The sequence below is a fragment of the Bacteroidales bacterium genome, assembly GCA_031275285.1.
Classification (GTDB): Bacteria; Bacteroidota; Bacteroidia; order Bacteroidales; family UBA4181; genus JAIRLS01.
Map to the genome: position 1 here is coordinate 1 of JAISOY010000029.1, position 56,485 is coordinate 56,485.

The window sequence follows — 56,485 nt, forward strand, 5'->3', positions numbered from 1 at the left end:
AAAATCAAATTGATAATTAACAATGTAAGAAATAAGCTTTTACAGATCATCTTCGCTTTAGTGCAAAAAGGACAGATTTATATAAATGATTACCAAAATCAGTTGGATATAAAATTTGGCTAAATAATAATGAAATAATTTGGATTTTAACATAGAATTCGTTCTCAATCATACCTTAAAAAATAATAAATTTATGATTAATTTTGAATTGAACTAATTTGAGGAGGCCTATAAACAACACTATTGGCAAGGGAGAGTAATTGTTGATACGAATTTTGCTATCATGAAACAAAAGTGTCGGCGAAAATAGTTACTTTCGCACCATCATACAATTGAAGTTATCTGTAGTGTTTATGTCCGGGAAAATTTACAGGATTTTTTTATTGATAATGATGTTCCAGTTTTCTGTGAATGCACAAGATCCAATCGAAAATATCGATAGCTTAATAGAGGTATTTTCACATCACAGAACTTATGATACGACACGGGTCAACCTACTAAATGATATTGCCTATGCGTATGTTCCGCTGATACTTGATGGTGATTCTTCAAAATTAGAATTGGCAAGACGGTATGTTCAGGAGTCAGTTGTTTTGGGAGAAAAATTGCATTATAAAACAGGAACAGCGAGGGCATATAATGTTACAGGTATTATCTGTTTCTTATCAGATCAAAGTTACGAAGCATATTCCTATTATAAAAAAGCGGAAAAAATATACACCGAATTAGCTGATACTTTAAGGCTTTGTTATATTAATAATAACATTATCATGACCCTTCAGAAGCTTGGAGAGGTTGAAACATTAAGGACACAGGTATATCACCTGCTTGATCTGAGCATGAAGATTGGCAATGTGCGTTTTATTGCTGATGCAGTTAATGCCTTGGTCAATAGTGGTGAAGGGAGTGAAAAAATTACTGAAGGGATAAGATATGCTATTGCCCGTTTGGATGAGGTCAGACCCACTTCACGCGCTGTTCTCGAAAGATCATATGGAGAAGTACTGGCAAAGCAAAAGAAAAAGGATGAAGCCCTGGAATATGTACACAGGGCAAGGGTAAGGGATGAAAAAGACAGTGTTGACCTCCGGTGGGTATATATCACATTGGCACAGATTCATGTTATTTTTGAAAATGTAGATTCTGCAAAATATTATCTGGATAAAGTGCATGGTCTGTCCGGAGAAAACAGCCTTAATCATAATTATTATATCGAACATGTTTCGATGAAAATCGATTCTTTGAAGGGAAATTGCTGGGGAGCATTTTTGCATTTTCGAAAAAGTGTTGAAATAGATGATAGTATTGCCAAGAAAGCAAAAATAGATGAGATCGTCAGTATAAAAAACTGGCACAAAATAGAACAGCGACGAGCTGAAGAGCAGATTATCCTTCAGGAAAAGCGGAATCAGGAAAAGTTAAATTTCCTGTTATATATTTTGCTTGTTTTGATATTAATGTTGGTAGTGATGCTTGTTATCTACTACAAAAAACGGGTAAACGACAATAAGTTGTTACAAAGAAACAATGAAGAATTACAGGAATTACATGGAGTAAAAGACAAATTGTTTTCACTCATTGCTCATGACCTGCGAAATCCAATGATTTCGTTCATGTCGATGATAAAACTGTTTTCATTGCGTGAAGTCGGTCCTGAGGAGCAGGATGAGATGCTGGAAGATATTTCGAACAAAGCAAACGAAACTTATTCTTTGCTCAACAACCTGCTTTATTGGTCGAAATCGCAGATGAACGGTATTAGTCCGCAACCAGGATATTTTGACATTCGGGAACGGAGCAACGAAAGTATTCGTTCTTTGGAGCATCAAGCCCTCTATAAAGGTATTGTCCTCTATAATGCAATTACTTCATTGCAGGTATGGGCCGATCCGGATATGACCGATGTGGTGTTTCGCAACCTGATCACAAATGCGGTCAAATATTCGCAATCCGGGGATATCGTGACAATTGCCAGTGCTGTGAAAGGTGATTTTGTGGAAATCTCTGTTAAAGATACCGGTATTGGAATTTCGCCTGAAACACAGCAAAAATTATTTAATATTTCTGAAACTACCAGTCAACGAGGTACGACCAACGAATCCGGTTCCGGATTGGGATTGGTGCTCAGTGCCGATTTTGTAAGGCTTAATGGTGGAACCATCTGGTTTGAGAGTGAATTGGGAAAAGGAAGCACATTTTATTTTACTATTCCATTACATCCTTAAATTGACCCTATAAAAGTTTTTACTGACCAACCCAAACTCCGATATTTTAGGTAGTCTATTCCTGTTTTCTGGAATCCGGTATATATTGTAAAAAGCCAACGGATAATTAAAAGAAGCATTTTAACTATTTTTCACATTTGATGTATTGGAATCCTGCTATCTCTTATTATATTTGATACGGACGTGAATTAAAATTCCACATATGGAAAAGAATATTTCACATAAAGAAAATGAAGGGGAAAATTATCATGTTCCCGGACTTGAAAAGGGGTTGATTATTATGGAGCATCTGGCTTCCTACCCTAAAGGCTTGAATTTGCAGGAAATCAAGTCTTCGTTGAATATTTCACAGACTACTGCTTATCGTGTCCTGCAAACCCTGGTTAAGCTGGGTTATCTGCTTTATAATGAAACGGAAAAATCATATAGGTTATCCACCAAACTGTTGACTATTGGTTTCTCTTCACTGAACGAACATCATTTACTCGAGATTGTTCTGCCATGCCTTCGTGAATTACGGGATATTATTAAGGAGACGGTTTGTTTCGGTATACTGGGAAGTGAAAAAGGAGTTTTTATAGAGCAGGCCCAGGGACATCACGCTTTCCGGTTTGTGCTGGCTCCGGGGAAAAGTTTCGAACTGCATTGTTCCGCTCCCGGCAAAGCTATGATGGCATATCTGCCCGATGTGGTAAGAAACCGTTACCTTTCGTATATGGGTTTCGAAAAATATAACGACCGTACCATTACCAATGAAAAGGATTACCTGGAAGAACTGGAGAAGGTAAGGAAGGTGGGGTATGCCCTGGATAATGAAGAAGAACTGTCGGGTGTGATTTGTGTTGCTGCTCCCATTTTTAATTACAGGGGATATCCGTGCGGGGTGATCTGGACATCAGGACCTAAGGACCGGCTGACTCCGCAGGCGATCCTGGTTACAGCCGGGCAGATCAGGGAAATGACCGAAAAGATATCACTTAGTTTGGGATATAGCAGAACAGTTCACTGACCGGTTGGTAAATTGACGGAAAATCTGTGCGGGTTTATTATAAGTAATATAAAACAATTAATGTTATACTTTCTGAACGTAATTAACATTGAGTAATGTGACTCAAGAAAACAATAAATAGCACTGAGTGCTTAAATAAAAGCAATGAAAAAGTTTTTGAAAAAAGGAATCATCGTGTTTTTGGGAGCTGTCTGTTGTGTGGCGTTTATCATATCGGACAATAAGCCTTTTTACCCGACCGGCATTACCCGGTGCGAAGATGGGATTCTTTTTTCCCAGAAAGGGATGAAACGCCTGGATCTATATACGCCTGACGGAAAGAAACTGATCCGTTCGTTCCCTTTTGAAGAGATCCCTACAGGGGTTGCGTCTGATGGGAATACGGCATATGTCACCACTTTCGAAACCCAGGGGATATTACACCAGGTAGACCTCCGTTCGGGAGAGATCAAAGCATCGGTTCCTACGGGTTCGGGAGCTGCAGCCCCTATCTTAAGTCCCGACAAACGACTGGTATATGTCTGTAATCAGTTTTCCAATACCGTTTCGGAAGTCGATATGGTACAAAAGAAAGTGTTACGCACAGTCTCTGTTTTGCGCGAACCCAGAGGGGCTGTTTTCAGTAAGGACGGCAAATACCTGTTTGTGACCAATTTTCTTCCCGCTCAGCGGGCCGACGTGGATACGGTAGCTTCTGCAGTATCGGTGATCGAAATGACAAACTTCAAAAAAGTGAAAGATATTCCTTTGGCCAGTGGCAGTAATGCATTAAGAGGCATCTGTATCACTCCCGATGGTCAATATATTTATGCATTGCATAACCTGGGGCGTTTTCAACTCCCCACTTCCCAGTTGCAACAGGGATGGATGAATACCAGCGCTTTCAGTGTGATCGATGTCCGTGCCCAGAAATACCTCGGGTCTATCCTGGTTGACGAGGCTGAAAAAGGTGCTGCCGGGGTATGGGACATCACCTGTACGGATGACCTGCTCCTGATTTCCCATTCCGGGACACATGAGGTCAGTGTGATCGATCATACGGCGATGAGAAAGAAATTTGAAGCGTATGTACCCAAAGAAAACCTGGATTATGACCTGACCTTCCTTGTCGGGATCCGGCAACGCATTCCTTTGGAAGGGAACGGTCCCCGAAAAATATTATTGGACGGTAACCGTTTGCTGGTTCCGACCTATTTTTCAGACATCCTGAATGTGCTGGATTTGCAGGATTTGTCCGTTTCGACGGTTCATATGAATCCGAACAGGAGGGAAAGCGCAGAAGACAAGGGCGAAAAATATTTTAATGATGCTACTTATTGCTTCCAGACCTGGCAGTCGTGTAACGGATGTCATCCGGGGGATGCCCGGGCTGACGGGATGAACTGGGACCTGATGAATGACGGGATCGGTAACCCCAAGAATTGTAAAAGCCTGTTATATTCCCATGTTACTCCTCCGAATATGATATCCGGGATACGTGCTAAAGCAGAGATCGCTGTCCGTGCAGGATTTACTCATATCCAGTTTTCCGAAATACCGGAAGAAAAGGCCGGGTGTGTGGACGCATACCTGAAAGCTTTACGGCCTGTACCCAGTCCTTACTTAGTCAACGGACAGCTCAGCGGGAAAGCAAAGCAGGGACGGGAAGTATTTGAAAAAGAGAATTGTACGCAATGTCACAGTGGGCCTTACTTTACCGATCTGAAAATGCACCGGATCGGCGATGATATCGAATTTGAAAACGGTTGGGATACGCCCACGCTCATCGAAGTATGGCGGACTTCCCCCTATTTGTTTGACGGACGCGCTGCTACCATGCATGATGTGTTTTCAACACACAAACACGGCATTAACCGGAAATTGTCCAAAGGAGAACTGGATGCCCTCGTTGAATATGTAAATTCTTTATAATTTTTAATCATCAATAATCAACAATAATGAAGACGAGACTCAATTTGAAAACTTTATGTGTCGGAATACTGCTGGTATCCCTGGTATCATGTACAGGAAAAAAGTCAACCGAAGAGAAAGCCTGCTGCAGCAATCACACCACAAGCGTTAATACAAGTAATAATTTAAATAATATGGTATTAAAAGGTTATAAGAAAAAGTATACGAATAAGGACTTTTATACTGATGGAAAGTTCAATGAAAAAGTAGCTGTGGATGCATTTAAAGATATGTTGGACTTCTATGGTATGCCCTGGACCTCCTTTATGGATGCTGAATTCTGGGCTGTGGACTTTGGTCTCGGCGACTTTGAAAATGTAGGTATGGGAGGGATTTTCTGGGTAAACGATCAGGAGCATGGTTATTTTGCCCATGCTATTTACCTTTTACCCGGTCAGATGATTCCGGAGCATGCACATGTGAAAACAGAGTTCTCTCCTAAGTTCGAATCCTGGATGGTAACAAAAGGGTGGGCATATAACTTCTCGGAAATCGGTGATGAAACACCCAATATACCCTCTATTCCTGTAAGTCACGGACCAATTAAAAGTAAAAATTTCGTTATTCAGAATGTCGGTGACATTATTCACCTGAAGAAAGCGGAATCCTTCCATTTCTTGATGGCCGGACCAGATGGCGCTATCGTAGACGAATGGGCATGTTATCATGATGGCAGTGGATTACGTTTTACGAATTCCAAAGCGAAGTTGTAATTTGATCATCTTCATTCCCGCCGGTAGATATGATCCGGCGGGATTGTAAATACAATATGATTCCGGATGTTATGTTCAGATTGTTTTCGTTTGCGCACGTTTCTAACGCACACAAGCAGGGTATTCATCCGGTATTCAAAAATAAGATAAATAATACCAATCAATTAATGTTGCATTTGATGAGTGTAATTGGCTTGATCAATGCGACTTAATGAAATAATAAATAGCACTGAGTGCTTAATGTTTGGCACAAATTAGAAAACCAGTTTTACAATCAATCTACCATGAATAACAAAGCCGTTTTCATCATCATTATATGTTTTCTATCCTGTTTTGCTTTAGAGGCCCAAAAAACAAAGAAAGAACAGAAACAGGAATCGTGGATAGATGCTTATGTCAACGAAAAAGCAAGTATCCGGCAGACCCTTCAAAAGGCAAATATGCCGGTTCAATCCGAATGGATGAAAGTAGGGATGAAAGCTGCGCCTTTTGTGGTCGACCTGAAAGGTGTAGATCGGTTGTTATTGATGGTCTGGGGAGGACCTGACGGTAATTCTTTCGATCATGCCGTTTGGGCCAACGCCCGTTTTATTAAAGCCAATGGTAGCAGTGTATGGATGGACGAGGTAAAACCGGAATTTGTACGGGTCGGCTGGGGTAATGCCCCCATACTGAATAAGAATTTGGAAGATAAAGAAATACGGATTGCCGGGAAGGGATATGAACATGGTGTTTGGACCCATGCAGAAAGTGTGATCTATTATCCTGTTGACGGGTATGTGCGTTTTGAAGCCGAGGTCGGTATTGAAGACCTTTCCAGGAACGGATCGGCTTATTTCATGGCTTATAATACTTTTCCCCGTGAACGTGTACAGAAACTTCAGGATCAATACCCTGAAAAATTTAACTTATTGCAATCCAACATACCGGATATTTACCTGTGCTTTCTTACTACCGATGACTCAGTCGAAAAAGGCCTGGCAGTCAGCCTTTCCGATCAGGTCAAAAACGGGACATATTTTAAAGATCAAATCAGGCAAATAGAAAGTGAGAAGGATATCGATACACGTATTCGCCGTTATCTCGAGTTGTTTGAAAAAGAAGATGCCCTGTTGCGTTTGGAAAGTGAATTGGCATGGCTGAATATGGAATCTGTCCGGCTGGCTTATGCCGATATGAAAAAACAAAAAGGCTTTGATGCTTCCAAGTATGATCCTCAGTACCAGGAGTTACTGTCATTAACAAAAAACGGATTTGACGAAATCTACTCCGGTAACGACCAGGCTATGGATAATGCAAAGAAGGCAATAACACTTAAGCGTTCGCTTCTGTTGGGCAATACTTTGCTGGATATGGATAAAATACTGGTTGCCCGTTTCAATCTGGGGAGAAGGGCGCGTTCGGCAATGGCTCCCGAACTGGGGACGCAATCCAACAATTGGTCGAACCAGCAATCTGCCCGTCGTCAGGGTTTTGATGCGGATATTGTCGAATTAAGCAATCTCAGGAACGACATAAAAATACGCAGCATATACAAGCCGGAAGGGCGGTCTTCCATTACCGACCTGAAACTGCACTGGGATGCCGACAGGATCATGTTTACATCGATTATGCCGGATAAACGTTGGAATATTTTCGAGACAACCATGAATGGAGGAGGAACAGCCACCCCTCTTGTAAATATGGTGGAACCTGATCTGGAATTTTTTGACGGGGCTTACCTTCCCGACGGACGAATATTGGCTGCTTCTAATGTAGGATACCAGGGAGTACCTTGTGTGAACGGAAGCGACCCGGTAGGGAATTTTGTATTGTATGATCCGGCTAAAGAGTCGTTCCGGCGATTGACATTCGATCAGGACGCTAACTGGAATCCGACCATTATGCACAATGGCCGTATCATGTATACCCGGTGGGAATATACGGACTTGACCCATTATTTTTCAAGGATCGTGATGCACATGAATCCCGATGGAACAGAAAACAAAGCCTTATTCGGTAGCGGTTCCATCTTTCCGAACAGCACATTCGATATACAGCCGTTGCCGGGACATTCATCGGCTTTTGTAGGGATCATTTCCGGTCATCACGGAGTAGCGCGTTCCGGGCGGTTAATACTCTTCGATCCGACTGTAGCAAGAACGGGGGTCAAAGGAATGATGCAGGAAATACCCTACCGGAACCGGCCAATTATACCCCTGGTTAAAGACGAACTGGTGGATGATGTATGGCCGCAGTTTATTAAACCCTATCCTTTGGATGATAAATATTTCCTGGTGGCTGCTAAATTGTCGCCGGGAAGTCTATGGGGCATATACCTGGTGGATATATTCGACAATGTGACATTGATTGCCGAATATGAAGGGGAAGGATTGATCAGTCCCATACCGGTGCGCAAATCAACTGTTCCCCCGGTTATACCCGACCGGGTAAAGCTAGGTGATAAAGAGGCTACCGTATTTATCCAGGATATTTATGAAGGCGAAGGTTTAAGGGGAGTTCCCCGCGGAACCGTTAAAGCCTTACGTGTATTGTCCTATGAATATGCTTATATCAATTCTCCTTCCGATTTTTATGCACAGGGCATTCAAAGCGGATGGGATATCAAACGCCTGCTGGGAACCGTACCTGTCGAAGAAGACGGATCGGTAATTTTCAAGATTCCGTCCAATATGCCGGTTTCTTTACAACCCCTCGACTCGGAAGGACGGGCTGTACAATGGATGAGAAGCTGGTTTACCGGTATGCCCGGTGAAGTGGTGTCCTGTGTCGGCTGCCATGAAGACCAGAATAAAATAGCCATTCCCAAGCGGGTGATCGCATCGACCAAAGCGCCTTCGAAACTGACGGTGCATAATGGATATGTGCGGTCGTTTACTTTCGACTACGAAGTACAGCCGATACTGGATCGTGCCTGTGTGTCCTGTCATAACGGAGACAACGGAAAAATGGACCTGCGGGGCGGCAGGAAAGATAAGCGTGGTTACGGTACTTCTTACCTGTCAATCCATCCGTTCATCAACCGGCAAGGACCTGAAGCGGATATGCCGGTATTGGTTCCATACGAATACCACGCATCTACCAGTGAACTGGTCCGTTTGCTGAAAAACGGCCATTATAATGTTAAACTTACAGATGAGGAATGGCGGTCGTTGTATAACTGGATCGATTTCAATGCGCCCGATAAAGGCCGTTTTGTCGCAAACCCACTGAACGGGATCGAACAGATCAGCCGCCGTCAGGAATTGGGAAAGAAATATGCAGACGGTGTATATGTGGACTGGCAAAAAGAACTGGAAGATTATGCCGCTTTCCTGAAAACCAAGGGGGAGATTAAACCGGAAATGCCGGAACCTGTGAAAAAGAAGGACGAAAAAGAAGTTAAGGTAAAAGGCTGGCCGTTTGATGCGAAACAGGTTACAGAAATGCTTGCCACGGAAAAGGAAATCCGTAAAGAAATCACCCTTGCACCTGGCATCACCATGGTTTTCGTAAGGATTCCCGCCGGAGAATTTGTAATGGGTAGTAATAACGGCAGTAACAATAACAGGCCGGTTTCACGTGTGAAGATCGGTAAAGCTTTCTGGATGGGAGAAATAGAAGTAACCAACGAACAATACAACGTTTTGTTTCCTGAACATGATAGCCGTTATGTCGACCAGTTCTGGAAAGATCACACCACTCCGGGGTATCCGGCCAATGAACCCTTACAACCTGTAATACGGGTCAGTTGGGAAGAAGCGATGGAATACTGTAAACAATTAAGCCAACAAACAGGGCTGAATATTACTTTACCTACCGAAGCGCAATGGGAATGGGCTTGCAGGGCGGGAAGCAACCATGCATTCTGGTATGGAGATATGAATACCGATTTCAGCACCAAAGAAAACCTGGCAGATGCACAACTCACTAAAATGGCTGTAAGTGGAGTAGACCCCCAGCCAATGTCCAAGGATAATCCATGGTATCCCTATTTCAATTTCATTCCGAAAGCAGAAGGGGTAGATGACGGAAATATGTTACAAACCGATGCGCGGAAATACGAAACCAATCCGTTCAACCTGTATGCCATGCACGGTAATGTGAATGAATGGACACGCTCGGATTACCTGCCTTATCCATACAGTGAAAAATCCGGTAAGGACTCCGAATTCAAAGTGGTGCGGGGAGGCTCTTATTGGGAACGCCCGGAATATTCAACCTCGTATACCCGTAAGTATTTTTATCCATGGCAAAAAGTTAAAAATGTAGGATTCAGGGTGATTATCGAGGACTAAGTAATAAAGAATTAAAAATTAAGAATTGAAAATTGAAAATTGAGAGTGAATGCGGCTCGTTAAGCCCGTATCTTCATGCAAAAAATGTTGGGACCAAATATATTTTTGACGACATTATTTACAGGCAATCTTTGATCAGGTGAAGAGGAACTTATACCGGTTGATTTCATCCCATTGGACTACCATTGTCCTGTTACTGCTATATGCAACAGGCTTGGCGGTGGCTACTTTCATTGAAAAATACTACGGAACAGATATGGCCAGGCGGCTCGTTTATTTTTCACCGGTATTTTTCCTGCTACAGCTTCTGTTGATCTTAAATTTCATCTTTATTGTTCTAAAAAATAAATACCTGAAACAGGGAAAATGGGGGATGCTGCTGCTACATGGGGCCTTAACCATTATTCTGGCAGGAGCCCTGATCACTCATTTGTTTTCTGAAGAAGGATATATACACATCCGTGAAGGGGAAAAATCCGACAGATTCCATGTACAGTCTTTTGGAACGACGATCGTTAAGACATTGCCGTTCAGTCTGGAACTGCTTGATTTTACCCTGCATCGTTATCCGGGTTCCGGCAGCCCGTCATCTTATGAGAGCGAATTGCGGGTATATACAAGGGAAAAAGTATTCGATGCATTGGTTTATATGAACCATACGCTGGATGTGGATGGTTACCGGTTTTTTCAGGCTTCATTCGATAAGGATGAAAAAGGAACCGTTCTCTCCGTCAATAAAGATGTATGCGGAAGAAGTGTTACTTATGCCGGTTATCTCCTTTTGTTTGCCGGCTTCATCCTTTGCTTTACAGGTAAAAACTCCCGTCTGCGGGTCCTTTTCCGGATGCTGAAAAAGACAACCGTAACAATCATTTTTGTTCTTTGTATTTTCCGGATGCACGTTTATGCTTCCGGCCAACCGGGATTGATTCCCGGAATAGAAAATTTCCCGGTCGACCGGGAACATGCCAAAGCTTTCGGAACACTTGCCCTGCAGTCATCTTATGGAAGAATTGTCCCTGTCAATACCTTTTCTTCGGAAATCCTACGAAAATTATATCATAGCGACCGGATCGGAGCTATGGATGCCGACCAGTTCCTGCTAAGCCTGTTGATCGTACCGGAGCTATGGAGTGAACAACCTTTGATCCATGTAACCAACAAGGAACTGATCCATTCGTTAAACCTTAGCGGGAAAAAATGTGCTTATGCGGACCTGTTCGACGCAAACGGGAATTATAAGCTGGAAGGATCAGTCAATCAGGTATATGGTAAGACTCCTACCGAACGGAGCAAACTGGATAAGGATCTGTTGAAATTAGACGAGAAGGCCAATATACTACTTCAATTATTTGACCTTCAATTACTCCATCTGTTTCCGGATGCCGGTCATCCGGACCATCCATGGTATTCTCCGGGTGACGACCTGTCGGTTTTTTCAGGCATGGATTCCGTGTTCGTTTCCCGGATCATGGGCTGGTATCTCATGGAAGTACGTAAAGCAACGCAAACAGGTGAATGGCAGCGTGCTGATGAGGTGCTGGAAATGATCTCGACCTACCAGTCGGCCAAATGCCGTCCCGGAGATATTGACAATAAAAAAATACAAGCTGAGCTGAAGTATAACCGGATGAATATTTTTTCGTTATCCAAACGGTTTTACCTAATGTCAGGAGTTTTTCTGCTCGTATTGGGATGCCTTTCATGGAACAGGAAATCCCGGTACCTGCTTGTCGGAAAATGGTTGTTAAGCGCGATAATCATTGCCTGTTTCCTGTTCCATACGTATGGAATATGTCTGCGTTGGTACATAGGGGAACATGCGCCGTTTTCCAATTCTTACGAAACCATGGTTTATGTGGGTTGGGCTACGGTGCTGGCAGGGCTCCTTTTCATCTCCCGTTCTACCGTCACACTGGCACTGGCTACCCTTTTCGGAGGTGTTATCCTTTTCGTGTCGGGCCTGAACTGGATGGATCCGCAGATTACCCCGCTGGTGCCGGTGCTCAAGTCACCATGGCTGATGTTCCATGTTGCAGTAATCGTTGCTGCCTACGGATTCATGGGGATCAGTTTTCTTATCGGCGCCACCAATCTGGGGATAATGACATTCGGGAACAAAAAGAACATTACTGTACTACAACGGATCGGGGAATTGAGCATCATCAATGAAATATCCCTACTGACCGGCTTGATACTGATGACAACTGGCACATTCCTCGGAGCCATTTGGGCCAATGAATCATGGGGGCGTTACTGGGGCTGGGATCCCAAAGAAACCTGGGCATTGGTTACGATTGTGGTATATGCCGTGGCAACCCACCTGAGAATGGCCAAACGTTACTATAACCTGTGGATATTCAACGTGCTGTCCGTATTCGCTTTTGCTTCCGTATTGATGACTTTTTTCGGGGTGAATTATTTCCTGAGCGGGATGCATTCCTACGGTTCCAACAGCAATGTGAATGCTATTTTTGTATACTTATATGTTGCCGGAGGGTTACTTCTATTGTTAAGCGTTGTTTCCTACCGGTCGTATAAAACACTTCACCCTGCGTCCGGTAAATCGGTCGATCCTGTTGTATCTCCTGATTCATCAACCATCAACCATAACCATATTTAATAATCAATTAATCTAAACAAGTCATGAGGAAATTTAATCATGTGGGTATCGTTACCCGGGAAGACAAAGAAGGGGCATTTTTCAACGAAGGTTTGAGCGTCTGGCTGACCGATTACACCAAGAGCGCCAACCGGATAGAATATTTGAAGTTTGTGGAAGGGTCGTGTATGCCGGAACTGGTGCAAACGGTCACCCACATGGCATATGAGGTGCCTGATCTGGAGGAGGCGCTCAAAGGAGCTAAAGTGATCTTCGGACCGGCTGTATGTGATGAACACCTGACAATTGCTTTCATCGAAGAAGAAGGCATAGCGGTAGAATTAATGGAGATCAAATAATTCAAAAATCCAAAGTTTAAAAGTTCAAGGTTAGATAAGAAACGAAACCTTGAACCCGAACCGGGCTTGCGAGCTCATCAAAGATAAACTTTGAACTTTAAATAATCATTTAAAAATATTCGCATGAAATGTTCATAAACATAGCGGTATACCCACCGTCATGAACAAAGTTGGACATTTAGCTTTGCTGAGCCCTTCGGGGTTCATCTAACCATTTAAAATAATTTTATTCATATGAAAACCAAATTCATTAATAATCCGGAAAACCTGACATCCGAATTACTGGAAGGCTATGTAATGGCTTATAAAGATAAGGTAGCGCTGGCTGCTGAAAATATTGTAGTCCGTAAAAATCCCAAATCCGACGACAAAGTGGCGATCATTACTTTGGGGGGATCGGGACATGAACCTGCGCTCAGCGGTTTCGTGGGTGAAGGGATGTTGGATTGTTCCGTTGTGGGTGACATTTTTGCTGCTCCCGGTGCCCAGCGTTTGTTTTCCGCTTTGCAAATGTTCAAACGCGATGCCGGTATTTTATTGGTCGTGTTGAACCATTCGGGTGATGTAATGAGTGCCAACATGGCATCACAATTAGCTGAAAGGGCAGGTATAAAGGTGAAAAGCATCAACACGCACGATGATATCAGTGCAGGAATCAATGCTCCCGATGCCGACCGTCGTGGTCTGGCCGGATGCCTGCCTCTGATCAAGATACTGGGAGCCGCTTCCGAGGAAGGAAAGAATATAGACGAACTGATCGAGATCGGGGAACGTTTCAATAAACAGATCGCTACCCTGGCCGTAGCCATGGGATCATGTACGCATCCTCAGAACGAAGCGCTGATCTGCGACCTTCCTGCCGGAATCATGGAAATCGGGATGGGACAACACGGCGAGGGTGGCGGTGGTCGTCAGCCATTGGTCTCTGCCGATGATACCGCCGCAAAAATGCTTGGATTCCTTACCCAACAGGTTCCACTCCAAAAGGGAGATCGTGTCCTGCTTTATGTCAACGGAACAGGCGGTACCACCCACATGGAACTAAGTATTATTTTCCGTAGGGCATACCAGCTTCTGGCCGAAAAAGGCGTAGAGGTTACGGAAAGCAGGATAGAAGAAATGCTTACCGTTCAGGGACAGCATGGTTTCCAAATGCTGTTGGCTAAGCTGGATGCCGATCATATCGACCTGCTGAAAAACAAAAAAGCAGACAGCCCTTATTGGATCAACACAGGTAAATAATACCGGAAATGAATGAGTTGACCATAGGCACTTTTAAGCTGATGATACGAAATGCCAGTCTCCGTATCAAGGAAAGGGAAAGTGAATTCTCCGAACTGGATGCGGTGATTGGCGACGGCGACCATGGTACCGCTATGGTTGCCGCTATGAATGCGATCGTCGAAGCGGCTGAAAAGGGAACAGAATTTAAAACCATGTTGAACGACATGGGATTCAACGTCATGATGCAGACCAGCGGATCTACCAGTACATTGCTGGGCGCTTTCCTGTTAGGAATGAGCGATCATAGTGCCGGAACATCATTGGATGCGGGGGCTGTGAAAGAGATGTTTGCCGGAGGATTGAAAAATATTCAGACCCAAACGCAGGCGAAGAAGGGCGATAAGACGATGATGGATGCCCTGATCCCGGCCGTAGAAGCGATGCAGGAGACACAATCGGAAGATATCGCCCGGATCATCGATGCGGGAGCAAAAGCCGCTCAAACCGGCGCCGGGTCGACCATAGCTCTGAAAGCCAATTTCGGACGCGCACGTAATTACGGAGAACGTTCCATTGGTTTTGCCGATTCCGGGGCGACCTCATGGGCTTGTATGTTCAGCGCATTTGCAGAAGCAGTTAATAATTGAGAATTGATAATTGAGAATGGAAAATTATTTCCTTACGCTTGTGAGCCTGGATAGCGCGCGTTTGTAACGCGTGCAGTATGTTTGAATAGCACGCGTTACAAACGCGCGCCAGCTCTCTGTAAAAGATGAATCATATATGAGGGTTTAATTTTGAACAATTACATATAAATAATAATTTTAAACTTTAACAGATAATTATACAATGGCAGATTTAGATGATATCAGGGAAGGCAATAAATTCGGATTGGGTATTGGAGTAAAAGGTCAGACCTTTCATGTAAAAGGCGCCGATAATCTTCCCTGGGGAATGAAAGACCGGTTATCAAGGATTTTTAACGTCCATAGCGGCAGGACCGTCATGCTGGCTTTCGATCACGGCTTTATCATGGGCCCCACTTCCGGTGTGGAAAGGATCGACCTGACGATACTCCCTTTAATGGAATATGCAGATTGTTTGATGTGTTCGAGAGGTATCCTGCAGACTTCAGTACCGGCCAATATCAACAAACCGGTATGTCTGCGTTCGGATGCCGGAACGACCGTTCTCACGGAATTGAACGACAATGTGATCATCGATATTGAAGACGCTATCCGGATGAATGTCTCGGCTATGGCGATCATGCTGGCTATCGGCGATCCGGCAACAGAAGCAAAAACCGTTGCCAATCTGTATAAACTGGCTGATATGGGTGCTAAGTACAATATCCCTGTAATGGGTGTGACGGCTGTTGGAAAGGATATGGCCCGTGATGCACGTTATTTCGGGCTGGCATCCAGGGTCTGTGCCGAGAATGGCGCCAATATCGTAAAAACATATTATTGTGACGGCTTTGAAAATGTAGTGGCAGCCTGTCCCGTTCCAATCGTTATAGCAGGCGGAAAGAAACTGCCGGAAAAGGAAGCCCTGGAACTTTGCTATAAAGCCATTAATGAGGGCGCTGCCGGTGTGGATATGGGACGTAATGTTTTCCAGTCTGAAAATCCGGTCGCCATGATCCAGGCTGTAAAAGGCGTGGTACATGATAACCTTCCGGTAGATCAGGCTTTTGAGATGTTCAAAGACCTATCGGCGGAGAAATAAGTAAACCGGAAACTAACTCAAAAGCAGAAAAACCCAAACTCGATTATTTTAGGTAGCCTATTCCTGTTTTCCGGAATAGGTTATCTTTTTTTCGGAAATTCCCTATTCATCCTGATATCTCGGTTTTTATATCGAACTGGCTACTCCGGACATGTCTTTTGACGGGTAATACGGGAGTTTATTTTTGAAAATATGGTTTTGAGCCAATTATTCGCAATATTGCGAATAATTGGCTCAAAACCATTAATGATTCTTTGATCCTGTACCAGATTACACGATGCAACTATTTTTCCATATCCGGCTATTCCACTTTCACCATGACACCCTCGCTATGTGCATTGAATTCCGGAGCATACATACACTGAAAAGTCGTGATTCCGTTTGAGAACTGTCCGGCATGTGTTACGCGCAGTTCATATTCGAATACATATGATCCTTTTCTCAGGTAGGAGATGAAGAAATTGGTCGAAGCATCTTTGATGCTTTCATAATACCACAAACCATCCTGGTAACGATAACCCGAGATGCTTTTTACAGGTTCAAGAGCTGCCGCCCGCATGTCTTTCAGGTGGATATATTCATAGTCGCGGTCAGCACGTAGTTCCATCCGTACTGTTACGATATCGCCTATCTTCAGCACATTTTGTTCGTTTAACGGTAACAACTCAGCACCTCGTTCAGTGATTCGTTTCAGGAACAGTTGCTTGTTCATTTTCAGACTGGTTTCCGCATTGGTGATTTTATCCAGTTGCTCAAAGTATTGCCAGTACATACTTCCCCATGCAATGCCGCTCTCATTAGAATTGTTTACCTCGAGGGAAGCCATATTCTTTTGGATGTCATTTCCGTTCCATGAGGTTTTTACATAGCCTGTTCCGGGATCGGGGCTGATGTCTTCACGGGCAACGGAGGAGAGCGGTTTGCCGCCTATCTTTATATCCAGTATCCGGCTTTCGTCCAACAGGTTATTGCCTGTCATCAACAATACATAACAGGCTTCGGCAGTAGCTTTGGTCGTTCGCCAGTTATTGGTTTGTTTGTTGCGCAACAACCATATTTTCATTTCTTCGACCGATTTTTGGTCACTGGCCACTTCATTAAATGCTTCTATCAGCATAGTCTGTGTTTCGACAGGTGCCTGGTGCCAGAAATATCCGGCTTTGTTGTCTTTCCAGTACATACCCATTTCTTCCGATTGCAGGGCGCGTTCCTTCAACGAACGGATGATGGTACCGGCTGTTTTCTTGTCCCCATAACGGTTCAGGACCAGGGCGGCCATTGCCTGGCTATAGAGATTGAAATTCGTCCAGTATCTGGCTGACTGGTCGAGATAAAAATCAAAAGCCCTGCGTTGTACTTCATTTGTCGGTCTGTATTCGCTGAAACTACATGCGTACAAATGATGGAGCTGGGTAGGGGTGATGTGTTGTTTTCCCGGATCTATATTATTTATTTTCATCAATGCCTCATAATCATCCTTGATGCGATCATCCAGGTAAGTAAGTCCCAGGCTGATAATGCTTCCGGTATTTCCTGCAAATTCTTCATCCAATGCATTGAGTTTTTTCAGGTGTTCTATACCGGCAATAATATGCTGAGTGATGAACCGGCTGGCAGGCAATCCGTCAAACCATGGGAATCCGCCGTCATTTAACTGCATTTTCTGTAGTTTACTGAAAGCGCGTTGCTGCTCGTTGCCCATCCGGTTGAGATCAAACAGTAACCCGATCTGTTTTTTGCGTTCGGTTTCACTGGTAGCCTGGGCAGCCCAGGGTGTTTCTTCCAGCATCACCTGTTTGAGTTCCTGGTTCTTTTCAAGGTTAGACAGGAGTGCCTCTTTATTTTCGGGTAATGCCCGCCATAAATCAAATATTTGTTTGATACGAGGTGAACTGTTGGTGATGGTAGCTGCCAGTGAATTGGCATAGAAACGTGTGAATACCTGTTCGGCACATTCGTAGGGATATTCCATCATGTAGGGCATGGCCTGCACTGCATACCATGCCGGGTTTGAGGTGAATTCAAGTATTAACCGGTGGTGACGAAGGGTATTCGATTGTTTTTCTTTTAGCCGGTTGAAGGTGAATTCCTTTTGTGTACCGCCGCGTACGCTGAAAGGCATGCTTTCAGTCACCAGCATGGAATTGGTGAGTACCGGAATGGTTTTTTCCTCTCCGTCGGTATGATTACCAGCCTGTGCGGTTATTTGATAAGTGATGGCCTGTATACCAGCAGGAATGGACAGTATCCACTTCAAACCTGTACTTTCTCCTGCTTTTACTCTGAAATCCTGTGTTTGTTGCGAGCGGATAACCTGTGCATCCACAGGCTGCATATTAGTAGCATCATACAGGCGTAGCATGGTTTGTCCGGTGAGCTCATCCCCGGTGATATTATTTACCTTGGCACTGAATTCGATCACATCGCTTCCGCGGAAGAAACGCGGTGCATTGGCGCTGATAGCTACTTGTTTCTGTGTGATGAGTTCATTGCTGATGTTGCCGACCTTAAAGTCTTTGGTATGTGCAAATCCCAGCATTTTCCAGCGGGTCAATGCTTCGGGGATTGTAAATTCAATAGTTATTTCGCCGTTTTCATCGGTGCGCAATTGCGGGTAGAAAAATGCCGTTTCGTTGAAATTCTGGCGGGTAGTGATTTCGGTTATTTCTTTATTGTCAGCCGGACCGATGCCCCTCACATAATATTCCTCAAGATTTTCTCTCAACCCATTCTCCTGAAAAGAGATCATTCCGGCAACCCTTCCGCCCAGGAGTGAAGAAATGCCGGGCGATGGTGTCTGAAGATCGTTGGATTGAATGCTGCCTACAACCGATTCCTTTCTTGCTTTTCCGAATGCTACAACCACCACCTCTTCCAAAACAGGGGTAATTTGAGGAAATGATGGCTGGAAGGTTTTTGCCATGATGTTCTTTTTATAAAGATAAGCTGAATGATTTGAAGATGAAGATGTCGGTATTCGCCAGTTGCGTGTACTGTAGAAGGATCGTTGCCGGTGGAAACGGTCAATATTGGCCCAGGAATGCGGCGATAATGCATTCAGGGAAGCGTCATAGAGGGTTGCGACCATTTCGGCTGTCTCTTTTTCGCCTAGTTTATCCCTGACTGTTAGTGTCCATTTTTCTTTTTCCCCCGGTTCCAACTGTTTCCGGAAGGAAGTGAACCTGACATCCAGTTGCTTATTGGAAAAAGGAACATGAATGATTGTCGGTCGCATATATAAACGTTGGTTTTGTGTCATCAGGAAGTTTACGGTAAATCCTCCACGGTATTCTTCTTTTATAGGAATGGTAATTCGTTCAGGATTTGTTCCTACGATCAGGTCTTTTTGTTCTATAACTGTGGTTCCCAATAAAATCTCGTAATAAACAAAAGATCTCTTATTACCGCCGGCTACCAGGAATTCTACATTTTCCCCCGGTTCTCCTTTGTTTTTAACGACGGTTAGCCAGTCTGTCATATTGGTGATGGACATGTTTCCTTTATTGGGAGATCCTGTCAATTGAATGAATTTCTGCTCTTCAACTTCTATTCCATCGGCATTACGGGCTTTTATATCCAGCTTGTACCATCCTGCATCAGCTGTTTTAAGATCGGAAAGCCGGATGTATTTATCTTGTCCTGTATGGAGCTTTTGGCTGTTCAGTTGCCGGACGACGGAATATTTTTCAGGATTGCTCTCATCATCGTACATATCGAGTGGAAAATATTTTTCAAATTCAATGCGGGAAAGGGAAAAGGTATCCGGTTCAGACCACAGGCGATTACGTAATATTTTAGAAGGGCCTTTCAGCGCAGATAACGTAATGGAAACATCAGCCGGAGTATGATCGCCGTTCAGATTGGTCGTAATTATTTCGAAATCGAGCGAATCGCGGTGGATTATTTTTTCCGGGATCTTTGCCTCTATCAGTAAGGGCTTTTTACTGATTTTCACCACTTGTGTCGCACTGCGGGTTTCACCGTTCACATCGGTTATGTCGGCAGTGATGGAATAGTTATAAATTAAATCGTCATTTCGGATGTCGTCGGCCTCAGCTTTAAAAGTGATCATGAACGAACCATCACTTCCGGTAACGGTAGTTCCCACGGCAATCTCACGTTGCGGAGTGCTTACCGGCGGTACCCACCACCATCTTTCACGGGGTTGTTCGTTGCGTACCACACGATAAGTCAATCGGGCATGGTCTACGGAATATCCGGACAATGTCCTGGCCTTTCCGCTCACATGCACGGAATCATTCAACCGGTAGTTCCCCTTAAGCGTGTCGTAGGCCACTTCGAAAGTCGGGCGTTTGTATTCTTCTACACGTATGGAAGTAGAAATGTCACGCTCTTCGATTTTGCACACCAGAGACATGGATCCGTTGAGAATACCCTGCGGGATGGTAAAACTGCCCTGTACCGTACCGAATTCACCGGTGGTCAGTTTTTGTGATGCGATTATTTTCCTGTTGACATCCTTGAACTCAATGACAAGAGGGAAATCAGTGACCAGTTGTTGCTGGTCAAAGCACATCGCTTTATAATATACCGTCTGTCCGGGCCGGTATATCGACCGGTCGGTAAAGAAAACCACCTGGCGCACCGGAGTCTGGACGGGTGGATAATATCTGGTCCCGTCGTAAAAAAGGAACCGTTCGTTTCCGTGTGAAGCGGTCATTTTAGTATATGCGGATCTATCGTGCTCCTGGAGAATATTTGTTATTCCATGTATATCTGTGGTGTAACTGCCGGCAAATGTATTGGTCTTGTCATCCCATCCGTAATAGTAGTCGATCTTTCCATTCTTAATGGGTTCACCTGTTTTGCTGTCGGTGAGGCGTACCTGTATTATTTGCGGGTTATTTTTTGGTTCTTGTCCACCAGATGTTTCGCTGTTACCGGAAGTTATTGACACGCTTAACGTAGAAACCTGACACAATATACCTGTTGTCAGGTTGCCGTCATGCTTTTTGAATCCCTTTTGGGGTAATTCTGAGATATCGGAGGCAAAAATAGCATATATGCCACGGGGAAGATCGTTAATTTTGATTTCAGAGGAATATTGTTGATAATCAGGCTGCGACGGTAATTCAATCACCTGAGTCCTGTAAAACGTAGATTGTTCCGGATCGAACTCGGACAATCCCTGTTTGTGGTATTTGACAGCAGCTTCATCAGTCAACCGATAGATATAAAGATGTAATTTGCTTATGTTCCGGTAAGAAACGTAAGCCAGGATAGGATTGCCGGGATACTGTGAATAATTTAACCTCAGGATCAACGAAGGGTTCCTGATCTCATCCTGCAGTTCTTTTGCGTTTTTCACCAGCAAAGTATCGCCTGAAGTAATCATCTGTTGGCAAAGTTCGTAGGCATTACGGTATTTCGGACGCAGGCTGTTGTCTTTTTTATTACGCCAATTGCCTGCCTGCTTTCTATACAATGTCGCCAGTGCGTACATAGGGATATGTTTTTCCGTATATGCTTCGTATTGGTGAATTAATGACTTAAGAGCTTCCTCATACATGGACTCTCCATCAGCATATTGTCCGTGGGCTTGTATATACCGCAACCGTTCAATATCGATATTGGCAAATGCATAACGGTTATCGGCATTGTCGGGTTGTTGCAGACGGAACCGTAATAGTTTCTGGTATAGTGAAATGACCTGATATTCGACCGACAATATATCCGTCTTCGGAATGTCGAATTCCGAAAAAGTACGTGCATCAGCAAAATACGCAGGATGGTTGATCAGGAACATTTGTTGTGGAGAAGCTGCAGGTATGTCACGATTGTATGATTGTATGATCTTAAAAACCAGCAGATCATATAATGTGGGAAGTGTCAGTATTTGTTCTTTCCTGTTAGGAGTATATATTACTCCTAATACGTCTTTGACTACAGCATTGTAATCATTGGTAGATGTTTTTTGTAATATTTTTTCGTTTTGTATGGACAGCCGGTTATATTTCCTTATTTCTTCGAATAATCTGTCTATTCCCCATGTATTAATATCATCACTGACAGTCATATTAGCTGTCCGCTGCCTGATATTCCAATGATTCTGCCGGTAATACTGCCTGTATACATCAGCCATGAGTGAGTAAACAATCGATCTGGCCGGTTGAGGCAGCCGTATTTCATCTTGTCTCAGGGAATCGAGTAATGAGATGGGTATATTTTCCTGGATCTGTTTCTGATAACCCATCCGGTAGATAATGGACTTAATTACCTGTCCGTACTCTTTTTCACTCAGTGCCAGTTGATATGTTTTCTGCGTTTCGATCAAGGCAGATTGTGGTAATCTTTTTTTCGCTAACTCTTCAATATTTTCCCATTGAGCCTGGTAATCCGTCTTGTCGTTTGATTGGGCCATTGCCGGGAAACAACATACAATAGCTGCAAATAATGTGATGAATGTACGTGTCATAATCAGATTTATTTATTTGTGAAAAAACGTTTCTTTTATGGAAGATGCATAAAGGAGTAAAATTCCATAAAAGCAGATATTTTTTTCGAAAATAATTTTTATAGGACTGAAAATAATATCATTAACCTGTTTTTAGATGTTGTATTCTTATAAAAGTTCAAAGTTCAATATTCCGAATTTAAAATCAGAAAACTAAAAAGTTCATCATTTATCGTTCAAAGTTTTCAGATGTTTGTCAGCATTTTCCATTTTCCATTCTCAATTCTCCATTCTCCATTCTCCATTCTATAAGTTATTGGGCAAAAAAGATGTAAGTAATACTTCCCTGTTGTTTGTTCGGTGCAGAAGATGAATTATTGAAACGGGAACGTTCAGCATCCCGCTTTGCCGCTTCGGTCAGGCACGGGTCCTGTGAATCCGACTTGGATTTATTGATCTCTGCAGACAGTACATAGCCTTTCCTGTTTACGACTATGTCCACTACGATTTTTCCATGTCCCAGGCATTTGTATGCCGGGATAGGCATGGATATATGCCTGCGGTCGCTCAGGTCGTAAGATACGGTTGTCGGGCCTTGATATACCGTACGTTCGCCCATTTCATTCTCCGGATATTTTTCATCATAGATCCGGGCTTCTTCTTCTAGAAGTTCCTGTTCCTGCTGTGCTATTTCCTCAGGAGTATATGGATCCGGAGGATCGGTAATGTTCATTTCATTTTTGATATCCCGGACCATTTTATCGATATTTTCTATCGCACGGTTTTCAGCTACATTTACAGGAATATTGCGGACATTGTATTCCTGGTTCAATGTTTGTACAAGCTCCTGGACACTTTCTTCCTGCCGGGTTTCTTCCGTCGGGTCTTCCGGAAGTTCCTGGATCAGGGACATATCGAGCATGATCGAGTAATCCCGTTGGGCATTGGTCCGGATCTTGAGAACCAGGATCATGCTGATGATGAACAAATGTAAGGCAATGGTCGTTAAAATGCCGATATAGTGTTCTTCCAGCCAGAAGAGCATTTTTTCGAATCCCTGTATGATCTTGTGAATGATCTCTTTTACAATATGCATGCGTCTGTTTCGACCTTATCAGGTTAAAGTGCAAAGATACGTCGTAAGATTGGTACAAAAAAAATACCATTGTATCTTAAAGGAATAACACCATTTTGCAAAGATATGATTACTTTCATTTAAATTACCGTATTTTTGTTGTCGTTTTTATATTCCTATCCGTCAGTTTGCCTTGTTATTCGTTGATGTCATATTACCTTTAGCCCTTCCTCGCTTTTTTACTTATGCTGTTCCCAATGAACTGGACGGACTGGTGAAAAAAGGGATCAGGGTGATCGTACCCTTTGGAACCCGTAAATTCTACTCAGGGATTGTGCATGAAGTACATGAACGCGTCCCGGAACAGTATTCCGTAAAGGAACTGGTATCGGTGCTGGACGAACATCCTGTGGTGAACGATATCCAGTTGTCATTCTGGCAATGGATTGCATCCTATTACATGTGTAACATGGGGGATGTCATGAAAGCAGCTATTCCGTCCGGGCTAAAACTGGAAAGTGAAACCCGGATATATTTTAATCCGGATTATGTGCAGTGTGATGAACTGACAGAACGGGAAGAAGAGATATTGGATATCGTATACCGGAAAAAAAACCTTCCCGTAAGTGAAATTGCTGTTCTGTATAAGCGGAAAGACTTAATGCGCATTGTACAGTCCCTGGTCGATAAGGAAGCTCTTTGGGTAGAAGAGGCCATTAATCATCGGTACAAGCCAAAACTGGAAACATATATTCATTTACATCCTGAGATAGACAGTGAAGAAAAACTGAGGACTGCTTTTGATTCATTGGAAAGAGCCCCCAGGCAATTAGACTTGCTGATGGAGTATATCAGCTTGTCGGGGGCATTTTCTGTCCGGGAAGAAAGGCCCGTTCCGAAGAAGGAACTGATCCGCACGGCGAACAGCCAGGGTGATGCTCTTAATAGTCTGGTAAAAAAGAAAATACTTGAAAGTTATCCGGTGGAGGTTTCCCGGTTGAAACAAGATGAAGGGGAGCTACATGCCATGCCTGAACTGACGCAACATCAGCAGAAAGCAATAGAGGAGATCCGGACCTTTTTCTCCAAACGGGAAACCGTATTACTGCATGGTGTTACATCAGGGGGAAAAACCGAGATATATATCCACCTGATCAGGGAGCAGCTACAACAGGGTAAACAGGTGCTGTATCTGTTGCCGGAAATTGCACTGACAGCACAGATCATAGACCGGTTAAAAAATATTTTCGGTAACCAGGTGGGTGTATACCATTCAAAATTCTCTGATGCAGAACGGGTGGAAGTCTGGAACAGTATCCGTAAAGCTGACGGTTATCGCATCATATTAAGTGTCAGGTCCGGTATCTTTCTTCCTTTTGATAAGCTGGGACTGATTATCATTGATGAAGAACATGAGAATACTTACAAGCAATATGACCCGGCGCCCCGTTACCATGCACGTGATGCGGCGGTTGTACTGGCATCCATGCATGGGTCAAATGTAATTCTGGGATCCGCAACACCGGGTGTCGAGAGTTATCACAATACTTTGGATGGAAAATACCGGTTGGTGGAACTGACACAACGTTATGCCGGCATTGCTTTGCCGGAAATGATCATTGCCGACACCTCACTGGCGCGTAAAGCAAAAAAAATGCAGTCGCATTTCCATCCGGATTTGCTGGAGGCCATTGATCACACCTTGAAAGCAGGAAAACAGGTGATCCTTTTCCAGAACAGGCGTGGATTTGCTCCTTATGTACAATGCCGGGTTTGCGAATATATCCCTCGTTGTGAACATTGTGATGTCAGCCTTACCTATCATAAATTTTCTGACCGGCTGGTATGTCATTATTGCGGATACAGTACGGAAAATCTTCACCAATGCCCCGAATGCGGAAGCCTGGACATCGCTACCGTAGGTTTTGGGACCGAAAAGATCGAAGATGAGATACAGATTTTTTTTCCTCATGCCCATATTTCCCGGTTGGACATGGATACCTCCCGTTCCAGGAATAAATATGAAAAAATCATTACGGATTTTGAGTGTGGAAAAACAGATATATTGATCGGGACACAAATGATTTCCAAAGGGTTGAACTTTGAAAAAGTGCATCTGGTGGGGATACTGAACGCAGATAATATGCTTAATTTTCCCGATTTCCGCGCTTTTGAACGGAGTTTTCAATTGATGGTACAGGTGAGCGGCCGTGCAGGAAGATTTGGAGAGAGGGGGAAAGTCATCATACAGACATCTTTTCCGAAACATATAATTTTGCAACAGGTAAGGGATCATAATTATTCGGAAATGTTCCGTGCACAACTTGAAGACCGTAAAACTTTCTGCTATCCTCCCTTCTATCGATTGATCAGGATTACCTTAAAGCACAAGAACAAAGAAGTTGTTCATCATGCTGCAATGGATACTGCGGCTTATTTAAAACAAACATTCGGGCACCGTGTCCTGGGTCCGGAGGTGCCGATCATTGCACGTATACAAAATAACTACATAGAAAATATCCTGTTGAAGATTGAGAAACAAGCCTCGTTGCCGAAAGTAAAATCAATTCTTTCCGGCGTTATCAATACCCTGAAAATACTTCCGGCGTATAAATCTCTACAAACAGTAATCGATGTTGACCCGGTATAAGGTCATTATGCTTTGTGAATGATTTCTTCGAACTGCTTTATTTCCCTGCTAAAATCCAGTCCCGGATTCTGCCGGCAGATTTGTCTGATCTTTTCAAGGTTTTTTTCTGCAAATACTATATTCTCAGTTGTTTTATGTATGAATCTATGACCGGCAGCTTTAATGATTTCGTCCACTTCCTTCATTATGATGAGGGTATGGTCTGCCATATAGGTGTTACAGAAGTACTCCCAAATATAATCGATGGCCGTATTATTCGGGTGAATCATATCTTCTCCGTAAAACCGGTAATCCCTTAGGTCGTCCATCATGATCTCATAAGCAGGGAAATAACCGGTATGGGGGAAATCCCTGTTCAATTTTTCGATGGATAACAACAGCGTAGCCTTACTCAATTGATTTTCATGCGCACCGTCCCGCAAATGTCTCACCGGGCTGACTGTGAAAATAATCCTGGCATCCGGATTAAATACCTGCAATTGCTGCATGGAAGACGCCCATGTCCGGTATATTTCATCAGCGTCTGTTTTAATACGTTCAAATTCTGATGCCGGATATTTATGGCAATTAGCAACGATCTTCCCATTAGATTTAAGTCGATATGCCCATGCAGTTCCAAATGTCACCAGTATCCATGTCGATTTCTTTAATTGATCATGTCCTTGTCGCAAGGCCTCATTGATTTGTTTCAGACTGATGGCTATATCCGGATGGGAAAAACTTCCATGGTGGTCGAAGCTGGTCCATAGGTGATGATGATGTAATAATTCGTCAGTGGTGTATTCCTTTGCTTGTATCATTCTTTCTATGGATGCTGCCAAAGGAAAGGGATGAAATACAATTCCAAAAGGATTCAGTACTATGTCGAATTTATTTTGCTGTAATTTTGATCCTATATGTTCGGCAAAACAGGAACCGGCCATCATGATCGATGAATGATATCCTATTTTTTCATGCGATAACTGCTTTTTTATAGTTGTTCTGAATGTTCCCATTTTTATATACGTTCATGATCCATTGAATGATGTGTTGAAAAACCGCTTCATTTTCAGCATCGCTGAGCAATTCATGCTTCATGCCCTTCCAAAGTTTGAAGCTTGTGTATGCTCCTGCATTATTCGCAAATGCCTGGCTGGCCTGGCAGGATACCAACGGATCATCTTCCCCGTGCATTAATAGCAAAGGTATGTTTAATCGATGTTTTAGCTTCAGGATGATCTCACCGTTTTTCCACAGATCGGTGAATAATTTGATGGATATTTTTTTGTGCAGTAGGGGATCGGTTTTCGTACTTTTCTGTACTTCACTGCTTGATAATTGATCCCGTTTTATGCCTGTTTTTACTGTTAACGACGGAAATATTGAAGATCCCGCTCTTGCAAGATTTACCAGCATTGGTGATGGTGGACGGACCAGTTTCAGCCAGGGTGATGATGCGATAATTCCCTGTACTTTAACTCCCTGGGTTAAAGCGTAATTTAATGCGATGTGTGCGCCCATGCTATGGCCATATAAAATGATCACTGCATGTGGACAAGCCTTATTGATTTTTTTTACTACAATTCTCGTATCTGTCATCAATTGATGGAGAGACGCATGTCCTCTTTTGCCGGAAGAACGACCATGTCCTCTCAGGTCAAATCCGACAAATCCAATGGATTGTGCTACGAATCTTTCGGCCCAATGTTCGTAACATCCGCTATATTCTCCAATTCCGTGTACCATGATAACAACAAGATCAGTATCGTGATCGGGGAGCCATTGTTTTACATACAGCCTTATCTTTTTGCTATTCAGGTAATATTCTTTAACGCGCATTCAGTTTCATGAAAAAAGACCCAAAAATACAAATTCCTTAATTCAAAACATATAAAAAATGAACCATCATTTTATATTGCCTTGAAATGAACAGTGATCATTATATCCCGGACATATATCCACAACTTTTTAGTAAATTTATGCTCCGGAACATAACATTACAAATTCCTTGCCTGTTTTAGTGTATATATTTACGTGGCTAAGCTTTAGTATGTGTTTATTTATCAGAAATGCGTTATATTTGCGGAATAAATCAATTATATTGGTCAATTGTTATCATTTTATTTTGCGTAAAATAGATTTAACATATCATATCTTGCTAATTGCCCTTCTTTGTTTAAGTGGGATTTCTTCGGCTCAAACACAAATCAGGGATGTGATCAATAAATATGCGAAAGTTACGGTAATCAACAATAATGTGGTTACGGTAAATAATGCTTCTGCTTTTAATGAACATGATACCGTGCTTCTGATACAGATGACCGGTGTTACCCAGGATGGTAATTACGTTTATAAAGCAGGTAAATATGAACTCCATATTGTGGGTGGAAAAAGTGGCAATAATATCACCTTATTGACCAGTCCAAATTTTGATCCTATGACAGAACTGGTACAACTCGTTCGTGTTCCGTCATATAAAAATGCACAGGTTACGGGGCGGTTGACCTGTGATCCTTGGGATGGTGCTACCGGGGGCATTGTCGCACTCATGGTAGACCAGACACTAACGATTAATGCCGATATTGACGCATCCGGATCGGGCTTTCTGGGTGGAAAGAAAAATACATCCGTTTCAGCAATTTGTCCCGTGACCAGTCAGGATAATTACGCTGATTTAGGTGCCGATGCTCAGAGTGGCGGGTACAAAGGTCAGGGTAGCATGTTGTATAATCTCTATACTGCTACGCCGAGAGGAAAATTGCAAGCGTATAGCGGTGGTGGCGGCGGGAATGGTCGGTATGCCGGCGGCGGCGGTGGTGGAAATGGTGGAAATGGTGGAAATGGCGGTTTTTCTATTTGTTCCGGGAGTAATCTTCTTTTGGGTGAAGGCGGAAAGGCTGCTTTTTATGGATCTTCCGAATGGAGAGACCGGATTTTCTTAGGTGGTGGCGGCGGATCCGGAACAGGTAATAATACACCCGGCGGAAATGGCGGTGGTTTGGTTTTCATTGTTGCCAGGGAAATCGAATTTGGAAATGGAGCCAAAATATCTGCCAATGGGGGAAGTGTGGATGAAATCACTGGTGATGGTGGTGCAGGTGGTGGTGGTGCTGGCGGTACCATTGTTCTTTATACAGACGATTATCAGGGGTTAAGCGTTGAAGCAAGAGGTGGTAATGGCGGAAGAACCCGGAATGATTATTGTAATGAATATCCACCGCTTACGGGATCTTACGGAACCGGTGGCGGTGGCGGCGGCGGCGTGCTCTATGTAAAACATGACCCCGGTGAATTTGAAAGCAGATTCGGTACATCTGTTATACTTACTCCTGGTGATGCCGGAAAGCTATTTGATGATGACTGTCCCAATGTAGCTTTAGGAGGTTTTTCAGGGGTTATCCAGGGGAATTTTGGGCTGCAGCTGAGGGGGTTTTTGTATAACTTTATTATCACCAATGATACCACCCTATGTTATGGAGAACAGAAATTGATCAAAGCTTCACAGCCGGAAGGCGGAACATTCGGATATACTTATTTATGGGAAAAAAGTACCAGTAGAACAGGCCCCTGGGTCCCGGCAGACGGTGCGAATAACGGAATGACCTATACCACTCCGTCTCTTACCGGAGATATTTTTTTCAGGAGAATGGTATCCACTACCCAGAATATAGAAGGGGTAACAATACCTGTAACAGACTATAGCCTGCCTGTGGAAATAATCGTGATCCCGGAGATCATCAATACATTGATTAACGAAGATTCCATAGCCTGTGCCGATGTGGTATCTGTTCTTATTGAAGGGACAGCTGCTACGGGAGGTGGAGGCACCTTCTCTTATCAATGGGAAAAAAGCACCAACGGAACGGACTGGGCGGATATCGATTATGCCGACGAATTAGATTATACGGCACCTGTACAACCCGGAAAACAATACTTCAGAAGGGAGGCTTCTTCTTTAAATTGTATTCAAAAAAGTAATCAGGTCGAAGTAACTATTTTATCGTTTATTGCTGAAAATACAATTCTTTCTGATCAGGAATTATGTGAAACACAAACAGCTGAAACACTTACAAGTCCGGCCTTATCAGGAGGCGATGGGATTTATCGTTTCAACTGGCAGATCAGCCAGGATAATGAAAGCTGGGATGACCTGGCAGTCAGTGACGAAACCTATAAGCCGGATTTAAAGTACATCGGAAATCGTTATTATCGGAGAATTGTAAGTTCCGGAAGATTGGATTGTTGTATGGATACGAGCCGTTCCGTGGTGGTCCGGTTTGATGCATCTCCCTCTCCGGCAATAATCAGTGAACCCAGGCAGGAGTTGCATTTCAAATTTAATACATTACTTGAAGCATTCCCTATTCAGGTAGGAACGGGTATGTGGAGCATCGTTGAAGGAGAAATGGATTTTTCTGATCCCGGACGTATTTCTACTCAGGTAACAGGTCTTTCGATGGGAATGAATAAGGCTATGTGGACCGTTTCTAACGGAGCCTGTCCTTCCGTTTCAGATGAAGTAACTATTGAGGTGCTGGATGTGGAAGTACCTTCCGGCTTTTCACCTAACGGTGACAATATTAATGATTGTTTTGGCGTTCGGGGAGCTGAAAACGCTGAAAGTAGCGAGTTGATCATCTTTAATCGTTATAATAAAGTAGTATATAAGACAAATACGGTTGATACCCAAAAATATTGGTATCCGTGTCTATGGGATGGCAGGAACTCTTCGGGGAAAGAGCTTCCTTCCGATACCTATTATTATCAATTGACTCTTAATGGGGACAAGGTATACAAAGGATATGTCATACTTAAAAGGTAAATGGTTCATTTTGTTCTGCCTGTTGCTGTGTGGCTTCACTTGCCGGGCACAGAACAATCCTGTGTATAGCCAGTACCTGTTCAATGGACTGGCCATAAACCCGGCTTATGCCGGTAGTCGGGAGGTATTGAATCTGGCCGCTTTGTACCGTACCCAGTGGATGAATATCGATGGCGCACCGAGAACCCAGACATTATCCGGTGATTTTCCTTTAAGGAATCCTCAGGTAGCGCTCGGGCTGCTCGTATTCAATGATAAGATCAGCATATATCGTAAAACAGGGGTGTTTGCTACTTATGCTTTCCGTGTAAAAATGAATGAAGGTAAATTATCCTTCGGATTACAGGCCGGATTTGAACAAATGAGGGAAGAACAGGATAAAGTACATGTGATCGAACCGGGAGATCCTATGTTTGACGGGGAAATACACCGGTTATTCATGCCTAACGTCGGAATAGGAACCTATTATTATACATCCCGTTACTTTGCCGGGTTATCTATTCCGAAGCTTCTGGTGTATAGTCCGCATAAAGCCGATGCTTACAAGGGGAAATTATCATTCAATAATGTGATGTTGTATGGTGGTATGGTCTTTCCCATCAGTACTAATTTGAAAATCAGGCCTTCCACATTATTGCATTATGAGCAGAAAAGTATTTTGTTCGATTTGAACTGTAATGTGATCCTTTTACCGGAAGAAACGCTGGAAGTTGGGTTATCATACCGGAATTCCAATGTTATGGTGGCCATGGCGCAAGTACGGATCAATCCGCAACTTTGTATCGGATATACTTATGACCATGCTTTCGGAAAAGCAAGTATCACAAAAGGTTCACATGAGATCATGCTGCGGTATGAATTCCGGTATCGTGTAAATGCTGAAAATCCTTTGTATCTGAAATAGATGGATTGTATAAAAAATATATTGTTTCTGTTTTGTACCATCCTTGTTCAGGGTGTATGGGCACAATCATACGAGGTAACCCCTCTTTCCATCAATACGTCCTATGCCGATGAAGTAGCCGCTGTTCCTGTTGGTAACGATTTGATTTATTGCTCCAACCGGAACCAGAACGTGTTGATTAGCCGGACTGATAAACATAATGAGTATTTATTTCATTTATATATTGTTCACCGGACCGATAGTTCAAAATGGAGTGCACCTCAGATTTTATATAAAGATCTGGTTCCTCATGCTCATCAAGGCCCGGGTTCCATCAGTGCGGACGGAAATACATTATATTTTACGGTCAATAGCAAAAGCGGGAACGGAATATTTATCACACAAAGGGAAGGTAACAGCTGGGTGAATGTTCGGCCCTTTGTACATAATCATCCCGATTATAAAATGGCACATCCGTCATTGAGCAGGGATGGCCTGCGATTATTTTTCGCATCGGATATGCCGGGAGGATTAGGGGGCTTTGATATCTATTATTGTGACTGGACACCTACCGGATGGGGTTCTCCCAAAAATCTGGGCCCGGATGTCAATACTCCGGATGATGAGCTTTATCCGTTCATCCAGGCAAATGGGATTTTATATTTTTCTTCACGTGGACATCAATCTATGGGCGGGTTGGATATTTTTTCAGTGCGGGAGTTAAATGACCAGTGGGGGATGCGTCAGCAGCTGGAGGCACCGGTTAATTCTGAAAGTGATGATTTCGCTTATTCGGCATCCGATGAAGATGGCCTTGATGGTTATTTTTCCAGTAATCGTAATGGAAAAACCATAGATATCTTTTCTTTCCGGTCTCTTTTCCCCGTATTCTACGAATGTAATAAACAGGAAGAAAATGATTATACCTATGAGTTTTTTGATGAGAGGGCTATTTCTCTGGATACTACTACCTTTTATTATGAATGGGATCTAGGGGATGGTACCGTTAAAAAAGGTGAAATAGTGGAGCATACCTATTTGTCTCCGGGAACATACACCGTTCAGTTAAATATTAAGGATTCCCTGACCGGAGAATTCGAAAACCGAGCTGCAGATTATCTGATGGAAGTACTGGATATAGAACAACCCTATATTACGACAAATAACTCAGTGAAGGCCGGAGAACCATTATTGCTGGATGCTTCTAAAACTTACCTTCCTGAAATAGAGATCGATGAATACTATTGGATACTTGGTGATGGCAACCAGACGAAAGGTGAGCACATAACGCATACATACACTGCTCCGGGAACTTATCAGATACGGCTTGGCATAACAGGTATCCATAAGACGACCGGAGAGAAAGTGAAATTATGTTCGTACCGGGAAATTATGGTTACCGGGCAATAATCAATAGATTTTTCTGGCATTAACTGTTGTTCGTAAAATATTACGGATATGTTTTGGTATGTGTTTTATAGACAATGACTTGTTTTTTTTTGAAATCACTTTTTTTAATAGACTTTGAATGCTCCTATAGATCTCTGTCTTGTAGAAGTACTTTTGTACATAGCTGTTCCGGATACGTTTTTTAGGAGATGGTTCATGATACTAAAAATCAGGAATACCGGAGAAAAAAATCATGTAAATAGTTTTGTTTCGTAGTCCTTTTTTTGTTCTTTTGTATTTTGGTGTAGGATTTTTGTGAATAAACAATTTGTATGTTCAATTGTTTGTAAGAAGATCACAGATTAGAAGAATAAAATGGAAAAGGAGTTGCAGCGTTTTTTTATCAATATGTTGGTATTGTTAATCCTGATTATTTCGGTTTCACAATTGCTTTTTTCCGTGTTTTTTGAAACATATGATTTCCCGGGACGTATATTATGTATCGGTTTTATCTGGCTGGTGACATGTGTTTCTTATTATTGGCTGATGAAAACCGTGGTAAAGCATCCAAAGTCATTCAACAGGATTTTTATGTTGCAAACCAGTCTTAAACTTTTTTTGTATTTGATTAGTATTGTAGTTTATCTGTTGTTATTTAAGGGATATGCTTTACAATTTGTAGCTCTTTTTTTGGTTACCTATCTGATATTCGCCATATTTGAAGTAGTATCCATTCTTAAATTTGTAAAAAAGGACACCGGAACTGTTTCCGGCGGCACTAAAACGTCAAATAAAAATTCGTGATGACACGTCAAACGATATTTGTAACATGCTTCCTGTCTTTCTTTTTGTTCTCTTTTACAGTGAACGCGGCCGGGCATGAAGAAGAAAAATTCAATCCGGGAACATTCATCCTCGATCATATCGGAGATGCCTATGAATGGCATATATTAACCGTCGGTGACCATCATGTTTCCGTACCTCTTCCTGTGATCCTTTATAGCGGGCAATCCGGATTTCATCTGTTTATGTCTACTAAATTTCACCATGGACACGATGCCTATAAAGGATTCAGCATTGCTGCCGATGGTGCCCATAAGGGAAAAATAGTAGAACAACAGTCGGATGGTACCATGGCCCGTCCTTTATTGGATCTATCCATTACCAAGAATGTATTTGCCATGTTCGTGAGTATTGCCCTTATATTGTGGATATTTTTGTCTGTAGCAAAGCAATACAAACGTAATCCGGATAGGGCGCCTAAGGGACTGCAATCCTTGATGGAGCCGCTTATCCTTTTTGTACGTGATGATATTGCCCGTCCGGCCATCGGTTATAAATACGAACGATTCATGCCGTATCTGTTGACCTTGTTCTTTTTTATCCTGATCAATAACCTGATGGGGTTGATCCCTATCTTTCCATTTGGGGCCAATGTAACCGGTAATATTGCTATTACCATGGTGTTGGCGCTGCTTACCTTTCTCATCACGCTGGGCAGTTCCAATAAGAATTATTGGATACATATAGTAAATACTCCCGGAGTTCCATGGTGGCTGAAATTCCCGATACCCCTGATGCCATTCATAGAATTTGTCGGAATGCTGACCAAGCCGTTTGTATTGATGATTCGTTTGTTTGCCAATATAACTGCCGGGCATATCATCGCTATCGGTTTCTTTAGCTTGATCTTTATATTCGGAGCTATGAAACCGTTAATGGGATATGGTGTTTCCGTAATTTCTGTGGCCTTCACTATTTTTATGACGGTACTGGAATTATTGGTGGCATTCATTCAGGCGTATGTTTTTACCTTACTTTCCGCACTGTATTTTGGTGGGGCGGTAGAGGATATTCATCATTAAAAATCATTTAATAACCAAATATATATTATTATGTTACTTTCAATTATTTTGCAAGCAGTGGCTAATACAGCTTTAGCTAAGTTCGGAGCAGCTCTTGGAGCAGGTATTGCAGCTGTTGCAGCAGGTGTAGGTATTGGACGTATCGGTGGTTCGGCAATGGAAGCAATTGCTCGTCAACCCGAATCATCCGGTGACATCCGTTCCAATATGATCGTTGCTGCGGCGCTGATCGAAGGGGTTGCCTTCTTCGCTATTGTATTGTGCTTGCTGATCCTTTTTGTATAAAAGGCTGATCTTTTAACCCGGTCTTCTCGTGCGGTTGGCCGGAAGCCGGGTTTTTACCATTTGAAATCAAAATATATAAAAATATAAAGTCATGCAATTAGTTTCACCCGATATTGGATTGGTATTCTGGATGTTGGTTTCATTTCTGATTGTGCTTTTTTTATTGAAAAAATTTGCATGGAAGCCGATTTTGAACATGCTTCACCGGCGTGAAGATTCTATCGAACAGGCATTGAAAGCTGCCGATCGCGCCAGGGAGGACATGGAGAAGATGAAGGCCGATAATGAAAAAATCCTGGATGAAGCCCGTATGGAACGGGAAAAAATATTCAGGGAGGCTCAGGAAATGAAAGAAAAAATTGTCTCTGAAGCCCGGGATTCTGCTAGAAAAGAGCAGGAACGTATCATGGAAGAGACCCGTACATCCATTCAGTCGGAAAAGAGTGCAGCTCTCAAGGAGATCAGGGAACTGACGGCCGATCTATCCGTACAGATTGCTGAAAAACTGCTTCGTCATGAATTGAGTAATGATGGAAAGCAAAAAGAATTACTGGATAAATTAACCGGGGAATTACCGTTGAATTAGTCCGGATAATCCGATAATGAAGTGATGTATGAATAACAGTATTGTTTCAAATCGTTATGCCAAAGCCATGTTTATGGTGGGAGTAGACCATAAATGCCTGGAAGAATTAAGGGCGGATATGGCGCTTTTATCCGTAACTATCAAAGATAATCCGATGTTTGTTCAGTTGTTGGATAGTCCGGTGATCAAACCCGGACAGAAACTTCGGGTAATGGGCGAGTTATTACAAAAGAGGGTCCATCCGTTGACACTTAATTTTATCAATATCCTCATTAAAAATAAACGTGAGATAATGTTGTCTGATATTGCACGGGAGTTTGCAGGATTGTATGAAAAACATAAAGGGATCAAACAGGCACATATCATTTCATCGTCTGTTTTCGACGAAGTAGCGAAAGAGAATTTGCGAAAGCAGTTGAATGTGATGTATGATGCTGATATACAGCTTACATCGGAAGTGAATCCTGAGTTGATCGGTGGATTTATTCTCCGGGTCGATGATCAGCAATATGATGCCAGCATCGCATCAAGCCTTAAAAGGATGAAAAAACGATTGATCTCATCTTAGTGAGCGGAAGCAATATTTATAAGATGCAAGAAGTCAAAATTGAAAATAAAAATATAAAACAGCCATGATCAATATAAAGCCGGCAGAAGTATCGGAAGTTTTAAAAAAACAAATAGAAGGATTTAAAACAGATGTTGAATTAGAAGAAGTCGGTACTGTATTACAAATAAGTGACGGAATTGCCCGTATTTACGGTCTCTTGAATGTCCAGGCGAATGAAATGATCGAGTTCCAGAGTGGAATGAAAGGGATTGTGATGAACCTGGAAGAAGACAATGTCGGAGCCGTACTTTTGGGGCCTTCCAGTCAAATACAGGAGGGTGACAGTGTTAAGAGGCTTAATATGATAGCTTCAATCCCCGTAGGTGAGGGATTGTTGGGTCGCGTTGTTAATACGATCGGTGAACCGATGGATGGGAAAGGTGCCATTCCGGGTGATTTGCTGGAAATGCCATTGGAACGGAAAGCTCCCGGAGTTATTTATCGTCAGCCTGTAAGAGAACCTTTACAAACAGGAATGAAAGCTATTGATGCCATGATTCCGATTGGCCGGGGACAACGGGAGTTGATCATTGGTGACCGCCAGACAGGCAAAACAGCCATAGCGATAGATACCATTCTTAACCAGAAGGAATTCTATGAAAAAGGAGAACCTGTGTATTGTATTTATGTAGCTGTAGGGCAGAAAGGTTCTACTATTGCCACTCTATATCAGACACTCGAAGAGCAGGGCGCTTTGCCTTATACGACTATTGTTGCGGCAACGGCTTCAGCTCCTGCTGCTTTACAATATTACGCACCCTTTGCCGGTGCGGCAATCGGTGAATATTTCCGTGATACGGGACGTGCAGCATTGGTTATATTTGACGATTTATCCAAGCAAGCGGTAGCTTATCGTGAAGTATCCCTATTGTTACGTCGTCCGCCCGGGCGGGAAGCATATCCGGGTGATGTATTTTACTTGCATTCCCGTCTGTTGGAAAGAGCGGCTAAAATCATTGATTCCGATGAAATCGCATCCCAGATGAACGATCTTCCGGAGAATCTCAGGCCGATAGTGAAGGGAGGAGGTTCCCTGACAGCATTACCGATCATAGAAACACAAGCCGGAGACGTTTCGGCATATATTCCCACCAATGTGATTTCGATTACCGACGGACAGATATTCCTTGAGTCGAACTTGTTTAATGCGGGTATTCGTCCGGCCATCAATGTAGGTATATCGGTTTCCCGCGTGGGAGGTAATGCACAGATCAAGTCCATGAAGAAAGTTGCCGGGACATTAAAACTGGATCAGGCACAGTTCCGGGAACTGGAAGCATTCTCCAAATTCGGATCCGATCTGGATGCAGCGACTATGGCCATCATTGATAAAGGCCGGAAAAATGTGGAATTACTGAAACAGGGATTACATTCTCCTTTACGCGTAGAACAGCAGATTGCTGTTATCTATTGCGGAACAAAAGGGTTGTTGAAAGCAGTTCCCATCGAAAAAGTAAGGGATTTTGAACAAGAATACCTTAAAATGCTGGACGCAGAATATGCGGAAACACTTAAACAATTAGCTGCAGGCGAGTTGAATGATGAGGTCACTAAATCTTTGGATAAGGCGGCAAGATCGGTAGTGTTGCGTTTCATAGATAAAGATGCAGCAGATGAATCGGAAGTAACCGGTTAAATTCAGGAATAAATGGCAAACTTAAAAGAAATACGTGTCCGCATTTCTTCTGTGGTTTCAACGCGGCAGATTACCAGTGCCATGAAAATGGTAGCGGCTTCTAAGTTAAAAAAAGTCCAGGAGGCAATTACCAATTTCAGGCCCTATGCCCAGAAAATGCAGGAAATTCTTGTTGATGTGGCTACGGCTGCGGGAAATACGGATGATAATGTGTATGCGGAAGATCGTGATTACAAGCAGGTATTGATTGTTGTCATTACTTCGAACAAGGGATTATGCGGGGCGTTTAATTCCAATGCTGTAAAAGAGGCTTTGCGGTTATCTGAAACAAAATATGCCCAGTTCCTTCCTCAAAATAAGATCCGCTATATGGCCATAGGTAAAAAAGGGTATGATCTTTTACGAAGGAAGGGTATTCCTGTGGATGAGTATATTTCAGATATTTATGATCATTTTTCTTATGATCAGGTAATTACCATAGCCCAATCTCTGATGGATGCATTTGTGAGCGGACGCTATGATAGTATTGATATCGTATACAACGAGTTTATCAATGCCGCGGTTCAGAAAGTAAAGGTCCGGCAATTCCTCCCTTTATTGCCAGAAGGAATGAATTCTCCGGCTTCTGTGAAGAAACGGGTCGAATATATTTTTGAACCTACAGAGGAATACATCATAAAAGGTTTGATACCCCAGAATTTAAAACTGATCGTCTATCAGGCATTACTGGATTCCATAGCATCAGAACACGGTGCCCGGATGACTTCCATGCATCAGGCAACTGATAATGCATCGCAACTGATCCAGGAATTAACCCTACAATACAACAAAGCAAGGCAGGCGTCTATTACTAATGAGCTTGTGGAAATTGTAGGTGGAGCGGAAGCATTGAAAGGCTAGGTGCTGGTTGGAATCAGATCATTTCCGCCAGTTGCCGGGTTAGTTCTTTTCTGCTGAATTGCCGTATGTAATGTATATTAACATCCGCATACGATCGATCTTTCCAATATTGGTATTGTTCATTCAAAAAGCGTCGGATTCCTTCCTTATCCTGATACATGAAATTCTCCCCGGAACCGGCTTCCCGGATGATTTTCGATGCCGTACTCTCCAAAGGACCAAGAGCTAATATTTGTTTTCCTGAAATAAGATATTCAAAAAGCTTTCCCGGAAGTATGAACCTGTTATCTGCTGTTTGAGGAATCACCAGCAATAGGACAGACGAAGAAAGCATATAATTAATGGATTCTTTATGAGGAACAAAATTCAGGCATTTGAATTTCCTGCCGAGCAACTGTTTGCCCATTTCTTCTATAACATTGCTTGTTTGCCCGATTAATTCCAACCGGAAATCAAAAGGACATTCCGACAGTACTTTCAACAGGTCATGTACAGGATAGCTGGGAGCCATTGTCCCGATGTACCTGATCGTAAAAACATCAGGAATAATTTGGGTTTTTCCTTCAAAATCAAGATCATCGTACCCATTAGGGAAGAAAACAATTTTCTCCGGATCAAGTTGATGATGGTTTTTGATAAATTCGGATTTCCTGTCGGCAGCAACCAGGATGATATCACTCTTCATCACTACCCTCCGTTCATTTTTCAAGTCTATTGACTTTGCCAACCTGGTCTGGTACAAGAAATCATTATAGTAGATCGAGGTCCATGGATCCCGGAAATCAGCAATCCATTTGACCGGGTATTTTTTTTTCAATTTTAATCCTGTAAGATGGGTGGAGTGGGGGGGGCCTGTTGTAATAATGGTTTGTATCCCATGTTGGCTAATTAACCGGGAAGCCTCCCGGAAGGCATATTTGATCCATCCGCGGCGGGCATCAGGAAGGAAAAAATTACCCCGGATGAAACGGGCTATTTTTTGAATCAGGCTCGGATTTCCTTCATTGGCAAAACCACTGTAAGGTGCTGTTTTTTTGCCGGTGATCCTTTTGTACCAGTCATAGGCTCCTTTACTTGTCGTACGGTAAACTTTCAGGTCGGGGGCTATTTCGTTATTCAGTGATTCGTCAATAATGGGATATTCGGCATTCTCCGGTCTCACCGTTAAAACAACAGGTGTGATGCCGAATTCAGGAAGGAATTTGACAAATTTTAACCAGCGTTGTACACCTGGACCACCGGAAGGTGGCCAGTAATAAGTAATTACCAGGACTTTTTTCTGCACAGTCATTTCTCAGTTTTTATTCAACGCTTTAAGTGCCTCTGCTGATGGAACAATCTTTCCGTTAATGACGCCTACCACAAAAGCATCTTTAAAATCCGGACGCATTTTTTTTAAGGTTTCCTGTGCCTCATTATAACTGGATGTGCGTCCGACTATATATTTGTAGAAGTTGGGTGATGTCTGTATACGTTCTACGTTTTTATGTTTTTTAAAATTGTTGGGGTGCGTATCTACAGGTTTGGCAGAAGTGGCTATCTGGACACAGAATTCGATCTTCTGGCTGGCAGGAAGGTCTTTTTCCGGTAATTTTTCAGTTTTCACTTCTTCCCTGGCAACCGGTTCAGGAGATGCAGGTTCGGACTTTTCTTCTGTTTCATGATGACCCAGTGAAGCATTCCGTTCATCAATTTTGGTTTTATAAGAACAAAACGCGTTGAAGATACAGGTAGCTAATTGTTCTTTACCGGCTTTACTCATTAAATATTTTTCTTCTTCAAGATTGGATATGAATCCGACTTCTATCAAAACACTGGGCATACTGGTTCTCCATAAGACTAGAAAATTAGCCTGTTTTACTCCCCTGTCAAGTCGTTTTGCTCTATTCTTGAATTGTTTTTGGATTTCAGTGGCAAGTCCAAGACTTTGATTTAAGTAGGCATTTTGTAAAAGGGAAAAATAGATATATGATTCAGGAGAATTCGGATCAAATCCTTCATATCTTTCCGAATAATTGTCTTCGATAAGGATCACCGCGTTTTCCCGCCGGGCGACTTCCATATTTTCCTTAGACCGGCTGTTTCCCATGACGAACGTTTCCGCACCGTAAGGTCTTTTATTGGTGTGTCCGTTGGTATGGATGGAGATAAACAAATCCGCTTTTGCTTTGTTCGCTATCTCTCCCCGTTTATCCAAAGGGACCAATATATCCGTTTTACGTGTATAAACAACTTGTACATCCGGATATTTCTGTTCAATCATTTTTCCAAGTCTTAAAGAAATATCCAGCACAATGTCTTTTTCTTTTGATCTGCTACCGGGAGCGCCGCCATCTTTTCCACCGTGTCCGGGATCAATAACCACCGTTTTTAAATCATCTATTGATTCATCTTGTCCGTTGACGGATAAAAAATGTATGAAAACCAACAGGAAAAATAACCTGAAGAAACGGGTGGCAAAAGCGTATTTTAACGGTTTTAAGATTTTATATGACAGGATAAGGTTCATTCACGGATCATTTTATATGCAAAAAATTACATGTAAAAGGTCGAACTTTAGGGTAAATATTGGACTTTGAATCAAAGAATGCTTACATTTGCAACTTAATTTCGTGAACAATATTCGCAGCAAAAATAGCATAAAACTTGTTTTTAAAGCCATTTTTATATCTTTTTGTATTGATTTTGCTGGTGAGTGCCGGTAATATCCTGGCTCAGGAATCGTCTTTGTCCGACAGTTTGAATATAGCTGTGCCGGATTCGCTCAATGTATCTTCAGAAAAAGACTCTGTAGTTGTTGAAAAGACGAAGAAGAAACCCGCTTTTACGAGCCGGGTAAAATATAAGGCAACTGATTCGGTTACTTTCCATATCAGCCAGCAGAAAGCTTACATGTATAATGAATCGCAGGTAAATTATGAAGATATAGAGCTGAAATCTTATGAGATTGATTTTGATATGATTACAAAGGTTGTTTCCGGATCCGGAGGCAAAGATAGTATAGGAGCGGATATGGGTTTGCCTGTTTTCAAGCAAGGTCAGGAAACATTCGATTCCCGGTCGTTGTCTTATAACTTTGATTCGGGAAAAGGGATTATACATGAAACCAAAACACAGCAGGGAGAAGGATACATGCATGCCACCATATCCAAAAGATACCCTGATGGACATATCGATATGGGAGGAGGAAAATACACCACCTGCGATGCCGATCATCCGCACTTTTATTTAGCATTGAGTAAGGCGAAGGCCATTCCGGGCGATCAGGTCGTATTTGGTCCGGCACACATGGTGTTATTGGATATTCCTCTGCCATTGGTATTACCTTTTGGTTTTTTCCCCCAGAACAATAAAAAATCGGTATCCGGCGTATTGGCTCCTTCTATTGGGATGGAGGTGAGCAAGGGCTTAAGCCTGACCAACGGAGGATATTATTTTGCACTCAGCGATAATTTTGATGCTACCATCAGGGGGGATATCTATTCAACGGGAACCTGGCGTGCTTCGCTGGCTACCAGGTACATGAAACGTTATAAATATACGGGAAACCTTAATCTCACTTATGGGCTGACTATCTCGGGAGAAAAAGGATACGACCGGTCGGAACTCAAACAATACGATATCCAATGGACCCACACACAGGATGCTAAAGCCCACCCCAGCCGGAATTTTTCAGCCAGTGTGAATTACAGTTCCTCTTCGTATGACAAGGAATACAATTATACCAACCCTTCCCAGTATTACCAGAATACAAAAAACTCGAGTATTTCGTATCAACGAAGCTGGCCCAATACGCCCTTCCGCTTAACGGCCAATATGAACCACAGCCAGCATTCCAGTTCCGAAGAGATCACCATTTCCTTTCCTACCGTTTCTTTTTCTATGGATCGCATCTATCCCTTCCGGAAGGAAGAGAGTTCGGGCAAATCGAAATGGTACGAGGATATTTCCCTGCAATATGATGCCAATCTGCAAAACACGCTGGTAGGAAAAGAGGGGGATCTTTTTTCGGATAAGAATATTAAAAACATGAAAAACGGGTTTCAGCACAGGGTTCCTTTTTCCATCAATTTTAAGGCCATGAAATTCGTTAATATCACCCCGTCCCTGAATTATAACGGGGTATTGTATACCAGCTATGTTGAGAAAAGTTATCGGACAGATGAGTATCAGCAGGGTTATGTGGTCACAGATACCATACATCGTATGTCCTATGCCCATGCTTTATCGCCCAGCCTTTCCGTTTCCCTGAATCCTAAATTTTACCTGACCAACCAGTATGGACCGAATTCAAGGATCGAAGCCATCCGTACGACGATATCCCCAACGGCAAGTATCAGCTATGTCCCTGATCTGAGCAGTTTATTCGACTATTATGATACCTATGTGGATAATACGGGACGTGAACATAAGTATTCCAAATATGAGGGAGGTGTCTTTGGCACGCCGTCAGCTCCGGGACAGAGTGGATCCGTGTCTGTCGGCCTGAACGGTACTGTGGAGATGAAAGTACGTTCACCCAGGGATACATCCGGCGTATCTAAAAAGATAAAAATATTAGACCGTATTGATGCACGTAGTTCTTATAATATATTTGCCGACTCAATGAAATGGTCGAATATTTCGTTGTCGGCAAGTACCACTATCATGGGCATTAATTTTACGGTGAACGGAACCGTGGATCCCTACAAGCTGACTTCTGCGGGTACCCGGGTAGATCAATTCGGCCCGAGATTGACCAATGTCAACTTTAATACGGGAATATCTTTGCCTTTTCAGAAAAAATCAGATGGAACGGAAAAAAAGGAAGAAGAAAAGAAAGATGTTGACGGATATAGTTATTTTGATGTTCCCTGGAGTTTATCGATCAGCTATAGCTTCGGATATTCAAAACCACAGTTTGATGGTAAATTTACACAAAACCTGAATCTTAACGGGAGTATTACCCTTACCCCAAAATGGGCCCTGAGCTTTACCACTTCCTATGACTTTGATGCAAAGAAAATATCACAGATGAATGCCAGCATACAACGTGATTTGCATTGCTGGACCATGAGTATCGACTTTGCCCCGTTTGGCCCGGCCAAGTATTTTTTCTTTCAGATCAATGTTAAATCAGCCATACTACAGGATCTGAAGTATGAAAAACGTAAGACACAAACGGATTTTTCAAGGAATCCATGGTAATGTCTCCCCTGAAATGTTGAACGTATTCCGGAATTCAAATTGAAAAAACCTATTAATATCATTACCATGGGATGTTCCAAGAATCTGGTCGATTCGGAACATCTGATGCGGCAACTGGAAGCTTCCGGTTTCGAACCTGTTCATGATGCTCCTTTGGATGCAGCAGAGGTCGTAGTGGTGAATACCTGCGGTTTTATCCATGATGCACGGGAGGAATCGGTAGATATGATCCTTCAATGTGTGGAAGCCAAAAATGAAGGGATGATTGAACATCTGTTCGTCATAGGATGTTTATCTGAACTGTATAAGAAAGACCTGGAAAAAGAAATTCCGGAGGTGGACCGTTATTTCGGGGCGAAAAATATCGAAGAGGTAGTACGGGCGCTTACCGGCAATTACTATCCGGACTTACGTACCCAAAGGGTGATCACTACTCCCCGGCATTATGCCTATCTTAAAATTGGCGAAGGCTGTAACCGGACCTGTGCTTTTTGTTCTATTCCGTATATACGCGGCCCGCACATTTCACGGTCCGTCGAGGATATTCTGGAAGAAGCCCGTTTTCTGGCATCGGAAGGAGTGAAGGAACTACTGGTGATTTCGCAGGATATTACCTATTACGGACAGGACCTGTACCGCCGGCAGATGTTGCCGGAACTGGTAGCCCGTCTGTGTGAGATCGACGAAATAGAATGGGTACGTTTGCATTATACTTATCCGGTTCGTTTCCCGATGGAGGTGGTAGACCTGATGAGGGATGAACGGAAGATCTGCCGTTATATCGACATTCCGGTGCAGCATGCTTCAGACAGGGTGCTGACAATGATGCGCCGTAATATTACTGCTGCGGAGACATCACAATTGATTACTGAGATCAGGAACAGGGTACCCGGTATAGCACTTCGTACCACAATGATTGTCGGCCACCCCGGGGAAACCGATGAAGATTTTGCCCGATTGGTAGACTTCGTGGAACAAACCCGTTTTGAAAGACTGGGAGTATTTACTTATTCGCATGAGGAAAATACCTATGCGGCCAAACATTATAAAGATACCATTCCGGATGCTGTAAAACAGGAGCGGGCCGATCATATCATGGAAATACAAAAGAAGATCTCCGAAGAACTGAACCGGGAAAAGGTCGGGAAAATATACAAGACCCTGATTGATCGTATGGAAGGAGAGTTTTATGTCGGCCGTACCGAATATGATTCTCCGGAAGTAGATATGGAAGTCCTGATCCCAAGAGATTCCCAACCGGCAGAGATCGGCCGGTTCTATCCGGTATTGGTAACGGATGCCGATGAATTCGACCTTTACGGGAAATTTACCGGTCAAAAGGAATAATGAGATGTTCGTAAATCTGTGATTATTTATTGTATTTATCAATTGTTTCTACTCATATACCCGGTTTACCTTAATGGTTAATTTATACAGTTGTTCCTTTGTATCTGCCCTAATCGGACGGAAAAATCAAACAAGTTAAATCTATTTTATTCATCGAACTCAGCTTTGTTCAGGTTCAGTTCATTGAGCCTTATTCTGTTGTTTTTGTTGAAATTACTTGAATTTTTGTTGAAAATATATTATCATTGGGGTTTCATTGCTTTTGGATATTTACATACTTTTAATTAAAGGAGTTATTATGAGAAACATTATATTTATATATTTTTTACTCACTTCTTTTTGTGTGGGTAACCATGCACAAATTACACCCACCCAGAAAAACGAAGAGTTAATCACCATTGATCTTGATAATTTGCCTGAAGCAGATACTTTAAGGTTATCCTCCCTATTCAAACCAGCAAAGACCATCATTCTGGAAACCAATGAAAATTGCCTGATCGGAGGGATCAATGCCATTCAGGCCTTTGATGATTATCTCTTTGTATTGGATATGCAAGGGGCAAACAGCCTGTTTGTTTTTAACCGGGAGGGAAAGTTTATCCGTAAGATCGGTTCCATAGGGAAAGGTCCCGGAGAATATAGTATGGTTATGGATTTTACCATTGACCCCGATAAAAGGGAGTTCTACCTGTTGGATATCAATACCAATAGAATCCATCAATATACCTTGGAGGGAGTATACTTGCGGACCGTAACCTCTTTATGTGATGCACGCATCAAGAGCATCCAGTACCACAACGGTGCCTTGTTTACGGAAGTGAAAAGCTACAGCGGCGCCAATGACTGCATGCTGCAAAAAATGGATCCGGAATACGGGCACTGTGAAGCTTACTACCTCAGCGCTGCACAGTACAACCTGGGATGGAACGAATACTATTTCGTAAATACCCTATCCAGGTTTTATGGGAAAACCGGCCAGTCGCCCAAATTCGTGCAAATGTTTATGGATACCGTTATGACTATCCGCCAGGGAGCGCTTATCCCTTACCTGGCCGTAAAGAGTAAAAACTGGATTAGCGCTAATGACTTGAAAAATGCCATTCAGAAAGATCCTTCTGAATGGCACAGATATTTGTCAATGCGGAAAAATATTTCGTTCAACATACAGAATTATATGGAAAACGAGAAGATCATATTTTTTAGTTATGAAAGAGGGGATAGAAGATCTAATACGATTTTGTATGATAAAATAAGCCATACGGCAATAGACCCCAAGATAATACGTAATGACCTGATGTATGTGGGAAGCGGACTGGATGTGAAATTTCACTTTTACGACAGGGCAGGCGCCTACTACTGTATTACTACAGCAGCACTTGGTTTTTTTATTGAGGAAATTGAGCAAAACAAGTTAAATCCCGACCTGGACAAATACGCACAATTGAAAGAGTTAACAGAGGAATCCAACCCGGTTGTATTTTATTATGAATACAGGGACTAAGGCAGGACTGGTGATTTGGGGAATACTGACAGTAGTATTGCTTTATGCAGCCTTTACCAATAAAACGATTAAATCCGCTAAAGAAGAGCCTGTTACGCACTTGTCGGGTAAATACCACGACTTTGTGGATAGTTATATCATCAACGCTATTGATTTGATTCGTTTTGTATTTTAGGTTCAGCTCGTTGAATCTTTTATGTGATTTTCGTTGAAATTACTTGGATTTTTGTTAAAAAGATATTATCATTGCAATGCTATTGCTTTGAATATTTACACATTATTATTTAAAGGAGGTATTATTAACGGAATTAGAAGAGCTATAAATAACAGTGGAGAGATTGTTAAATTAATTTTTAATTTTATTAAAAATCTTTATTATGAGGAAATTTTTTGGTGTTATGGTTGTAGTTGTTTGCACTATGGCCTTAGGATTGAATCTGCAATATGCGTTCGACGGATATGGAATAAAAACCGGAGCTTTACACAAAATAGTGCTGGCTGATGGTACGGGTACTGGCACTGATGGTACGGGTACTGGTAGTACAGGTGGTACTGGCACTGGTGGTACGGGTACTGGGAGTACTGGAGGTACAGATACTGGTTCTGCTTCTCATACATATATACCTGGTGAAACCCGCTGTCAGACTAATAAAACAACAACAAGCCATGACGAAAATGGAGTCAATAAGTGGACTTCAGTAGTCAAAGTGTGCGCTAAGGGCAATGAACTCAGTTGTGAATTTGGTACAGTTTTGACATATACTGATGAAAATGGTTTTCTTCGCAGCGAAGGGAGTTTTTGGCCTAAATCCTGCGACTAACTGATGTTAATTAATTTTTGATGGTGTCAAAAGTTGATGTTTATATCAACGGTCTCATTGTTAGGTGTTTTGATGCAATATGGTGGCCATTTAAGCGATTGCCAAGCAGACTTTTGATACCATCTCATAAAAACGATTACAAAATGAGAAACATTGTATTTATATATTTTTTATTGGTCTCTTCCTGTGTAAACAATCATGCACAGATTACGTCCACTCAGAAAAACGAAGAGTTGATTACCATTGACCTTGACGCTATATCTGAAGGAGACTCTTTAAAACTTTCATCGGTATTCAAGCCGGTAGAAACCATCATCCTGGAAACCAACGAAAATTGCCTGATCGGAGAGATCAATGCCATTCAAGCCTTTGACGACTATCTTTTTATACTGGATATGCACCAGGCTAAAGGCTTGTTTGTTTTTAACCGGGAGGGAAAATTTATCCGCAGAATAGGCTCTATCGGGAAAGGTCCCGGAGAATATACCTTTCCACGCGATTTTACCATTGACCCTGATAAAAAAGAGATCTACCTGTTGGATTTCAATACCAATAGCATTCATCTATATACCTTGGAAGGAGTGTACCAGCGAACCATCACTTCCTTGTGCGATGCACGCATCAAGAGCATCCAATACCACAATGGAGCATTGTTTACGGAAGTAAAGAATAATAGTACCGCCAATGACTGCATGATGCAAAAAATAGATCCGGAATACGGGCAGTGCGAGGCGAGCTATCTCAGCGCTGCACAGTACAATCTGGGATGGAACGAATTTTCTACCTTCAATTCCATATCCGGGTTTTATGGAAAAACCGGGCAGTCGCCCAGATTCATGCAACTGTTTATGGATACCGTTATGGCTGTCCGTCAGGGAACGCTTATCCCCTATCTGGCTGTACATAGTAAAAAGTGGGCCGGCGCCGATGATCTGAAAAAGGTGGGCCGGGAAGACGATATTTCCGAATTATCAGGATTTGATGTTTCGTTTAGCATAGAGAATTATATGGAAAACGAGAAGATCATACTTTTTACTTATAGGAAGGGGAATAATAGAACCCGTACGGTTTTGTATGATAAAAAAAACCATGCGGCAGCAGTACCCAAGGTGAAGGTTAATGATCTGATGTATGTGAAAAGTGGGTTGGATATGAAATTTCATTTTTATGACAAGGCAGGCGTTTACTACCATATCAGTGGATTTGCGCTTGATTATTTTATTGGCGAAATTAAAAAAAACAAGGTAAAACCTGATCTGGACAAATACGCGCAACTGAAAGAGTTAACAGAGGAATCCAACCCTGTTGTATTTTATTATGAATACAGGGACTAAGGCAGGACTGGTGATCTGGGGAATACTGACGGTAGTATTACTCTATGCAGCCTTTACCAATAAAACGGTTAAAGTCGCTAAAGAAGATCCTGTTACTGATTTTTTAAAGGATCAGTTCGTTTTTACGGCAGATGTGGTCAGCAGTTATTATTCGGACAGGGATAGTTTGTCTTTTCCGGAAGAACAGCTCCCTGTCCTGATATATCGCTATACAGAGAAGGCGTGTGGCAGTTGTATTTTTGAAGAATTGAATGAGTTGTACCAGTTTAAAGAAAGCATGGACACTATGAAGCTTAATATTCTCATTCTCCCCACCTTTCCGGACAATAGAAATAACCGGATAAAACTAGCCAATGACCTGGCCAATTTTATATACATCAACATACCTGCCCATATTTTAGATGTTCCGAAGCAAAGAATGGGTGATGAGGAAAAAAGGTATTTTGCAGTAATTGATAAAAACAGGGACATGAAAATGGTTTTTTTCCCACAGATCACCAAATTACACATCACCCGCCAGTATTTAAAAGAAGTAGGAAATCAGTTCACTTCATTACAGCAGTAATATGCCGAATCGTAAGTCCTGGGTAATCTGTTCGTTACTTGCCATTGCATGTTTTTTAATTTATTATCCGATATTCAGCCATACTTTTCTAAGGGGATGGGATGATGGCTGGATGGTGCTCAACCGGTATACCGAACATGGGTTTACAGTTGAGAATATTAAAGCCATTTTTACACAATCACATGGCGGCCAATACGCTCCTTTTAATCAATTGCTTTATACCACCATACGCATGCTTTTTGGGTATAATCCATCGGTTTACCATCTTTCAAATTTGTTGTGGCACATCGCTAACGCTTGTATTGTATTTCTATTGATAAAAAATACACTGGTATACAGTCGCCGGGCGGAAACGACTACGGCGCATTATGTCGCACTTTTTGCCTCCCTGCTTTTTGCCGTACATCCTCTGCAAGTAGAATCCGTAGCATGGATCAGTGCCTCAAAAACATTACTCTATTCCTTTTTTACTCTTCTGGCGCTTCTTGCTTATATCCGGTATGTACATACCCTTAAGGCTATTTGGTATGTTGTTTCTTTCATACTGTTCTTATTTTCATGTGGATGCAAAGAACAGGCAGTAGTTTTTCCGGTATGTTTGTTCCTGTTCGACTGGATCATGCATCGTGATCTGAAAAAGGTCGAATATTGGTTGGAAAAAATACCTTTCTTTTTACTTGCGCTGATCATTGGTTTATATACTTTATCATTACAGAACCCCGAATATGTTGAAAAATGGGCTGGATATTCATTCTGGCAACGTATCATTTTTGCCAGTTATGCCATAGTGGAATATCTTACCAAACTTGTGGTTCCCGTTAAGTTAATGTATCTCTATCCCTTTCCGGTAGCTCCGGGTGGCGATATACCCATACGCTTCTTTATCTACCCGGTAATTATTCTTCTACTGGGGGTATGTTTGTATGTTTACCGTAAACAATGGCCTCTGATAGCCGGTGTGTTGTTTTTTGGGATCAATATATTCCTTACGGTACACATCGTACCTATGTCACGCTATGCTATTGTTGCGGATCGCTATGTATACCTTTCTTCGGTAGGCATCTTTTTTATTATGGCCTGGTATGTCTGGCATTATGTTCGTACCCTAACGAAGAAATATAAAATCTGGTGTGGTATAGCAGTATTCTTCTATCTGGTTTATCTGGGAGGATATGCTCATGTGCGTACTAAAGTATGGTACAACGACGATACATTGAAACAGGAATTGCGTGATCTTTTGGAGCAGCGCAATCGTATGGAAAATATCCCTACTTCCGGCGAAACGTCAGGATCTGAATCATGAATACAGAAAAATTAATCACTATTGTTATTCCCTGTTATAACGAAGCGAATAACATCTGCCTGATGGTGAGTGAGCTGGAAAAGGTTTTTTCTGACCTGCCCTATCGTTGGGAAATGCTTTTTGTTGATGACGGCAGTACGGACAGTACATTGAAAACACTTACAGAAATTTTTCCCCGGACCTCAAATCTTCGGTATATTTCCTTCTCAAGGAATTTTGGTAAGGAAGCTGCATTAAAAGCGGGTTACGACCATGCCAGAGGAGATGCGGTCATCAGTCTGGATGCCGATCTGCAGCATCCTCCATCCATCATTCCAGAAATGATCAGGCTATGGGAAGAGGGTTATGAAGTAGTATGCACTCAGCGTGCTGAAGATCATTCGTTGCCCTGGATGAAACGGGCAACTTCAAAGCTTTTTTACCAATTGCTGAATAAGCTTTGCAGCATCAATCTTCGTTATGGAGTATCAGATTTTAGATTATTGAATCGCAATGTGGTCGACATTATTAAGATGCTACCCGAAAAAGACTTGTTTTTTAGTGGAATAGTAAAGTGGACAGGATTCAGGCAAGCCAGTGTTGATTACTATCCCAACAAACGACTACACGGAATTTCCAGATATAATTTATCAAAATTACTTATCCTGGCTATAGATAGTATTGTCTCATTCAGTATCCGGCCCCTGTATTACATGGTCTTTCTCGGTTTGATATTCTCCTGCTTGTCTTTATCATATATCCCATATCTAATATATTGCCTGCTGTTTAGCCACTCTCTTTCTACTTGGTTTTCCATACTCGCTGCGGTATTTTTGTTCGGAGGCCTTCACCTTTCCATTACCGGACTGGTAGGTATTTATGCGGGAAAATCATATGAACAAGCCAAACAGAGGCCACAATATATTATCGCTCATACTCGTTTTGAATGATGACACTTCGGGTTACTCCTATTTTAACATATCTATCTCTATTTCTGATCCTCTTGTTAGGTGTGATACTGATGCGTATATTTTTCATTGACACATGTCAGGTCACTACAGAAAGCATGGAGCGTACCATATATGCGGGTGATCATATCGTGGTGAACAAAATCAACCTAAATGTAATCAATCGTAATGATCTGATTGTGTTCAATCATCCCGACGGGGGAGGGACTCAATTGGTTAAACGCTGTGTCGGCCTGCCGGGCGATACAGTGCAGATAATTGAAGGTGTGGTACATATTAATGCTCATGTTATCAAAACACCTGCCTCGGTGATACCATGTCTCGACTATTCCGTAAACTTTCCTCATCGCGCTCTTGAATGGAGTGTGAATAATTTTGGGCCTGTTGTTACTCCAGAAAACGGCGCTGTTATAACCATTGATTCGGTCAGCCGATCGCTGTATCGTTACCTGTTCAGGATTGAAGAAGACGCAGCCATACATACAGGTGAAAGGTACATATTCCGTACTGATGGTTATTTTGTACTGGGTGATCATCGGGGTAATTCGCTTGATAGCCACCACTGGGGTTTTGTGTCTGCTGACCTGGTGATAGGAAAAGTTGTATTGGTGTGTTTTTCGCGTGTCTCGTATAGAAAAAAGATGCGTTGGAAACGGATTGGAAGAAAATTAGATGAATAGTTTTTGGACAAAGATTACGGATGATTCCTACTCAATTTCGATGATAGGTGTTTCTTCTTCTGTCTTGTTAGGTTCGTTGACCGGAGAAGTGTTGATGATAGGAGCATCCGTTTCAGAACTGTTATCCGGGGTGTCCTTTTGCATCTGAGCCAGGAATTGTTTTATTTTATCTTCGGATGCTATTGTATAGGTAAATCCGGGACGTCGCTCGTCCGATTTGCGTTGCTTTTCAGACATGCCCATCAACCTGGAATTAAAACTGCGGTCGGATGATATTATCTGCATCAATTCCCTGGTATATCCGAAATAGAACCAATCATTACCCATTTTTAAATAAATGTCCAGCATATCTCCGCCGCCCGGACGTTTGGATATTTCTACCAATCCGTCGACAAGACGGTTGACCTGGTGTCCGAACAGGTTCCCGATCCCTATTTTTCCAACGGAACGATAGGAACGCCGGTTTTGATTCCATTGAAGGTTCAATTGTGTGAATAGCAGGGTATGCTTTAATTCATCGGGAAAGTTCCTTACTTTTCCCAGGGCAGCTTCTTTCCGGAAATTATTTGTCCGGTCGGTGCCCAGCCATTCGTTCATTCCGCGTATGTACCGGACCCGGTTGAGATCAACGCCACTAAGCCCGGGAAAGCTATCTATTTTACTGGCTATCATAGAGGCCAGCCCGTCATCGAAAAAGAAATCAACGGCCAGCAGGATGTCCAGAAATGTTTCTTTGGTGTACATATGATGTGATACACGTCCCACAGCATCGGTTTTTATCCTGCCTAAATTAACACCCAGCGAAATACGTCCTTCTCCGCTAAGTATACAAACATCCCGGTTAAATGCCAACATATTTCCTGTTGCGGTATCCCGGTTGTTCAGTTTTTCTTCTGTGGCTATAAAATAGATCATGGAGTCTTTGTCGTATGACAACTGTCCATGGGCCTGGATCAAAGGCTGGTCGGAATAGGATTTCCGTTTTGAGAAGAATGCCGGGTAGATATGCGCCGAATCAGTTGTCAGGAACAACCCATTGTATATTTTGGCATTTTGCCGGTTTACCGGGGCTTCTCCTACTTCAATTTTCACGTCATTAGGGTTGACCACCGATCTGAATTTAAACCATTCAGGGTTCATCGCTTCACATTCCTGTACGATTTGTGCAGCTCCGTCGAACTCCGGAAATTCGTTCTCGGAAAGGAGGGACATCCTTCCCTGGTAATGATAATAAGGACTGATCATGAATCCATCCTCCTCTCCAAGGCTGGCATTGGCTACCGTTAATCCTGATTTTCCCGGGGAAACATTCAAAATGTCTACTTCGGTAATTTTACCGGTCTCATCGATATAGTCATATTTCCCGGAACCGGTAAAATTTTTTCTTCCGGTGATATTGATGCTGGCAGAATGAACAGTATGTTGTTTCAATGAATCATTGAATACAATCCGGGTATTTCCTCCCAGCTCCAGTAATCCATTGGACTCTACGCTTAATTTTCCCTGGTCCGGAAAGATCAGGGCATTGGCCGATTGTACCAGTTTGACTCCTTCGGCTTTAATCCGCCCTGCCATATAATCAAAATTGGCTGATTCTGCGACAAAATTAAGGGAATCCGCACCGGGGATAGTGGAATAATAACGTATGCCTTTGCCTTCTCCCGGGGTCTTATATTTGAAATCGACCGCCTCTTTGAGAGGTGTGGTAAGGGTATCGGCCCCTATACGTATATTGGCGCTATCCATGTGCCAGGTAAAGTCGTCAATGTATGCTTCGAATTTATTGGCAGGGAAACGGACAAGTGCATAATCGTTCACGGATAGGAACTGTCCCTTGTGTGAAGCAAAATCGATGACCGAGCGGACAGAATCTACGGTGACTATCTGGTAAGGAGCATCAGTTGTTGTCCGTAACCGGAACAATGATGTATCAGCAGTGAAGGATTCAGAACGAAATACAGTACTATCCGAGCGGATATCTGCAATTCCCATGTCTATCCTTCCGCCACCGGATAGACCATTGGATGTGAGCACCAGGTTCCCGTCGAATTTCGTATCCTCATACATATCAAATACTTTTTCAGATTTATATATGTACATCCTGTCGTTTTGCGGTTCCCAATGTATTTTATTATTGTTTGACCGTACTTCCGGAAATTCCGTCCCTTCGATTTGTTTCTTAATGGTGAATTCCTTTGCCTTCGGAACGTTCAGCGAGTCCGGGTATATATGAATGTCATCTGCATGAATGGATGCTGTGAGATAGTCCAGTACGCCACTTGCTTCCAATCCTTTGCTGCTTAATTTGATCTGGGCGGATAGTTTGGCATCTCCATAGGCAGATATAGCCGAATCGCCCGTTTCGAGTATAAAACCAAGTGAATAGTCCGGTTGGACGGATAATACCTGGCGCATGTCATCAAAAATATCAGCCGATGCAAAACGTCCGGATAACTGTAACTGTTCTTTGCTGAAATTATCAATACTGTCCATAACAAAAGGATCAACTTCAAAATAAAATTGATCATTACCATAAGCACCTTGTTTGATATCAGAAGAACCATAATATACAAAAGATGAACTATCGCTGTTTAATATCGGGTATTCCTTCAGGCTGAACCTTCCTGATTTATTGTCCGGCTGATCGATCCGGATATCTCCGGTCAATTTCTGCAACATATTTTTTACCTTTTTTAAAACCGGCTTTCCGAATGCGTCTTTTTCTTCCGACGGGACATAAAAAATCAATGAATCAACACGATGCAGGCTGATCCTGAAAGTGTCGTAATCAAAATGCAGTGAATCACCATATAGCTCAATCTGTCCAGCATCAATACGTCCGTTAATATCAATGGACCTGTTCTTTCTTAAGGTTAATTTTTGTTCATTGGGGGTAATGATCACTTTTTGCGAGTCGCTTACCATAAAATGCTCTACACCGTATATGTTCAGGTCATAATTACTGACATCCATGGTGGCGTTTTTCATGGGGGCATTTACAATAGAACGAAGGTCGATCACGTCAAAGTCGGTCAATTTTGCAGCAGCATGTAGAAATGTATATAATCTCGGTTGTACAGTGATCCATTCACTGTCACTGTCATAAACGACAAACCCCAGCTTAGCGAGTTCAATGATCTGGCTGCGGGTATTTGCCAGCGATTTACTGATGTAGCTGGCATATACATCTAATGGGAAATGATCCGTACCGTAGGATTGTGCGGCTTTCCTCAGGGAAACCAAAGGATGTGTCGTATCAAAATACTGCATCCGCTCAAAATAGTCCTGGTTATAATAGTTTTGGGAGCGGAATTCGGCACGCCCCATGGAAGAGCCACGTGTCATTGAAAGATTCATCAATGGCTCATCGGTCCTCCAGATCAGCTGCTCAAAATTCATATCCACCTTGTGGTATGAATTATTGTATGGGGCTTTTGAAGAAGCAGCATCCGAACGGATAAAGCTGACTTCTTTGTCCTGAACCAGGTATACAAAAGACAGGTTGGCATGAAAAACAGAGTCCTCTTTCAGGTAAATATTGAGCGATGTGTTCCGGGCATTGATGCGGTCGTTTCTGAAAAAGAAACTTTTGGAATGTAAATGTAATTAAAGGCTGTC

At 42.5% G+C, this 56,485-nt stretch carries 38 protein-coding genes; 31 read left to right on the plus strand and 7 right to left on the minus strand.

Going from position 1 to position 56,485, the window contains the following annotated elements:
• Positions 1–353: 353 nt before the first annotated feature.
• From LBQ60_02470 to lsrF, 10 genes are all read left to right on the plus strand, one after another.
• A complete protein-coding gene (locus LBQ60_02470; GenBank protein ID MDR2036767.1) occupies positions 354–2,225 on the plus strand; it encodes a HAMP domain-containing histidine kinase in 1,872 nt (623 codons plus the stop codon).
• A 202-nt stretch (positions 2,226–2,427) separates the two neighbouring features.
• Positions 2,428–3,234, plus strand: coding sequence for an IclR family transcriptional regulator (locus LBQ60_02475; protein MDR2036768.1), 807 nt, complete (start codon positions 2,428–2,430; stop codon positions 3,232–3,234).
• 144 nt (positions 3,235–3,378) lie between these two features.
• On the plus strand, positions 3,379–5,145 hold the full coding sequence (locus tag LBQ60_02480; protein ID MDR2036769.1) for a YVTN family beta-propeller repeat-containing protein: 1,767 nt from the start codon (positions 3,379–3,381) through the stop codon (positions 5,143–5,145).
• Between the two features lie 26 nt (positions 5,146–5,171).
• A complete protein-coding gene (locus LBQ60_02485) occupies positions 5,172–5,897 on the plus strand; it encodes a hypothetical protein (protein ID MDR2036770.1) in 726 nt (241 codons plus the stop codon).
• 284 nt (positions 5,898–6,181) lie between these two features.
• Positions 6,182–10,174, plus strand: coding sequence for an SUMF1/EgtB/PvdO family nonheme iron enzyme (locus tag LBQ60_02490; protein MDR2036771.1), 3,993 nt, complete (start codon positions 6,182–6,184; stop codon positions 10,172–10,174).
• A 139-nt stretch (positions 10,175–10,313) separates the two neighbouring features.
• Entirely contained in the window at positions 10,314–12,797 is a 2,484-nt protein-coding gene (gene ccsA, locus LBQ60_02495; GenBank protein MDR2036772.1) for a cytochrome c biogenesis protein CcsA, read from the plus strand.
• 23 nt (positions 12,798–12,820) lie between these two features.
• Positions 12,821–13,135 carry a hypothetical protein gene (locus LBQ60_02500; GenBank protein MDR2036773.1) on the plus strand — a complete coding sequence of 105 codons (315 nt, stop codon included), beginning with the start codon at positions 12,821–12,823 and terminating at the stop codon, positions 13,133–13,135.
• Between the two features lie 234 nt (positions 13,136–13,369).
• On the plus strand, positions 13,370–14,377 hold the full coding sequence (locus LBQ60_02505; GenBank protein ID MDR2036774.1) for a dihydroxyacetone kinase subunit DhaK: 1,008 nt from the start codon (positions 13,370–13,372) through the stop codon (positions 14,375–14,377).
• A gap of 8 nt (positions 14,378–14,385) precedes the next feature.
• Positions 14,386–15,006: a DAK2 domain-containing protein gene (locus LBQ60_02510; protein MDR2036775.1), complete on the plus strand. Its 621-nt coding sequence runs from the start codon at positions 14,386–14,388 to the stop codon at positions 15,004–15,006.
• A gap of 202 nt (positions 15,007–15,208) precedes the next feature.
• The gene (gene lsrF / locus LBQ60_02515; protein ID MDR2036776.1) at positions 15,209–16,087 is read left to right on the plus strand and encodes a 3-hydroxy-5-phosphonooxypentane-2,4-dione thiolase; all 879 of its coding nucleotides are present in this window, start codon (positions 15,209–15,211) and stop codon (positions 16,085–16,087) included.
• Between the two features lie 301 nt (positions 16,088–16,388).
• On the opposite strand, the gene LBQ60_02520 is transcribed toward lsrF, so the two are convergent.
• Positions 16,389–22,523, minus strand: coding sequence for a hypothetical protein (locus LBQ60_02520; GenBank protein ID MDR2036777.1), 6,135 nt, complete (start codon positions 22,521–22,523; stop codon positions 16,389–16,391).
• A gap of 292 nt (positions 22,524–22,815) precedes the next feature.
• Positions 22,816–23,598, minus strand: coding sequence for a hypothetical protein (locus LBQ60_02525; GenBank protein ID MDR2036778.1), 783 nt, complete (start codon positions 23,596–23,598; stop codon positions 22,816–22,818).
• Positions 23,599–23,770: 172 nt separating this feature from the next.
• Between LBQ60_02525 and priA the strand changes: the two genes are divergently transcribed.
• The gene (priA, locus tag LBQ60_02530) at positions 23,771–26,227 is read left to right on the plus strand and encodes a primosomal protein N' (GenBank protein MDR2036779.1); all 2,457 of its coding nucleotides are present in this window, start codon (positions 23,771–23,773) and stop codon (positions 26,225–26,227) included.
• A 5-nt stretch (positions 26,228–26,232) separates the two neighbouring features.
• Here the strand turns inward: priA and LBQ60_02535 are convergent, their stop codons facing one another.
• Together LBQ60_02535 and LBQ60_02540 are read right to left on the minus strand one after the other, a co-directional pair.
• Positions 26,233–27,222, minus strand: a complete 990-nt coding sequence (locus LBQ60_02535) for a GSCFA domain-containing protein (GenBank protein ID MDR2036780.1) — start codon at positions 27,220–27,222, stop codon at positions 26,233–26,235.
• On the minus strand, positions 27,179–28,045 hold the full coding sequence (locus tag LBQ60_02540; protein ID MDR2036781.1) for a lysophospholipase: 867 nt from the start codon (positions 28,043–28,045) through the stop codon (positions 27,179–27,181). Before LBQ60_02540 ends, LBQ60_02535 begins: the two co-directional genes overlap by 44 nt.
• Before the next feature lie 2,635 nt (positions 28,046–30,680).
• On the opposite strand from LBQ60_02540, the gene LBQ60_02545 reads away from it, so the two are divergent.
• The 10 genes from LBQ60_02545 (at position 30,681) to atpG (ending at position 39,182) form a co-directional block, all read left to right on the plus strand.
• Positions 30,681–31,028, plus strand: a complete 348-nt coding sequence (locus LBQ60_02545; GenBank protein MDR2036782.1) for a gliding motility-associated C-terminal domain-containing protein — start codon at positions 30,681–30,683, stop codon at positions 31,026–31,028.
• Positions 31,009–31,932 carry a type IX secretion system membrane protein PorP/SprF gene (locus LBQ60_02550; GenBank protein MDR2036783.1) on the plus strand — a complete coding sequence of 308 codons (924 nt, stop codon included), beginning with the start codon at positions 31,009–31,011 and terminating at the stop codon, positions 31,930–31,932. The genes LBQ60_02545 and LBQ60_02550 overlap by 20 nt, the downstream gene beginning before the upstream one ends.
• On the plus strand, positions 31,933–33,321 hold the full coding sequence (locus tag LBQ60_02555) for a PKD domain-containing protein (protein MDR2036784.1): 1,389 nt from the start codon (positions 31,933–31,935) through the stop codon (positions 33,319–33,321).
• Positions 33,322–33,675: 354 nt separating this feature from the next.
• Entirely contained in the window at positions 33,676–34,104 is a 429-nt protein-coding gene (locus LBQ60_02560; protein MDR2036785.1) for a hypothetical protein, read from the plus strand.
• Entirely contained in the window at positions 34,104–35,165 is a 1,062-nt protein-coding gene (atpB, locus tag LBQ60_02565; protein MDR2036786.1) for a F0F1 ATP synthase subunit A, read from the plus strand. Before LBQ60_02560 ends, atpB begins: the two co-directional genes overlap by 1 nt.
• A 30-nt stretch (positions 35,166–35,195) precedes the next feature.
• A complete protein-coding gene (gene atpE / locus LBQ60_02570; GenBank protein MDR2036787.1) occupies positions 35,196–35,450 on the plus strand; it encodes an ATP synthase F0 subunit C in 255 nt (84 codons plus the stop codon).
• A 91-nt stretch (positions 35,451–35,541) separates the two neighbouring features.
• Positions 35,542–36,036, plus strand: a complete 495-nt coding sequence (locus tag LBQ60_02575; GenBank protein MDR2036788.1) for a F0F1 ATP synthase subunit B — start codon at positions 35,542–35,544, stop codon at positions 36,034–36,036.
• A gap of 28 nt (positions 36,037–36,064) precedes the next feature.
• The gene (atpH, locus tag LBQ60_02580) at positions 36,065–36,604 is read left to right on the plus strand and encodes an ATP synthase F1 subunit delta (GenBank protein MDR2036789.1); all 540 of its coding nucleotides are present in this window, start codon (positions 36,065–36,067) and stop codon (positions 36,602–36,604) included.
• 64 nt (positions 36,605–36,668) lie between these two features.
• Positions 36,669–38,282 (plus strand): F0F1 ATP synthase subunit alpha, encoded by a 1,614-nt coding sequence (gene atpA, locus LBQ60_02585; GenBank protein ID MDR2036790.1) that lies wholly within the window; start codon positions 36,669–36,671, stop codon positions 38,280–38,282.
• A 12-nt stretch (positions 38,283–38,294) separates the two neighbouring features.
• Positions 38,295–39,182, plus strand: a complete 888-nt coding sequence (atpG, locus tag LBQ60_02590; protein MDR2036791.1) for an ATP synthase F1 subunit gamma — start codon at positions 38,295–38,297, stop codon at positions 39,180–39,182.
• A gap of 13 nt (positions 39,183–39,195) precedes the next feature.
• Here the strand turns inward: atpG and LBQ60_02595 are convergent, their stop codons facing one another.
• Together LBQ60_02595 and LBQ60_02600 are read right to left on the minus strand one after the other, a co-directional pair.
• Complete coding sequence (locus LBQ60_02595; GenBank protein MDR2036792.1) at positions 39,196–40,473, minus strand: hypothetical protein; 1,278 nt, start codon at positions 40,471–40,473, stop codon at positions 39,196–39,198.
• A gap of 3 nt (positions 40,474–40,476) precedes the next feature.
• Positions 40,477–41,691 (minus strand): N-acetylmuramoyl-L-alanine amidase, encoded by a 1,215-nt coding sequence (locus tag LBQ60_02600; protein ID MDR2036793.1) that lies wholly within the window; start codon positions 41,689–41,691, stop codon positions 40,477–40,479.
• A 137-nt stretch (positions 41,692–41,828) separates the two neighbouring features.
• Between LBQ60_02600 and LBQ60_02605 the strand changes: the two genes are divergently transcribed.
• From LBQ60_02605 to lepB, 10 genes are all read left to right on the plus strand, one after another.
• Complete coding sequence (locus LBQ60_02605; GenBank protein MDR2036794.1) at positions 41,829–44,369, plus strand: LPS-assembly protein LptD; 2,541 nt, start codon at positions 41,829–41,831, stop codon at positions 44,367–44,369.
• A 66-nt stretch (positions 44,370–44,435) separates the two neighbouring features.
• A complete protein-coding gene (gene rimO / locus LBQ60_02610) occupies positions 44,436–45,716 on the plus strand; it encodes a 30S ribosomal protein S12 methylthiotransferase RimO (protein ID MDR2036795.1) in 1,281 nt (426 codons plus the stop codon).
• 298 nt (positions 45,717–46,014) lie between these two features.
• Positions 46,015–47,217: a 6-bladed beta-propeller gene (locus LBQ60_02615; GenBank protein ID MDR2036796.1), complete on the plus strand. Its 1,203-nt coding sequence runs from the start codon at positions 46,015–46,017 to the stop codon at positions 47,215–47,217.
• On the plus strand, positions 47,201–47,392 hold the full coding sequence (locus tag LBQ60_02620; protein ID MDR2036797.1) for a hypothetical protein: 192 nt from the start codon (positions 47,201–47,203) through the stop codon (positions 47,390–47,392). Before LBQ60_02615 ends, LBQ60_02620 begins: the two co-directional genes overlap by 17 nt.
• A 326-nt stretch (positions 47,393–47,718) precedes the next feature.
• Positions 47,719–47,919, plus strand: a complete 201-nt coding sequence (locus LBQ60_02625) for a hypothetical protein (protein MDR2036798.1) — start codon at positions 47,719–47,721, stop codon at positions 47,917–47,919.
• A gap of 262 nt (positions 47,920–48,181) precedes the next feature.
• Positions 48,182–49,372 carry a 6-bladed beta-propeller gene (locus tag LBQ60_02630; GenBank protein ID MDR2036799.1) on the plus strand — a complete coding sequence of 397 codons (1,191 nt, stop codon included), beginning with the start codon at positions 48,182–48,184 and terminating at the stop codon, positions 49,370–49,372.
• Positions 49,356–49,937 carry a hypothetical protein gene (locus LBQ60_02635; GenBank protein MDR2036800.1) on the plus strand — a complete coding sequence of 194 codons (582 nt, stop codon included), beginning with the start codon at positions 49,356–49,358 and terminating at the stop codon, positions 49,935–49,937. Before LBQ60_02630 ends, LBQ60_02635 begins: the two co-directional genes overlap by 17 nt.
• 1 nt (position 49,938) lies before the next feature.
• Positions 49,939–51,240, plus strand: coding sequence for a hypothetical protein (locus LBQ60_02640; GenBank protein MDR2036801.1), 1,302 nt, complete (start codon positions 49,939–49,941; stop codon positions 51,238–51,240).
• Entirely contained in the window at positions 51,237–52,169 is a 933-nt protein-coding gene (locus LBQ60_02645) for a glycosyltransferase family 2 protein (GenBank protein MDR2036802.1), read from the plus strand. Before LBQ60_02640 ends, LBQ60_02645 begins: the two co-directional genes overlap by 4 nt.
• The gene (gene lepB, locus LBQ60_02650) at positions 52,166–52,867 is read left to right on the plus strand and encodes a signal peptidase I (GenBank protein ID MDR2036803.1); all 702 of its coding nucleotides are present in this window, start codon (positions 52,166–52,168) and stop codon (positions 52,865–52,867) included. Before LBQ60_02645 ends, lepB begins: the two co-directional genes overlap by 4 nt.
• A gap of 27 nt (positions 52,868–52,894) precedes the next feature.
• Here the strand turns inward: lepB and LBQ60_02655 are convergent, their stop codons facing one another.
• A complete protein-coding gene (locus LBQ60_02655) occupies positions 52,895–56,266 on the minus strand; it encodes a hypothetical protein (protein MDR2036804.1) in 3,372 nt (1,123 codons plus the stop codon).
• Positions 56,267–56,485 lie beyond the last annotated feature (219 nt).

Coding starts and splice junctions, on each gene's coding strand:
- LBQ60_02600 (MDR2036793.1), bottom strand. CDS start 41,691: ATGAACCTTATCCTGTCATATAAAATCTTAAAACCGTTAAAATACGCT.
- LBQ60_02640 (MDR2036801.1), top strand. CDS start 49,939: ATGCCGAATCGTAAGTCCTGGGTAATCTGTTCGTTACTTGCCATTGCA.
- lepB (MDR2036803.1), top strand. CDS start 52,166: ATGATGACACTTCGGGTTACTCCTATTTTAACATATCTATCTCTATTT.
- LBQ60_02540 (MDR2036781.1), bottom strand. CDS start 28,045: ATGCGCGTTAAAGAATATTACCTGAATAGCAAAAAGATAAGGCTGTAT.
- atpB (MDR2036786.1), top strand. CDS start 34,104: ATGACACGTCAAACGATATTTGTAACATGCTTCCTGTCTTTCTTTTTG.
- atpH (MDR2036789.1), top strand. CDS start 36,065: ATGAATAACAGTATTGTTTCAAATCGTTATGCCAAAGCCATGTTTATG.
- LBQ60_02475 (MDR2036768.1), top strand. CDS start 2,428: ATGGAAAAGAATATTTCACATAAAGAAAATGAAGGGGAAAATTATCAT.
- LBQ60_02645 (MDR2036802.1), top strand. CDS start 51,237: ATGAATACAGAAAAATTAATCACTATTGTTATTCCCTGTTATAACGAA.
- LBQ60_02525 (MDR2036778.1), bottom strand. CDS start 23,598: ATGCATATTGTAAAAGAGATCATTCACAAGATCATACAGGGATTCGAA.
- LBQ60_02505 (MDR2036774.1), top strand. CDS start 13,370: ATGAAAACCAAATTCATTAATAATCCGGAAAACCTGACATCCGAATTA.
- LBQ60_02470 (MDR2036767.1), top strand. CDS start 354: ATGTCCGGGAAAATTTACAGGATTTTTTTATTGATAATGATGTTCCAG.
- LBQ60_02550 (MDR2036783.1), top strand. CDS start 31,009: ATGTCATACTTAAAAGGTAAATGGTTCATTTTGTTCTGCCTGTTGCTG.
- LBQ60_02535 (MDR2036780.1), bottom strand. CDS start 27,222: ATGGGAACATTCAGAACAACTATAAAAAAGCAGTTATCGCATGAAAAA.
- atpE (MDR2036787.1), top strand. CDS start 35,196: ATGTTACTTTCAATTATTTTGCAAGCAGTGGCTAATACAGCTTTAGCT.
- rimO (MDR2036795.1), top strand. CDS start 44,436: ATGGGATGTTCCAAGAATCTGGTCGATTCGGAACATCTGATGCGGCAA.
- LBQ60_02620 (MDR2036797.1), top strand. CDS start 47,201: ATGAATACAGGGACTAAGGCAGGACTGGTGATTTGGGGAATACTGACA.
- LBQ60_02630 (MDR2036799.1), top strand. CDS start 48,182: ATGAGAAACATTGTATTTATATATTTTTTATTGGTCTCTTCCTGTGTA.
- LBQ60_02510 (MDR2036775.1), top strand. CDS start 14,386: ATGAATGAGTTGACCATAGGCACTTTTAAGCTGATGATACGAAATGCC.
- LBQ60_02595 (MDR2036792.1), bottom strand. CDS start 40,473: ATGACTGTGCAGAAAAAAGTCCTGGTAATTACTTATTACTGGCCACCT.
- LBQ60_02560 (MDR2036785.1), top strand. CDS start 33,676: ATGGAAAAGGAGTTGCAGCGTTTTTTTATCAATATGTTGGTATTGTTA.
- LBQ60_02490 (MDR2036771.1), top strand. CDS start 6,182: ATGAATAACAAAGCCGTTTTCATCATCATTATATGTTTTCTATCCTGT.
- atpA (MDR2036790.1), top strand. CDS start 36,669: ATGATCAATATAAAGCCGGCAGAAGTATCGGAAGTTTTAAAAAAACAA.
- LBQ60_02485 (MDR2036770.1), top strand. CDS start 5,172: ATGAAGACGAGACTCAATTTGAAAACTTTATGTGTCGGAATACTGCTG.
- LBQ60_02625 (MDR2036798.1), top strand. CDS start 47,719: ATGGTACGGGTACTGGCACTGATGGTACGGGTACTGGTAGTACAGGTG.
- LBQ60_02555 (MDR2036784.1), top strand. CDS start 31,933: ATGGATTGTATAAAAAATATATTGTTTCTGTTTTGTACCATCCTTGTT.
- LBQ60_02635 (MDR2036800.1), top strand. CDS start 49,356: ATGAATACAGGGACTAAGGCAGGACTGGTGATCTGGGGAATACTGACG.
- LBQ60_02500 (MDR2036773.1), top strand. CDS start 12,821: ATGAGGAAATTTAATCATGTGGGTATCGTTACCCGGGAAGACAAAGAA.
- LBQ60_02575 (MDR2036788.1), top strand. CDS start 35,542: ATGCAATTAGTTTCACCCGATATTGGATTGGTATTCTGGATGTTGGTT.
- LBQ60_02545 (MDR2036782.1), top strand. CDS start 30,681: ATGTGGACCGTTTCTAACGGAGCCTGTCCTTCCGTTTCAGATGAAGTA.
- LBQ60_02655 (MDR2036804.1), bottom strand. CDS start 56,266: ATGAATTTTGAGCAGCTGATCTGGAGGACCGATGAGCCATTGATGAAT.
- atpG (MDR2036791.1), top strand. CDS start 38,295: ATGGCAAACTTAAAAGAAATACGTGTCCGCATTTCTTCTGTGGTTTCA.
- LBQ60_02615 (MDR2036796.1), top strand. CDS start 46,015: ATGAGAAACATTATATTTATATATTTTTTACTCACTTCTTTTTGTGTG.
- LBQ60_02520 (MDR2036777.1), bottom strand. CDS start 22,523: ATGACACGTACATTCATCACATTATTTGCAGCTATTGTATGTTGTTTC.
- lsrF (MDR2036776.1), top strand. CDS start 15,209: ATGGCAGATTTAGATGATATCAGGGAAGGCAATAAATTCGGATTGGGT.
- LBQ60_02480 (MDR2036769.1), top strand. CDS start 3,379: ATGAAAAAGTTTTTGAAAAAAGGAATCATCGTGTTTTTGGGAGCTGTC.